Origin of the sequence: Pseudomonas sp. LD120 (genome assembly GCF_009861525.1) — a bacterium.
Lineage (GTDB): Bacteria > Pseudomonadota > Gammaproteobacteria > Pseudomonadales > Pseudomonadaceae > Aquipseudomonas.
Map to the genome: position 1 here is coordinate 631,252 of NZ_WVHL01000002.1, position 57,671 is coordinate 688,922.

The window sequence follows — 57,671 nt, forward strand, 5'->3', positions numbered from 1 at the left end:
GTGATTCTGGCCGGGGTCACCGCCAAGTACGGCGTCGACGGCCTGCAACTGGCCACCATGATGGCCGGAATCATCCTGTTTCTGCTGGGCATCAGCCGCCTGGGGGCGTTGATCAAGTTCATCCCGGACCCGGTGATTCTCGGCTTCACCGCCGGCATTGGGGTGATCATCTGGGTCAGCCAGTGGAAAGACTTCTTCGGTCTGCCTGCCGTCCAGGGCGAGTACTTTCACCTAAAACTCTGGCACCTGCTGCAAGCCCTGCCCGAACTGCACCTGGCCACCACCTTGCTCGCCGTGCTCAGCCTGGCGGTGCTGCTGTGGGTGCCGAGGGTGGCATCGCTCAAGCGCATTCCGGCTCCCCTGGTGGCCATGATCCTGGCCACCGTCTTGCAGTCGCTGTTCCAGTTCCAGGGCGTGGCCACTATCGGCAGTGCCTTCGGCGGCATCCCCCAGGGTCTGCCCGAGCTGCAACTGCCTCCGGTCAGCCTGACCCGGGTCCTGGACCTGATTGGTCCGGCCTTCGCCATTGCCATGCTCGGAGCCATCGAGTCGCTGCTATCTGCGGTGGTGGCAGACGGCATGGCCAGCACCCGCCACGACTCCAACCAGGAACTGATCGGCCAGGGCATCGCGAACCTGGCCACGCCGCTGTTCGGCGGTTTTGCCGCCACCGGCGCCATTGCCCGCACCGCCACCAATATTCGCAACGGCGGCAACAGTCCGTTGGCTGGCGTTACCCACGCGGTGGTGCTGGTGCTGATCATTTTGTTCCTCGCGCCACTGGCAGCGAACATCCCTCTGTGCGCCCTGGCGGCGATTCTGTTCGTGGTGGCCTACAACATGAGCGAGTTGCACCACTTCAAGCGCATGCTGCAACGGGCACCACGCGCCGACGTGGCGATCCTGCTGTGCACCTTCGTGCTCACGGTGTTCAGCGACCTGGTGATCGCGGTGAACATTGGGGTGATCCTGGCAATGCTGCACTTCCTGCGGCGCATGGCCTCCTCGGTGGAGGTGCAGCAGGTGGTGGAGGCGGATCTGGAGAATGAACTGCACGGCAAGGGTCGGGGACATCTACCGCCGGGCGTGCTGGTCTACACCATCGAAGGGCCATTGTTCTTTGGCGCAGCCGAGACCTTCGAACGGGCCCTCGCGCAGACTCACAGCGACCCACAGGTGCTGATCATCCGCCTCAAGCATGTGCCGTTCATGGACATTACGGGCCTGCAGACCCTGGAGGAAGTGATAGGCCAGCTACAAAAGCGCGGGATAGTGGTGAAACTGTGCGAAGCCAACCTGAAGGTTCATGCCAAGCTTGAGCGAGTGGGCATCCTGCATGCCATTGGCATGCAGAACTATCACCACGACTTGAGCAGCGCACTCCCTCCCTTGTAGCCGCTGCCGCAGACTGCGAACGGTCTGGGCGGCACTGCGTCGCAGGGACGCATCGATCTCAAGACCGACAGAGGTATGACAGCGATCGCCAAGCAAGGTCCTGCGGACCTTGGCGCAGCTTCGCAGGCTCAGCAGCGGCTACTGGTGTAGCCGCTGCCGCCGTCAGGCGAGGCTTTTGCTCACCACTTCGAACACGTCACTGGACAGCTCGCCGGAGGCACGGATGCGCTCCAGTTCGCCCTTCATCAGCGCCTGACGGGCGCTGTCGTACTTGCGCCAGCGGGTCAGCGGCGCCAGTTGCCGCGAGGCGATCTGCGGGTTGAAGCCGTTGAGCTGGATCACCAGATCCGCCAGGAAGCGATAACCCGAACCGTCGGCCGCGTGGAAGTTGATCAGGTTCTGCCCGGCAAAAGCCCCCACCAACGCGCGCACCTTGTTCGGGTTCTTGAGGTTGAACGCCGGGTGCTGCATCAGCGCCTTGACCCGCGCCAGGCCACCCGGCAACGGGCTGCCGGCCTGGACGCTGAACCACTGGTCCATGACCAGGGCGTTGTCCTTGAAGTGCTCGGCGAACACTGCCAGAGCCTGGGCCTTCTCGGCCTCGAACGGCGAGTTGACCAGCACCGCCAGGGCGGTCAGGCGCTCGGTCATGTTGTCGGCGCTGTCGAACTGTTCGATGGCCGCCGCCAACACTTCGGGCTTGCGGGTCAACATCAGGTACGACAGGGCAATGTTCTGCAGCGCGCGACGGGCAAAGTGCTCGGACTCAGCCACATAAGCCGTGGCCTTGGACACCTGCCGATTGGCCTGATAGCGCTTCCACAGGGCATCGAACAGACTGTCAGCCAGTTGCTGACGGGCAAACTCGCGAGCCACATGGATCGCCTCGACCTCCGCCACTTCGCTGATCTCGGTCAGGTAGGCCTCGCCCGGCAGGGACAGCATTTCCGCGACCATGGCCTGGTCCAGGCTGTCGTCGGCCAGCACGGTGCCCAAGGCGGTCACCAGACGTTCGTCCATCACCAGCGCCTGACCCTGCTGATGCTGGGCAATCAGTTCTTGCAGCACTTGCACGGCCAACTGCTGGCCGGCGTCCCAGCGGTTGAAACCGTCGCTGTCGTGCTGCATGAGGAACATCAGTTGGTCGCGGTTGTAGGGGAAGTTCAGCTTCACCGGTGCCGAGAAGCCCCGCAGCAGCGACGGCAACGGCTGTTCGGCGATATCGACGAAGGTGAAGGTCTGTTCGGCCTCGGTCACCGAGATCACCCGGGAAGTCCCCTGGGCGGCGTTTTCGCCGGACAGGCGCAGGGCCATGCCCGCCCCTTTCGAGTCCAGCAGGCCCAGCTCCACCGGGATCACGAACGGCAGTTTCTCCACCTTGTCCGGGGTCTGCGGGCAGCTCTGGCGGAAGGTCAGGCTGTAGGTCTTGGCCGCCGCGTCGTAGGACTCGCTGACCGCCAGCCGTGGCGTACCGGCCTGGCTGTACCAGCGTTTGAACTGGGTCAGATCGACGCCGTTGGCATCTTCCATGGCCTTGACGAAATCGTCACAGGTCACCGCCTGACCGTCATGGCGCTCGAAGTACAGGTCGCTGCCCTTACGGAAGCCTTCGGCGCCGAGCAAGGTGTGGATCATGCCGACAACTTCCGAACCCTTTTCGTACACGGTCAGGGTGTAGAAGTTGGAAATCTCGATAAAGCTTTCCGGGCGCACGGCGTGGGCCATGGGGCCGGCGTCTTCGGCAAACTGGTGGGTGCGCAGATAGGCCACGTCCTGGATGCGCTTGACGGTGCGCGAGTTCATGTCCGCGGAGAAACCGGCATCGCGAAACACCGTGAAGCCTTCTTTCAGCGACAGCTGGAACCAGTCGCGGCAGGTCACGCGGTTACCCGACCAGTTGTGGAAGTATTCGTGGGCAACGATCGCCTCGACCCGCTGGTGCGCGGCATCGGTGGCGGTTTCGGCGCGGGCCAGCACGGCGCTGGAGTTGAAGATGTTCAGGCCCTTGTTTTCCATGGCGCCCATGTTGAAGTCGTTGACCGCAACGATCATGAAGATATCCAGGTCGTATTCGCGACCGTAGGTTTCTTCGTCCCAGCGCATGGACTTCTTCAGGCTGTTCATCGCGTGCTGGCACTTGTCGATGTTTTCCGGCTCGACATAGATGCGCAGCGCCACGTCGCGCCCGCTCTGGGTGCAAAAGCTGTCTTCCACGCACCACAGGTCGCCGGCCACCAGGGCGAACAGGTAGGCCGGTTTCATGAACGGGTCTTCCCAGGTCGCCCAGTGCCGGCCTTCTTCACCGGGGCCGCTGGCGATCGGGTTGCCGTTGGAGAGCAATACCGGGTAGCTGTGCTGCTCGGCCACCACGGTGGTGGTGAATTTGCTCATCACATCCGGACGATCGAGGTAATAGGTGATTTTGCGAAAGCCCTCGGCTTCGCACTGGGTGCAGAACATGCCGCTGGACTTGTACAGGCCTTCCAGGGCGGTGTTGCTTTCCGGGTGGATCTTCACGCTGGTGTCCAGGGTGAAGCTGGCGCTGGTGGGGTGCAGGGTCAGGTGGCTGTCGTCCAGCTGATAATCGCCTGCGCTCAGCAACTGATCGGACAGGCTCACCGACAGCAACTCCAACTGCTGGCCGTCCAGCACCAGCGGCGGCAGACCGGCGCCACGGGCCGGGTTGCGACGCATCACCAGCTGCGCATGGACCAGGCTGTGGTCCTCGAACAACTCGAAGGTCAGGTGGGTCTCGTCGATCAGGTACTCGGGGGCCTGATAGTCCTTCAGGTAAATCATCTTCGGTTGTTCGGTGCGCATGGCGAATTCCTTCTACTGATGCACGGCGAGCTGATAGGCCGTGTATTTGCGAATGTTGATCACGCCGGTATCAAAGATCAGGTACTGGCCCTTGATGCCCAGCAGCGTGCCTTCGGCGATCGGATTCTTGTCCAGGTTGAAACTGACGATCTTGGTCGGGTACTGCTCGACCGGATAACGGATCTCCAGGGGCTCGATGTCACTCACCGGCTGGATCGCCTGCAGGCCGAAACGCTCCTGCAGGGCCAACAGGCCCTCGGCGCAGGATTCAAACAGTTGCTCGCGCACCTGGATCAGGTCCACCGCCACCGCATCGCCCTTGAGCAAGGCGCGCCAGTTGGTCTTGTCGGCCACCTGGGAACGGAACAGGTCCTCGACGAAGCCCGACTGCTGGCGGGTCGCCACGCGCATGATCGGCAGCGCCTGGCTGGCGCCCTGGTCGAGCCAGCGGGTCGGCAACTGGGTGGCGCGGGTGATACCGACCTTGATCCCCGAGGAGTTGGCCAAATAGACCACGTGATCGGTCATGCAGAACTGCTCGCCCCAGGACGGCTCGCGGCAGGTACCGGCGTCGTAGTGGCAACGTTCGGGGCTCATGATGCAGATATCGCACTGGGCCAGCTTGGTCATGCACGGATAGCAGTAACCCTGGCTGAAACTGGTCTTGGTCTTGCGCCCGCAATGGCTGCAATGGATCGCCCCCAGGTATTCCAGGCGCACCTGAGTGCCGATCAGGGGATTGACCGGCACCTCGCTGTCACCCAGGCGAAAAGCGTACTGAACATTCGGCCCGTCCAGGCGTGCCGACATTTTGCTGATGGAACCGCGGCCAATCTCGATCAATGGATGGCATCCGACTTGAACAGGATGTTCGGCACCGGCGCCGACTTCGAGGCGCATTCCTGCGGGCCCATGTAGCCGGTGCGCTGGTCCTCGGGCAGGTTCTGCATTTCCCAGGCGATCATCGCCTGCAGCGACAGTTCGCGCTGCTCGGTGGTGAGCTTGCGGCCATCGGACCATTTGCCGATTTCTACCGCCAGCTTCAGGCTCTGGTAGATCTCGGGGGTGATGTTTTCGATCATTTCGACAAAGGACGACATGTTGAACACTCTCCAATTGATGTCGCAAGTTAAACGGTGGCGGTCCCGCGGGATACTGCCGACAACCCTCTCAAAGGCGGTTCTCTGACAAGTAATACCCGGCTAGAAGTCCTTGGACAGCTTGACCTGACGCAATTCTTTTTCAAGCAGACGATGAAACATCTGCGGCGCGGCAAAGGTATAGATGGCAAATGCCAACCAGCACCAGTTGATCATCTCGGCGGCCTGCGGATACCCCTGAGCGGTGACGCTGATGACGACAACGCGATACACCACAAACATTGCCAGCAGGACAATGATCGCGCGGGTTGAGCCGCGCTCGACCATCCAGTTGTTTAGGCGCCACCAGAAACCCAACAAAACGCTGCTGCGTGCCTTGACTGCTGTCAGCAGGTGCAACGCGGCAACGTTGTTGGCATCCTCCTGCAGTGCCCAAACCGCGTGTTCACGGGCTTCGGCAATTTGCCCCTGACGCAATAGCAAGTGCCCAAGTACCACAACCGCTCCGGTGTGCCCCGGCTCGGCCTGCAGCGCCTCTCGCGCAAACTGCTGAGCCTTGTCCCAATCACCAACGGCACGGTAATACTCAGCCATTGCCACCAGGTTATTGGCGCAGTCGGGTTGCAGTTCCAGGGCTTTTTCCAGAGGCTCGAGGCTCTCGGCCAAATGCCCAGTCAACTGATAGAGCTCAGCCTGACTGCGGTGATAGGCAGGATTCAGCGGTTCCATATCCAGCAACTGCGTCAAGTGCTGCTGCGCCTGCTTGAACTTGCGCTGAGCGATCATCACTTGAGCTGCGGCATAGTGCGCCAAAGGCAGGCCGGGATCGGCCACCAGGGCCAATTCCGCTTCATGTCTGGCGGCATGCACTCGCCGAGTGTTGACCAGGCAAATGGCCAACAGCGCATGAGCCTCGGCCGACTGAGGGTCTTCCGCCAACGACTGGCGCAAGCTGTCGATGGCACCGTTAGGATTACCGGCTTGCAATCGTTGGTAGGCTAGTTGAATCAGGTAGTCGGTATTCATCAGCTCATCACCAGAAACCATAGGGTGACGGGCACCAAATCAAGGACAAAGCCTCTCAGCACGAACGCTCCCGCCAGAGCCACCAGAGGCGCGAAACGATTGAGTACGCCACCGTAGTATTGGTAGATCTCGATGGTCGCGTTCTGTAGCGTGAACAAGACATAGCCAATCGCCAACTTCCACACCACCATCACCAGCAAGGCGTATTGCACCTGAGTCTTGCTGACGATGTAGCCGCTGCTCAGCAACCACATCAGAAGCAACGCGATAAGCAGGCTGCCCAACAGGCCGGCACCGGCCCAAAGCCACTCGCGAACCCGGGTCGGGCTACCGACGGCGATCGAGTTGAAAACAAACCATGGCAGGCCGAGCCAGAGTCCGCCCATCATCAGCGCCAGCAAGGGCCAGAATGGAGCGGCGGCGAATCGAGCCAGTGCACCGGGCCGAGGCTCGTCATCGATGCGATAGATTCCATGAGCAGCCATCAGCGTCCCTTACCGTTTTTTTCCAGGAAGCTCAGCACTTCGTCGTACTGATTTCCTTCATTGGCATAACGCGCATAGTTACGGGCAGTGGTCAGCCACTCCAGGGTTGTTGCCCGCACGTCCTTCAAGGCGTGCTTGAAATGTCGGTCGCAGATGGCCTGCTCTGCCCCTTCGTTGATGGACTCCTCAATAGCCTCGTCTGCTGCGGTTTCGACCAGCTCGCCCAGGTCGGCACCGGAAAAGCCCGAGGTACTTTTGGCAAGAAAGGCAAAGTCGATGTCTTGCGCCATCGGCCGACCGCTCATCATCATCCGCAGCATGTTTTCACGAGCAGGCCGATCGGGTGGCGGCACGAAAAGCACCCGATCAAAACGCCCTGGCCGACGGAATGCAGAGTCCACCGACCAGGGAACGTTGGTCGCCGCCAGGATCAGCACGCCATGGTTATCGTTGCTGAAGCCATCCATTTCAGAGAGAAATTGACTCACCAGCTTCGAAGAGGTCGATTCCCGGGTATTGGAACGCTTGCCACCAAGCGCTTCGACTTCATCAAAGAACATTACCGCAGGCGCTTCAGCCCGGGCTTTGGCAAACAAGGCATGCAGCTTGCGCTCGGACTCACCGATATACATATCCAGAACATCGGAAATCGCTACGTTGAAGAATTTCGCCTTGCACTCACCCGCGGTAGCTCGGGCCAACAAGGTTTTTCCGCAGCCTGGCGGCCCGTACAGCAAGACCCCGCCACCCACGCGCTTGCGAAAGCGCTGAAACAACCCTGGTTTCTGATAAGGCAGGATGATTTTTTTGTGAATGGTCTTCTTCAACTCATCCAAACCGCCGATATCGGCAAAGGTCACGGTATCCGGTTCCGGAACCAGTAACCGATGAGCTTCGCTGCGGTCGGTATCGTCGTTGGAGATAACCCGCAGTCGCGGGCGCCCTTCAGCCCCGGGGAAGTCCACCACAGAGACATTCAATCGCCGCCACAGCGCCATGTCTTCAAGCGCCGGGTTTTGCTCAATCGCAGCGCGGTACTCGGCCTGGGCCTCCTTGAGGCGTTGCAGTTCTGCAAGCGCGTGCGCCCTGAGCAGCCCCTGCGCCGGACTCGAACCCGTTGCCATCGACAGCACCTTCTCCGGGTCGCCGGCGGCCAGGTAGAGCTGCGCAGCCAAAGCCTTCAACTCATCGGCTTCAGCCCATTGCTGCAGATCCTCGGGCAACAACCTCAATCCACGCTCATAGTCGCTACGTTCCAGGCAAGCCTTTAGCAGCAACGTGAGCAGGGCTTGGTTACCGGGAGACGCGCGCAGGGCGGTCTCCAACTGATCCAGCATCGAATCATCCATGGCTACTTCCTTTGACTGACAGATGCAATTTAAAACCCTGGCGAGAAGACCGCGGCCCGGTACAGAGGCTCATCGCACCACCTCCGGTCGCTCGACGTCGACCCAAACAAATTTATTCGGATCCAGGTGGGTTTCCTGGTCCAGGCGATAGGCGGCAAGCTTGCCGTAGAGCACCGCGCTGTAGTCCAGGCACGCCAGGTTGGGCCGGATCGGCGCCGGCTTGCCGCTGCGCCAGTAGTGGCCGACGAACAGCATCGGTTCGTCAGGGCCGTAGCGCAGCAGGCTGTTCTTCTGCGCCGGGGACAATGGCGTGCGCGCCACTGGATCGGGCAAGGCATCGGGCTGGAAGACGATGTCGCCGTAGGTCTGCGGGTCGTCTTCCCAGAACTTGGTGCGAAAGAACGCCCGGGTCAGGCCGTCACCGCTGGTCATGGTCAGGCCGTGGGGCAGGCGCATGTCGGTGCCGCGCAGCAGGCGATCGAAGGCGGTGCTGGCAAAACTGTCGGGCAGCGCCGAGGCCTGGAGGAACTCGCGGTCGATACAACCGTTGGGGTACTGCTGGCGCAGCGGGGCGATCAGGCCGGCATCCCAGCAGGCGTGCACCACGCGGAAACGCCCGGCATCGACGAACAGCGGCAGTTCATAGAACCATTCAAGGAAGTCGTGCCAGTCGCCAGGGTGGTGTTCGAACTGGGTCAGGGTTTCGTGGATCAGTCGGGCATGGCGCGGGGTGTGTTCGCGAACGAACTGCTTGCCGCTGCCTGCTGCGGCCGGCGTGCTCCAGCCCAGGGCATTGAACTCATGATTACCCATGATGCACAGCGCCTGGCCGGCCTCGACCATGTCGTGAACGATGTACAAGGACTCACGGATACGCGGGCCGCGGTCGATGATATCGCCGAGGAACACCGCCATGCGCGACGGGTGCCGCCAGACACCGCCCTGCTTGTGATAACCGAGCCGATCCAGCAGGTGCTCCAAGGTCAGGGCGCAACCGTGCACGTCACCGATCAGGTCGTAGCTACGCGCGGGATCGAGCATCAGTCGCCTCCACCGCCCAGTCGGCTGCCCCAGCCGAGTTTGGTCCGACAGACCTCGTAGTAGTTGTGGTCCAGCGGATGGATCAGGCGCAGCTTCTGCGCCTTCTTGCTGACCGTGATGGTGTCGCCCGGGGCACAGGTGAAGTGGTTCTGCCCGTCACAGGAGACTTGCGGATAGATCTGCATATCTTTGGACACGACGATTTTCAGCTCACTGTTGCCATCGACCACGATCGGCCTTCCAGACAAGGTATGGGGGTACATCGGCACAATCACAATGGCATCCAGCTTGGGATGCATGATCGGGCCGCCGGCGGACAGCGCGTAGGCCGTGGAACCGGTAGGCGTGGCGACGATCAGGCCGTCGGCCTTCTGGCTGCAGACGAACTGGCCGTCGATGTAGATCTCGAACTCGATCATCCGCGTCGACTTGCCCGGGTGCAGCACCACGTCGTTGAGCGCATCGCCCTGGCCGATGGCCTCGGCATGGCGACGGACTTCGGCCTGCAGCAGGAAGCGGTTTTCCACCAGATAGTGGCCGTCGAGCACTTCGGCAACCTTGACTTCCAGCTCATCGGGGCGGATGTCGGTGAGAAAGCCCAGGCTGCCGCGGTTGATCCCCAGCACCGGAATATTGTGCCGCGCCAGGGCCCGGGCGGCGCCCAGCAGGCTGCCGTCGCCGCCGACCACGATGACCATGTCGCAGACCTCGCCCAACAGCTTGCGCGAGGAGGTCTGCAGACCGTGGCCCGGCAGCACTTCGGCGATGGTGTCTTCAAGGATCACGTGCAGGTGGCGCGCCAGCAGAAACTTCTTCAGTCGGCGAACTGTGTCCAGCACCTGGGAACTGCCCAGGCGACCGATAATGCCGATATTGCGAAACTGCTCCATGGGGCTCCTGCGGAATTCGGGTACGGGCGAAACGGAGGATTATGGGCGAAACCCGGCGTTAGACAAAATCCTTTCAGCCACTGGTGCTTAGGAGCAGGCGACGCAACTGCGAGTGGCACGCATTTATCGCGAACGGCGCAGGTTTGCGTCTATGCTCGCAAGATGCTCCTGTTCCCGGATTTGCTCAGCCTCCCCCGCCAGTTGCGTCAACCTGAAGTCCGCGACCTCGCCTGGGTCATCCTCGCGCCGCCGATGCTCAGCCAGACGCCCTGGCCACAGCGCCACCCTCTGGCCGGCAGCGACTGGGTGCTGGCGCCACAACTGCTGGCCCACTGGCTGCGATGCCAGGATCTGGACAACCGCGCCTTGCGCCATTGGCTGAATCAGGGTCGGACCCGGCGCCTGGGCCTGTACTACGAACGCCTCTGGCAATTTGCCGTGCAGCATGCGCCGGGCGTGGAACTGCTGGCTGCCAACTTGCCGATCCGCCGTGGCGGCCAGACCCTGGGCGAGCTGGACATGCTGCTGCGCGACCGCGAAGGCGTGCATCACCTGGAGCTGGCGATCAAGCTCTACCTGGGCCCGCAGCACGGCAACGGCTGCGACAGCGCGCAATGGCTTGGCCCGGGCTGTCACGACCGCCTGGACCGCAAGCTGGCGCACCTGGACGAGCACCAACTGCCGATTTCCGCCCGCGCCGAAAGCCGCGAGGCCCTGGCGGCGCTGGATATCCAGCAGTTTCGCGCCCACCTGTGGCTGGGGGGCTACCTGCTCTACCCCTGGCCGGGCCACGCCGAACCGCCCGAAGGCGCCCATCCGCGACACTTGCGAGGGCGCTGGCTGCATCAACGGGACTGGCCGGCCTACCTGGCCCAGAGCGCCCCGGGGCGCTGGCAACCCCTGCCCCGCCACGCCTGGCTGGCTCCGGCCCGCTATCCGGTCGAACAAACCTGGACCGCCGGGCAACTGCAGCAATGGCTTGCCGAACTGGACGCCCAGGCCCCGGCGCAATTGCTGGTGCGCCTGGAGGAAACCGCCGAAGGGGACTGGGAAGAAGCCGAACGCCTGTTCCTGGTGGCCGATCTGTGGCCCAACGTCCCCGCGCCCCAGCCCCTCCCACCCAAAGACCAGCCTGCGTAGGCGCGGGCTTGCCAGCGAAAGCGCCCCCACAAACGGCGCAAGGCTAACGGGCCTCTTCGCCGGCAAGCCGGCACCCACGGCGGATGATCGCGCGCCCCCTGGTAGGATCTGGCTTGCCAGCGAAAGCGTCACCAGGAATGGTGCAGGGCTGCGGGCCTTTTGCCCGGCAAGCCAGCGCCGGCCGTGGGGTTTCGCTATTCCAGGGAAAGCCGCAACGCCAGGGCCACCAGGGTCAGCAGCAACACCGGCAGGGTCAGCACGATACCGACCCGAAAGTAATAGCCCCAGCCGATATGAATCCCCTTGCGCTCCAGCACATGCAGCCAGAGCAGGGTCGCCAGGCTGCCGATCGGGGTGATCTTCGGCCCCAGATCGCTGCCGATGACGTTGGCGTAGATCATCGCTTCCTTGACCACCCCGGTGGCTTGGCTGGCGTCGATGGACAAGGCGCCGATCAGCACCGTGGGCATGTTGTTCATCAACGACGACAGGCCCGCGGTCAACAGCCCCGTGCCCACGGCCGCCCCCCACACACCCCCCGCGGCAAAGGTATCGAGCCAGCCGGCCATGTAGTCGGTCAGGCCCGCGTTGCGCAAACCGTAAACCACAAGGTACATGCCTAAAGAGAAAACCACGACCTGCCATGGCGCCTCTTTGAGCACCTTGCGCGTGGAAATTCTATGACCGCGCGCGGCGATCGCCAGCAGCAGCGCGGCGCAGGATGCGGAAATCGCGCTGATGGGAATCCCCAGTGGCTCCAAGGCAAAACAGCCCAGCAACAGGATCAACAGCACCCACCAACCAGCGACGAAGGTCGCCCGGTCCCGGATCGCACTGCGAGGATCGGCCAACTGCAGCGGGTCGTAGCCTTCGGGGATATCTCGGCGGAAAAACCACAACAGCACCGCCAGGGTCGCGGCGACGCTCACCAGGTTAACCGGCAGCATCACCGCCGCATAACGGTTGAAGCCAATATTGAAGAAGTCCGCAGAAACGATATTCACCAGATTCGACACCACCAGCGGCAAGCTCGCCGTGTCGGCAATGAACCCTGCGCCCATGACAAAAGCCAGGGTTGTGGCCGCAGAGAATCGCAAGGCCAAGAGCATGGAAATGACAATCGGCGTCAGGATCAATGCCGCGCCATCGTTGGCGAACAGCGCCGACACCGAGGCGCCGAGCAGCACCATGAAGGCGAACAGCCGCCTGCCCCTGCCCCGCCCCCAGCGCGCCACATGCAGCGCCGCCCAGGCAAAGAACCCAGCCTCGTCCAGCAACAGACTGATGACGATCAGCGCCACGAAGGTGCCTGTGGCATTCCAGATGATCTGCCACACCACGGGAATATCAGCGAACTGCACCACCCCGCACGACAGGGCGAGGGCTGCCCCGAACAGGGCGCTCCAGCCAACGCCCAGGCCTTTGGGCTGCCAGATCACCAGACCGATGGTCAGCAAGAAGATCAAAACCGCAATCAGCATGAATCGCCGCCTTTCAATGACACACAGAGGAAAACCGCAACATCAGCAGCAGCGCAGCGGCCGATCGTGCATCCCTTGCAGGCGTTGCACATCGTCCATCAGCCACTGGCCGTTGGCCTGCGAAGTACTTTGCAGCAACTCGCTGATCCAGTTCGGCAGTTCGGGGTGTAAACGGTAGTAAATCCACTGCCCCTGACGGCGATCGAGCAACAGGCCGCAGCCACGCAACAGGGCCAAATGACGGGAAATCTTCGGTTGGCTCAGGTCAAGCGCGACAGTCAGCTCACAGACGCACAATTCCCCTTCCCGAGTCATCAACAGGGCAATGCGAGTGCGGGTTTCGTCGGCCAGGGCCTTGAACAGTTCGGCGGGATTGAGGAGAACAGGCACCAACAGCGCTCCGGAGAATGGAGCGGTGAATATATGGAAAATCGTATATCCGGTAAAGCAACGGCTTAGCCGACAGTTTCACTGCGGGCCCGCAACCGACCGCCGAACAGCAGCTCGGGCGGCCGGCAAGGCCGGGGGTCAGGCTTTTTTGTGCTGCTCGACCCATTGCCCATAGGCCGTGATGAAACCCTGCAGGAATGGTCGGGTCGCCTCCGACAACGCGCCTGACTCGTCGAATGCCGAGGCTGCGCCGCCCAGGTAGGCCTCGGGCTGTTGCATGCACGGCACATTGAGAAATACCAGGGACTGGCGCAGGTGATGGTTGGCGCCAAAACCGCCGATAGCCCCCGGAGACACGCTGATCACCGCCCCTGGCTTGCCGCTCCAGGCGCTCTTGCCGTAAGGCCGCGAACCGACGTCAATGGCGTTTTTCAGCGCCGCCGGAACCGAACGGTTGTATTCCGGCGTCACGAACAGCACCGCGTCGGCGGCAGCGATCTGTTCGCGGAAACGGCTATAGGCCGCCGGTGGTGTCACGTCGATGTCTTCGTTGTAGAGCGCCAGATCGCCGATCTCGACCATGCTCAACTGGAGATTGGCCGGCGCCAGCCCGACCAGGGCCAGGGCCACCTTACGGTTCAGGGATTGCTTTCTCAGACTGCCGACCAGTACTGCAACCTTGTAGACGTTGCTCATTGAAGTGCCCAACCATTGGCGTAAAGGAGCTGCTAGTTATAGATGAGCCTGGGGCCTGTCTGCCACCTTGCCAAGGTATTTGCAGCGATAAACCGCCCACGGGCGCCCCAGCATCGCCGTCGCGGATTATTTTTTTCGCCGGACAAAACTAACCTGGCTTGCGCCGGGTCTACAGCACCGAAATTCGTGTGTTTTATCTCCAGAGGCGCTAAAAAATGGCAGCAGTACTTGTCGGACAATTCCACGCAAGAGATGCCGAGGGACGGGTGTACTCAGTGCACGAATTCCAGGAATCCATGCCTACGCTGGAAGGCGCGGCCGGCTTGGAGCCCGTCACCACCTACCGCCTGGCCATTGGCGACCGGGTCAAGAAGCTCGATGACAATCAATTCCTGCTGGTGCAATCGGACGTCACCATCGTGCGGGAGCCGGAAACCTATGTCAGTGAGTGATCATGCCCGCCGGCCCGGACTTGGGGTAGGATTCAACGCCTGATGCCCCAACCGGCTGGACATGGACTTCAAGCATGCGTTTACGCCATATCGAAGTGATTCAGGCGCTCTTGCAAACCGCTCACCTGGGAACCGCCGCCGAATGGCTGCAACTGTCGGTGGCGGAAGTGGAAGCCTTGCTGCGCGATGCCGAAAGCCAGTTGGGATTCATGCTCTTTGCCAGCGTCCGCGGGCGTTTGCAGGCCACCCGCGAAGCCCGGGAGCTGCAACCTGCAATCACTCGGGTGTATGACGCCCTCGAACCCGTGCAGCGACTGGCCGACAGCCTGAGGTTTCACCAGGCTCCACCGCTGCGCATTGTCGGCACCCCGCCCCTGGTGCAACAACTGCTGCCCCACTGCGTCGCCGCCCTGCGCCGGCGATTTGCCGACACTCCGTGCAGCCTTCTCAGCCAGAGCACCCGAACCATGGTCGACAGCCTGCTGCTGCGTGACTGTGACCTCGGACTGAGCCTGCACGACCCTGAACACCCTGACATCCATAGTCAGCCACTGGCTGAGGGCAAGTTGTTCCTGCTGGCCCCCCACGGCTGGCTGCAGCCCAAGCAGAAATACGTGGCCCTGCAGGACTTGGCCGGCCAAGCGATGGTCGGCCTCGAAGGCCACGACCCGCTGAGCGTCATCCTCGCCAGCAAGCTGCAGAACCTGCGCCCAAGCCCGGTGATCCAGACCCGGGTGCAGACCTATCAGATGATGCGCAGCCTGGTGGAAGCCGGCGAAGGACTGGCCATCGTCGACCCGTTCACCGCTGTCGGCGCCCGCTGCGCGGGGCTCGATGTATGCCCGCTGTCGCCGCCAATCACCGTCACGCTATACGCCTTGCGCCGCCAAGGCAGCGACAGCTCGCCGCTGCTCAGCGCGCTGCTGGAGTTGCTGACCGAGCAGGCCGAGGCGCTGCTGGCAGGTTAAACCGTTGGCGCCTGTGGCTCATCGGCAAACAACCGATACCAAAAAATCGCCACTTCGGCGGTCTGCGCATCAATGCCGCGATAACGCAGGTGATCCACACCGCCCACCACATAACCGCAGCGCTCATACAGACGACAAGCCCCCAGGTTGTTGTTCTGGGTTTCCAGCATCAGCCCCGGCAACTGCTTCTTGCGACTCCAGAACTGCGCCACCTCCAACAATGCCCGGGCCACGCCATGACGGCGCGCCGGCCCATGCACCGCCAACTCATCAACGTGCCCGTAGCCATTCCAATTGGTGCTGACCACCACATGCCCCACTGGCTGGTCGTCCAGATAGGCCATGAAAATCTCGCTGTCGGGTGCGTTGCGGTAGTGACTGAACTCCTGCGGGTCGATGCCATAGCATTTGCGATAAGGCACGACGGTGCGCAACGGCCAGTCCGCCACTGGCACGCCGCACGCGGCCTGGGCGTAGGCGCGTACCTCAAAACTGAAATCGCTGCCCCAGACATAACTGGCGAAGCCTTCGTCGGCAACACGGATCGCCAGCCCCGGGTACTTGGGATTCACTGCCGGCTGCATGGCGGGAAAATTCCTCATGCCTTGATGCAATCGACGGTGTACTGCCGTCCATCGCCCTGATCGTTATGTTGCAGGCCATGCACATCCGCAACGAAGCCCGGAAAACTGTGGTCGAAAGCCCGGGCAAACGCCAGGTAGTCGATGATTGAACCAGTAGCCTCGGTAAAGCGCTCGCCGGGCATGATCAGCGGAATACCCGGCGGGTATGGCACCAGCATCACTGCGGCGATGCGCCCTTGCAGTTGATCGATGGAAACCGCTTCGACTTCACCACGCACCAGATGGTCATAGGCATCGGCGGGCTTGATAGCCACTGGCGGCAACACCGTGTACATCCGCTTGAGGTGCTTGGCCGTGGCGTTGCTGCGGTAGCAGGCGTGCAACTGGTCGCACAGATCCTGCAAGCCCATGCCCTGATAGCGCTGCGGGTCCTGGCTGGCGACGCTGGGCAGGCAACTGGCGAGGCTGACATTGGCGTCATAGTTGCGCTTGAACTCCAGCAGCTCGGTGAGCAGCGTGCTCCATTTGCCCTTGGTGATGCCCATGGAGAACAGCACCAGGAACGAATAGAGCCCGGTCTTCTCCACCACCAGCCCGCGCTCCCAGAGGAACTTGCTGACCACTGCCGCGGGAATCCCGTGCTCACTCAAGGCTCCGCCCGCGGTGAGCCCTGGCATCACCAGCGTGACCTTGATCGGGTCCAGCAGCACGTAGTCATCGGTGACCGCGGCGAAACCGTGCCACTCGCCTTCGGGCTCCAGCAGCCAGTCGCCGGTGCGCACCTGATCGATGCCTTCGACGCGTTCCGGCTGCCAGATCGAGAACCACCAGTCATCGGCGGCGATGTGCTGCCGCAGGTTGGCCAGGGCGCGGCGAAAGCTCAGGGCCTCGTCGAACATTTCCTGCAGCAGCGAGCGCCCCGCCGGCCCCTCCATCATCGCCGAGGCCACATCCAGCGAAGCAATGATGCTGTACTGCGGTGAGGTGGAGATATGCATCATGAACGCTTCGTTGAAACGATCCCGATCCAGTTGTCGGGCACCGCCATCCTGCACATGGATCATCGACGCCTGACTGAAAGCCGCCAGCAGTTTGTGCGTGGAGTGGGTGGTGAACACCAGGGGACTGTCAGCGGAGCGCGAGGTGCCCATACCGTAACGTCCGGCGAAGAATTCGTGGAAGGCGGCATAGGCATACCAGGCCTCGTCGAAGTGCAACACTTCGACACTGTTGCCCAGGCTCTGCTTGATCAGCTCGGCGTTGTAGCACAGGCCGTCATAGGTGGAATTGGTGACCACCGCCAGCTTGACCCTGGGCGACCGGCCACGGGTCAGCGGGCTGGCATCGATCTTGGCCTGGATCGACTCGGGGCTGAATTCGCTCAAGGGAATTGGCCCGATGATCCCCAGCTCGTTGCGTTCCGGGCACAGGTACAGGGGAATGGCCCCTGTCATGATGATCGAATGCAGCACCGACTTGTGGCAGTTGCGGTCCACCAGCACCAGATCGTCGCGACCGACCATGGAATGCCAGACGATCTTGTTGGCGGTGGAGGTGCCGTTGATCACGAAAAAGGTGTGATCGGCGCCGAAATTGCGCGCCGCCCGCGCCTCGGCTTCCGCCAGGGGCCCGGTGTGATCCAGCAGCGAGCCCAGTTCCGGCACCGACACCGACAGATCGGAACGCAGGGTGTTCTCCCCGAAGAACTGGTGGAACGCCTGGCCCACCGGGCTCTTGCGATAGGCCACGCCACCGCCGTGCCCAGGGGTATGCCAGGAGTAGTTGGAGTCGGCGGTGTGCTGCACCAGGGCCTTGAAAAAAGGCGGCAGCAGGCCATCCAGGTAATTGCGTGCGGCCCGGGCCACCTGCCGGGCCAGGAACGGCACCGTGTCCTCGAACAGGTAAAGGATGCCCCGTAGCTGGTTGAGCTCGCTCATCGCGTCGGCGGGGGCGTTCTCCAGAGTCATCTGCTCCCCCAGGGCGAAGATCGGCAGCAGCGGCGCCCGCACCCGGGCCAAGCGGATCAGCTCCACCATGTTCTGCAGCAGATGGGTGTTCTCCCCCGCCCCCTCAGCGGCGATCAACATGCAGGCCAGGCCATGATGGGTAGAGGCCACCAAGCGCCCTTCGGCGTAGTTCACCGCGCAGAAGATACTGAAGCCGTCCTTCTCCAGCTCCCGGGCGATACCCCGCACCCGATCCCCGGCCACCGTATCGGCCTTGATATCGCGGTGCACGATCAGGATCGGAAACTGCAGGTCTTTGTACATGGGGCTGGACATCCTGAGACGGCGGGTCTGCCCCGCCAATCAACTCAGGGTAGAAGCTCCGGGCGCCTTGTGTCACCCCGGCCAGGAACCGGGTGTAACAAAACGTCGCACTGGAACAATTGCCAGCCAGCTCCCAACCACACCCAGCCACGCGGCAATCACACACCAACCACGCGGCAACCACGGCTGTAGCCGCTGCTGAGCCCGCGAAGCTGCGAAAAGGCCCGCAGGGCCTTGCCTGGCGATCGCCCTACAGAGCGCTGCCGCCCTCTATATCGCTGCGCTTCCTACGGAGCCGTTCGAGCCTGCCGAAGCGGCAGCGGCTAGAGGGCCGCAGGAGCAAAGGACTACAGGGGCCCTGCGGCCACAGAACCAAAGGGCCGCAGGCAACAATGGCTTACTGCTGGGCTTCGAGCAATTGGGTCCAGAGTGCCGGGCCACCGGCTGATTTGGCGATGATTTCCAGACGTGCCTGGTGCTCGGCCAATTCGGCCTCGCTGGCCTGGATGATCCGCCCCCGTGGACGATCGGCCGACAAGCGGCGGATTTCCGTGGCGCGGTTGCCCGAACCCTCGCCGGAGCCATTGCCGTCCGAAGCATTGCCCGCCAGGGACAGACTGGTCTGGCCACCGGTCATGGTCAGGTAGACGTCGGCCAGGATCTCCGAGTCGAGCAAGGCGCCGTGCAGTTCACGCCCGGAGTTGTCGACGCCATAGCGCTTACACAGGGCATCGAGGCTGTTGCGCTGGCCCGGGTGACGCTCACGAGCCATCAGCAAGGTATCGAGGATGCTGCAGTGCTGGGTGATATCGGCCCGCTCGTGCTGACCCATCAAGGCGAATTCGTTGTTGATGAAGCCAACGTCGAACGCCGCGTTATGGATGATCAGCTGCGCGCCCTTGATGAAGTCGAAGAATTCATCGGCGACTTCAGCGAATCGCGGCTTGCCCACCAAAAATTCGTTGGTAATGCCGTGGACGCCAATCGCGCCCTCATCGCTTTCGCGATCCGGTTGCAGGTAGACGTGAAAATGCCGCCCGGTCAGGCGCCGACCGAGCAATTCGACGCAACCGATTTCAATGATCCGGTGGCCATCGGTCACCGGCATACCGGTGGTTTCGGTATCGAGTACAACAGATCTGTTGGCCATCAGTGGTCCGTTCTCAATCTGGCAAAGGGCGCGATTTTAGCATGCCCGGCCCAGGGACAGCGCGCCGCTGGAAACAGGCCGCTGCCGCGATCTTTTTAACAGTTATTCGCAAAGCTGATGAGGTTCGCCCAAGGCTCGGCTGCTAGGGTGCCGCCGATCTTTGCCATGGAAACTCGCGGTCATGAAAACTCTCCGACGCCGCCTGCAAAACCTGCTGTTCATCGCTCTATTCAGCAGCCCCTGCCATGCCACCAGCCTGGTGATCCGCACCGACCTCAGCATGAGCGGACTGCTGACCAGCAGCGAAGGCACGGCCAAGATCAGCAGTTCGTTCAAGGATCACAAGGTTGTCCTCAAAGCTCGCAGCGACGCTGCGGCCTTCGTCGCCAGCGACGGCGTGATTCGCGGGGTGCGACTGGAGTCGGCGTTGCAACACATGCGCCGGGTACTGCACAACCCGCCTTACAGCGACGAACAACTGGCGGCGGCGATTCTCACCCTGTAACGCCCTCAGCCCTTGTAGCCACGCACCTCGTCCACGCCACGGTTGGCCAACTGGTCAGCCCGCTCGTTGCCGTGGTGACCGGTGTGGCCACGTACCCATTTCCAGGTGACGTTGTGGCGGTTGACCTGTTCGTCCAACTGCTGCCAAAGGTCGGCGTTTTTCACCGGTTCCTTGGCGGCGGTTTTCCAGCCGCGCTTTTTCCAGTTGGCCATCCATTCGTTGATGCCCTTCATCACGTACTGCGAGTCGGTGACCAGCAGCACGTCGCACTGACGCTTGAGCTCTTCCAGGCCACGAATCGCCGCCAAGAGTTCCATGCGATTGTTGGTGGTGTTGGCTTCACCGCCCCAGAGTTCCTTCTCGACGCCCTTGCATACCAGCAACGCCCCCCAGCCACCGGGACCGGGATTGCCCTTACAGGCACCGTCGGTAAAGATTTCTACGCTATCGCTCATCCACGCCTTCCATCAAAAATGTGCCATTGGCCTGCCGAACGCCGTCGACAATGCCCTGGGCCGAGCCAGCTCGGCCGAATCTATATAAAGAGGGGTTCGTCAGGTCATCAAGACTCGCTGTTACGGCGATTGACCTTGGCCATGGGCAACGGCACCAGCTTACCCATCGGCTCGCGCCGGACCTGGCGCACCGGCCGCAGGCCCACGGCGATCTTGCGTGCCACCAACAGGTAGAAACCGCCCCCGGACAGTTGCCACTGCCCGGCCTTGCGCTCCCACCCCGCCAGCCGCGCCTGCCAGGCAGGCGACGCAAGCGGCGGACGATAGCACCCGAAGCGGCGTTTCTCCAGTGCGAAGCCCAGCAGGTTGAGCCAGTCGCCGACCCGCGACGGCGAGATGCAACGAGCCTGGCGCAAGGCGTCATGGGCGAACAGGTGACGCAAGCCCCAGGTGCTCCAGGGGTTGATACCGATAATCAACAAATGACCACCGGGGCGAACACTGCTCGCCGCCTCGCGCAGCAGCCCATGGGGCGACAGGCAGAAATCCAGGCCATGTTGCAGCACCACCACATCGGCGGCGTGCTCGCTCAGCGGCCAGGCTTGCTCCTCACAAACGATCTCCACACCAGGCAGCGGTGCCCCCAGGCGCACGTTGCGCTGCACCTGCGGCGCCGGTGGCGGGGGCTGCGCCGACGGCCCGTAGTGCACCAGATAACCGCCGAAGAACCGCTCCAGCTCCTCTTCGAGCATGCGCCGCTCTTCATCCAGCAAAAATTGCCCAAGGGGACCGGACAACCAGTCCCTGGCCGCACTGATCAGGGCCAGCCAGTCGGGATCTGCCTGAGCGAAGGCTTTATCGGTCATTGCATTCTCCAACACGCCAAGAAGCACTAAGATGCGCCAATGTTTTCCGCTTGGCGAATCCGAAGATGATACAGATCAGTGCCCTGCCCGCCTTCACCGACAACTACATCTGGTTGTTGCAAGATCACCGCAGCCAACGTTGCGCAGTCGTCGATCCTGGTGATGCGGCGCCGGTACTGGCCTGGCTGGAACAGCATCCGGGCTGGAACCTCAGCGACATCCTGATCACCCACCACCACCACGACCACGTCGGCGGCGTTGAGCGCCTCAAGCAACACAGCGGCGCAACCGTCCACGGCCCCGCCCAAGAGCGGATTCCCGGGCGCGATGTGGCCCTGGGAGACAATGATCGGGCCAATATCCTGGACTGGGACTTCGAGGTGCTTGCCGTGCCCGGCCATACTCTGGGGCACATCGCCTATTACCACCACGGTTTGCTGTTCTGTGGCGACACCTTGTTCGGCGCCGGTTGCGGGCGTTTGTTCGAAGGCACCCCGGAGCAGATGCACCAGTCCCTCGGCCGCCTCGCCGCGCTGCCGGATGACACCCTGGTCTATTGCACCCATGAATACACCCTGAGCAACCTGCGCTTTGCCCAGGCGGTGGAACCGGCCAATGCGGACATCGCCCAGCGCCTGCAGAAAGTCACGCAACTGCGCGAGCAGGGCCGCATGACCCTGCCATCGACCTTGGCCCTGGAAAAACTCACCAACCCGTTTCTGCGCACCGGTGAAACATCCGTTAAACAAAAAGTGGACGAACGGAATGGCCAGGATCACCCGTCGCAGAGTGCGGTTTTTGCGGCCCTGAGGGCATGGAAAGATAAGTTCTAAGCAGGCCGCGCGCTGGTACAAAAATTCTGAATGGTTGACCGCACCCCAGGTGCTTTCTAGAATCGCCCGACATTTTTGCCCGGAACTTACTTCCAGCCAATGTCGTCATCTATTCGTTATTCCATCAGTTCAGACGCATTGACGCGGTTGGCCCAGGCCATCGCGGTAGCTGTGTCAGCGACGCTTGCGGGCTGCCAAAGCAGCGGCCATGTCCCGCAGAACGACACGACACACACTCCCAATTTCAACGCCCGCATCAAGCAAAAACCCATCTGGCTGAGCGCCAAGCCAAGCCCGCAAGTGCCCCAGGATGTCTGGGAGCGCATGCGCCAAGGGTTCCAATTGCAAGAAGCCTCGGGCGTTAACCCGCGTATCGAACAGCAACGCCTGTGGTTCGCCAGCAACCCCTCCTTTCTGGAAAACGCCGGCGAACGCGGCAGCCTCTATATCCACTACATCGTCGAGCGTCTTGAAGAGCGCAACATGCCGCTGGAACTGGCCCTGCTGCCCGTGATCGAAAGCGCCTACAACCCGATGGCCTATTCACGCGCCAACGCAGTGGGCCTTTGGCAGTTCGTTCCAGCCACCGGCCGTTACTTCAACTTGCGCCAGACCCGCTTCTACGATGGCCGGCGCGACATCACTGCATCGACCACCGCAGCCCTGGATTACCTGACCCGCCTGCACGATATGTTCAACGGTGACTGGCTGCTCGCGCTGGCCGCCTACAACGCCGGGGAAGGCACCGTAAGCCGGGCTATCGAACGCAATGAAAAGCTAGGCCTGCCCACCGACTACTGGAACCTGACGCTGCCGTCTGAAACCCAGGCCTACGTCCCCAAGCTGCTGGCCCTGTCGCAGGTGGTGCTGACTCCACAAGCCTATGGCGTCAATCTCAACCCGATTGCTAACGAGCCTTACTTCCAGGTGGTGGAAATCAACCAGCGCATGGACCTGTCCAAGGTCGCGGCGGTGGCGAACATCGATGAGGACGAGCTGTTCCAGCTCAACCCGGCATTCAAGCAACGCACCACCATCGATGGCCCGCAACACCTGTTGGTACCAACGGCCAAGGCTGAACTGCTGACCGCCAGCCTGTCGACCATGAAACCCGAGGAACTGATCAGCAAGCGCTCCCTCAAACCGGTATTCGACCGCGATGAAGGCCGCGATTCGCTACGTCACAAACGCACGTATCGGGTCAAGAGCGGCGACAACCTGACCCTGATCGCCAAGGCCAACAAGGTCAAGGTTCAGGATCTGCAGCGCTGGAACAAGCTCAGTGGTAAAAACCTCAAGGTCGGTCAGACCCTGGTCATGCAAGACACGCGCAAGCGGGCCGGCAAGGGTAAAAACAAGCCGACTCAATACAAGGTCAAACGAGGCGATTCGCTGTACATGGTGGCCAAGCGCTTCAATGTTGAGATGCAACACCTCAAGCGTTGGAATCCTCGTGCATCGAAAGCCCTCAAGCCAGGCCAGATGCTGACGGTCTACCTGCCGCACTGATCAAACCAGCAGGAAAAAAAGCGCGCTTTTTCCTGCTGATACAAGCTGTTACTGTACGGAGCATTAAGCCCAAGCCGCCTGGATCGGATCTCTGACTCGATGCGTCCCCTCCTTCTGCTCTTCATCAGTCTGGCCTTGAGCTTTCCCGCACGCGCAACGATCACCGAAAGCCATGGTTATGCGCAGTTTGGCACGCTCAAGTACCCAGCCAAATTCACCCACTTCGACTGGGTCAATCCCGCGGCGCCCAAAGGCGGCACCTTGCGGCTCATGGCCTTTGGCACCTTCGATACGCTCAACCCCTACACCTTCAAGGGCACCAGCCCGGTCGCCACGCCGAACTTCCTGCAATACGGGGTCAACGAACTCAACGAACCACTGATGGTGGGCACTGGCCTCTACGCGCCCTCCGGTGACGAGCCCACCTCTAGCTACGGCCTGATCGCCCGCTCGGTGGAGTACAGCGAAGACCGCAGTTGGGTGGTGTTCAACCTGCGCCCCGAGGCACGGTTTCACGACGGCAAGCCGATCACCGCCTACGACGTGGCATTTTCCTACCGCCTGCTGCTCAAGGAAGGCCACCCGCAGTACCGCACCAATCTGCAGGAAGTACAGCGGGTAGATATCCTGGGGCCGCAGCGCATCCGCTTCGTGTTCAAGCGCGCCGGCAACCCCTTGCTGATCCTGCGCCTGGGTGAGCTGCCGGTGCTGCCCCAGCACTACTGGAAAGGCCGCGACTTCAAGGCCACCACCTTTACCCCGCCCCTGGGCAGCGGTCCCTACCGCATCAGCAACGTGCAACCCGGTCGCCAACTGGTGTTCGAGCGCGTCAAGGACTACTGGGGCAAGAACTTGCCGGTCAACCGCGGCTTCAACAATTTTAATCGGGTCGAAGTGGAGTTCTACCGCGACAGCGACGTGGCCTTCGAAGCCTTCAAGGCCGGAGAGTTCGACATCTATATCGAGCACCAGGCCAAGAACTGGGCCAACGGCTACAACTTTCCCGCGGTCAATCGCGGCGATGTGATCAAGGCACAGCTGGCCCACCAGATTCCCACCCAGACCCAGGGTCTGTTCATGAACACCCGGCGCAGCACCTTCGCCGACGTGCGGGTACGTCAAGCCCTGGGGCTGATGTTCGACTTCGAGTGGACCAACCGCAGCCTGTTCAGCGGTGCCTACCAGCGCGCCCTGAGCTACTACCCCAACAGCGAGTTTTCCGCCACGGGCGTGCCCAAGGGCCACGAATGGCTGCTGCTTTCGCCCTACCGCGAGCAGTTGCCGGCGCGCCTGTTTACCCAAGCCTTCAGCCTGCCCCGCACCGAGGGCCGCGGCATCCCCCGCGATACCTTGCGCCAGGCCCTGGGCCTGTTGGCCGACGCGGGCTGGACACTCAACGGCCAACGCTTGCAGAACAGCGCCGGACAACCGCTGCGCTTCGAACTGATGCTGGTCAACCCCAACCTGGAGCGGATTCTCCAACCCTACGTGGAGAACCTGGCGAGCATCGGCATCGACGCGCGCCTGCGCACGGTGGACAGGGCGCAATACAAGCAGCGCCTGGATCAGTTCGATTTCGACATGATCCTCATGACCCTCAACCAGACCCTGAGCCCAGGCCTGGAGCAATGGCAGTACTTCCACTCCAGCCAGGTCTCGGTCAAGGGCAGCAAGAACTACGCAGGCATCAACAACCCGATTGTCGACCACCTGCTGGAGCAACTGCTGGCCGCCCAGAGCCGCGACGACCAATTGGCCGCGGGCCGGGCGCTGGACCGAGTGCTGCTGTGGCAGCACTACATGATTCCCAACTGGTACCTCAACTATCACCGACTGGCGTACCGCAACCGGTTCGCCTTCGTCACCACTGCGCCCTACGACCTGGGTCTCAGGGCCTGGTGGCTGAAGTCCTTGGAGCCCCCCCTATGATGCCTCTGCGTGCCCTGTTGCTGCGCACCAGCGGCTTGTTGTTCGGCGCCATCGCCTGCTGTGCCCAGGCCGCGCCGCAACATGCCCTGACCCTGTATGGCGAAGCGCCAAAATACCCGGCGAACTTCCAGCACTTCGACTTCGTCAACCCCAAGGCGCCCAAGGGCGGCACCTTCCGCATGGCCGGTTTCGGCAGTTTCGATAGCCTCAATCCCTTTATCAGCAAGGGCGTGCCGGAAACCAACATCGGCCTGATCTACGACACGCTGATGTACCAGAGCCTGGATGAACCCTTCACCGAGTACGGTCTGGTGGCCGGCAAGATCGAGAAAGCCCCGGACAACAGCTGGGTACGCTTTTACCTACGCCCCGAGGCCCGCTTCAATGACGGCCAGCCAATTCGTGCCGAAGACGTGGTATTCAGTTTCCAGACCTTGATGAGCGCCGGCTCGCCGCTGTACCGCGGTTACTACGCCGACGTCGACCAGGTGATCGCCGAAGACCCACTGCGGGTACGGTTCAAGTTCAAGCACAGCAACAACCGCGAGCTGCCGCTGATCCTCGGCCAACTGACGGTCCTGCCCAAGCACTGGTGGCAACACCGCGACTTCGCCAAGAGCAATCTGGACGTGCCGCTGGGTAGCGGCCCCTACCGAGTGACCGAAGTCAAGGCTGGGCGCTCGATCCGCTACGAGCGGGTCAAGGACTATTGGGCCCGCGACCTACCGGTGAACCGCGGTTTCTACAATTTCGACGTGATCACCAGCGACTACTATCGCGACAACACCGTGGCCCTGGAGGGCCTCAAGGCCGGCCAGTTCGACTACTGGCTGGAGATGAGCGCAAAGAATTGGGCCAACGCCTACAACACCCCGGCGGTGGCCGAGGGTCGGTTGATCAAGGAACAGATCGCCAACGGCAACCCCACCGGCATGCAGGGCTTTGTATTCAACACTCGGCGGCCGATGTTCCAGGACGTGCGCGTGCGCCATGCCCTAAGCCTGTTGCTGGACTTCGAGTGGAGCAACAAGCAGCTGTTCAATGGCGCCTACACCCGTACCCGCAGCTATTTCGAAAACTCGGAAATGGCCGCTACCGGCCTGCCCGGCCCCGAAGAGTTGGCCATCCTCGAACCGCTGCGAGGCATGATCCCCGAGCAGGTGTTCAGCCAAGCCTTTGCCCCTGCGTTATGCGACGGCAGCGGGATGATCCGAGCCCAACAGCGCCAGGCCTACCAACTGCTGCAAGAGGCCGGCTGGCATATCGTCGACGACAAGATGGTGGACGCCCAGGGCAAGCCGCTGGTGATCGAATTCCTCCTGGCACAGACCGAGTTCGAGCGGGTGCTGCTGCCATTCAAGCGCAACCTGGCCGACCTGGGCATCGACCTGGTGATCCGCCGGGTCGACGTGTCCCAGTACATCACCCGGGTGCGCTCCCGGGACTTCGACATGATCGTCGGCAGCTTCCCCCAGTCCAATTCCCCGGGCAACGAACAGCGCGAGTTCTGGATGTCCTCCAGTGCCGACAAGCCCGGCAGCCGCAATTACATCGGCCTCAAGGACCCGGCTATCGACAACCTGGTGGAAAGCCTGATCAACGCTGACTCGCGCGCTAGCCTGGTGGCCCACACCCGAGCCCTGGACCGAGTCCTGCAATGGGGCTATTACGTGATCCCCAACTGGCATATCAAGACCTGGCGCGTGGCCTATTGGGACCATATCGGCCACCCGCGAATGGCGCCCAAATACGACATCGGCATCAACACCTGGTGGATCAAGCCCGACGCCAAGCCCGCCGTAGAAGCGGCGCCAGACAACCAGGCGGCCACGGCCGGCACGGGGCACTGAGATGCTGGCCTATATTTTTCGACGACTGTTGCTGATCATCCCCACCCTGCTGGGCATCTTGCTGATCAACTTCGTGATCATCCAGGCCGCGCCCGGCGGCCCGGTAGAGCAGATGATCGCCAAACTCGAAGGCTTCGAAGGCGCCACCAGCCGCATCGCCGGTGGCGGCGCCGAGGTATCCGTAGCCGGTTCCAACTACCGTGGCGCACAGGGCCTGGACCCGGCCCTGATCAAAGAAATCGAGCATATGTACGGCTTCGACAAATCGGCGCCGGAACGTCTGTGGATCATGATCAAGAACTACGCCACCCTGGATTTCGGCAACAGTTTTTTCCGCGACGCCAAAGTCGTGGACCTGATCAAGGAAAAGCTGCCGGTGTCGATCTCCCTGGGGCTGTGGAGCACCTTGATCATGTACCTGGTATCGATCCCCCTGGGGATCGCCAAAGCCACCCGGCACGGCAGCCAGTTCGACATCTGGACCAGCTCGGCGATCATCGTCGGCTATGCGATCCCGGCGTTCCTGTTCGCCATCCTGCTGATCGTGGTGTTTGCCGGCGGCAGCTACTTCAACTGGTTCCCCTTGCGCGGCCTGACCTCCAACGACTTCGATCAACTGAGCGTCACCGGCAAGATCCTCGACTATTTCTGGCACCTGGCGCTGCCGGTCACGGCCCTGGTAATCGGGAACTTTGCCACCATGACCCTGCTGACCAAGAACAGTTTCCTCGATGAGATCAACAAGCAATACGTGATCACCGCCAAGGCCAAGGGCCTGACCCAGCGCCGGGTGCTCTACGGCCACGTGTTCCGCAACGCCATGCTGCTGGTGATCGCAGGTTTCCCCTCGGCCTTCATCGGCATTTTCTTCACCGGCTCGTTGCTGGTGGAAGTGATCTTCTCCCTCGACGGCCTCGGCCTGATGAGCTTCGAGGCGGCGATCAACCGCGACTACCCGGTGGTGTTCGGCACCCTGTTCATCTTCACCCTGCTGGGTTTGGTGGTGAAACTGATCGGCGACCTGACCTACAACCTGGTGGACCCACGCATCGACTTCGACAGCCGGGAGCATTGAGATGAACCTGTCCCCCCTCAATCGCCGGCGCTTCGAACGCTTCAAGGCCAACAAGCGCGGCTGGTGGTCGCTGTGGTTGTTTTTGGTGCTGTTCATCCTCAGCCTGGGCGCCGAACTGATCGCCAACGACAAGCCGCTGGTGGTGCACTACGAGGGCGGCTGGTACTTCCCGGCCCTCAAGCGCTACCCGGAAACCACCTTCGGCGGCGAGTTCCCCCTGGAGGCCAACTACAAGAGCCCCTACATCCGCGAACTGCTGGCAGACAAAAACGCCTGGGTGCTGTGGGCGCCCATTCCGTTCAGCTACCAGAGCATCAACTACGACCTGCAGGTCCCGGCCCCGGCACCGCCCTCGGCGGACAACCTGCTGGGCACCGACGACCAAGGCCGCGACGTGCTGGCCCGGGTCATCTATGGCTTTCGCATCTCGGTGCTGTTCGCCCTGACCCTGACCCTCCTCAGCTCCGTCATCGGGGTTGCCGCCGGCGCCCTGCAAGGGTTCTACGGCGGCTGGGTGGACCTGGTGGGGCAGCGCTTCCTGGAGATCTGGTCGGGGCTGCCGGTGCTCTACCTGCTGATCATCCTCGCCAGCTTCGTGCAGCCCAACTTCTGGTGGTTGCTGGGGATCATGCTGCTGTTTTCCTGGATGAGCCTGGTGGACGTGGTGCGTGCCGAGTTCCTGCGCGGACGCAACCTGGAATACGTGCGCGCGGCCCGGGCCCTGGGCATGCAGAATGGCGCCATCATGTTCCGCCACATCCTGCCCAACGCCATGGTCTCGACCATGACCTTCATGCCCTTCATCCTCACCGGCGCCATCGGCACCCTCACCGCCCTGGACTTCCTCGGCTTCGGCCTGCCGCCGGGGGCGCCCTCTCTCGGCGAGCTGGTGGCCCAGGGCAAGTCCAACCTGCAAGCGCCCTGGCTGGGGGTCAGTGCCTTTGCCGTGCTGGCGATCATGCTCAGCCTGCTGGTGTTTATCGGCGAATCCGCCCGCGATGCCTTCGACCCGAGGAAATGACATGACCCAGGACACCCTGATCGAAGTCCGCGACCTGGCGGTCGAGTTCGTCGCCGGCCAACAGCGCCAGCGCGTAGTGGAAGGCATCAGCTTCGACATCAAGCGCGGTGAAACCCTGGCCCTGGTGGGGGAAAGCGGCTCCGGCAAATCGGTGACCGCCCACTCGATCCTGCGCCTCTTGCCCTACCCTCTGGCCCAGCACCCGTCTGGCAGCATCCACTACGCCGGGCACGACCTGCTGACCCTGAAGGAAAAGACCATTCGCCACATTCGCGGCAACCGCATCGCGATGATCTTCCAGGAGCCCATGACCTCACTGAACCCGCTACACAGCATCGAGAAGCAGATCAACGAGGTGTTGGGCATCCACAAGGGCCTGACCGGCAAGGTCGCCAGCAAGCGCACCCTGGATCTGCTGGAACTGGTGGGCATTCCCGAGCCGCACAAGCGCCTCAAGGCCCTGCCCCACGAGCTGTCCGGCGGCCAGCGGCAACGGGTGATGATCGCCATGGCCCTGGCCAACGAGCCGGAGCTGCTGATTGCCGACGAGCCGACCACGGCGCTCGACGTCACCGTGCAGTTGAAGATCCTCGAACTGCTCAAGGAACTGCAGGCGCGCCTGGGCATGGCCTTGCTGCTGATCAGCCACGATCTGAACCTGGTGCGGCGCATTGCCCATCGGGTCTGTGTCATGCAGAAGGGCCGCATCGTCGAACAGGCCTCTTGCGAGGAGCTGTTCCGCGCCCCGCAGCACCCCTACACCCGGGAACTGCTGGGTGCCGAGCCCAGCGGCCTGCCGGCTGCCAATGAAATCGGCCCGCCACTGCTGGAGGTGGACAACCTCAAGGTCTGGTTCCCGATCAAGAAGGGCCTGCTGCGCAGCACCGTGGATCACGTCAAGGCGGTGGACGGCATCCACTTCAGCCTGCCCCAGGGCCAGACCCTGGGCATCGTTGGCGAGAGTGGCTCGGGCAAGTCGACCCTGGGCCTGGCGATCCTGCGCCTGATCGCCAGCCAGGGCGGCATTCGTTTCGAAGGCCAGCAACTGGACAGCCTGACCCAGCAGCAAGTGCGGCCGCTGCGGCGGGAAATGCAGGTGGTGTTCCAGGACCCTTTCGGCAGCCTCAGCCCGCGCATGAGCGTGAGCCAGATCGTGGGCGAAGGCCTGCGCATCCACAAAATCGGCACCTGTGAGGAACAGGAGCAGGCGATTGTCGAGGCCCTCGAAGAGGTCGGCCTGGACCCACAAACCCGGCACCGTTATCCCCACGAATTCTCCGGTGGCCAGCGCCAGCGCATCGCCATCGCCCGAGCCCTGGTGCTCAAGCCGCGGCTGATCCTGCTGGACGAGCCGACTTCGGCCCTGGACCGCACCGTGCAGCGCCAGGTGGTGGAACTGCTGCGCAACCTGCAACGCAAGTACAACCTGACCTACCTGTTCATCAGCCACGACCTGGCGGTGGTCAAGGCCCTGAGCCACCAGTTGATGGTGATCAAGCACGGCCAGGTGGTGGAACAGGGTGACGCACGCAGCATCTTTGCCGTCCCACAACACCCCTACACACAGCAATTGCTGGAAGCCGCCTTCCTGGCTCCGGCAAGCGCCGAATAACCTGCAACAGGAGTAGCCACTTATGGGTTTTCTCGCTGGGAAGCGTGTCCTGATCGTCGGTGTCGCCAGCAAACTGTCGATCGCCTCCGGCATTGCCGCCGCCATGCACCGTGAAGGCGCCGAGCTGGCCTTCACGTATCAGAACCAAAAACTCAAGGGCCGGGTCGAGGAGTTCGCCGCCGGCTGGGGCTCCAGCGCCGAGCTGTGCTTCCCCTGCGACGTGGCCAGCGACGAACAGATCGCCCAGGTCTTCATCGAGTTGGGTAAACAATGGGACGGCCTGGACTGCATCGTCCACTCCGTGGGCTTCGCCCCCGGCGACCAGCTCGAAGGCGACTTCACCGACGCCACCACCCGCGAGGGCTTTCGCATCGCCCACGACATCAGCGCCTACAGCTTCGTGGCCCTGGCCAAGGCCGGCCGCGACATGATGAAGGGCCGCAACGGCAGCCTGCTGACCCTGTCCTACCTGGGCGCCGAACGCACCATGCCCAACTACAACGTGATGGGCATGGCCAAGGCCTCGCTGGAGGCCGGCGTGCGCTACCTGGCCGGTTCCCTGGGCCCGGAAGGCACCCGGGTCAACGCCGTCTCCGCCGGCCCGATCCGCACCCTGGCGGCTTCAGGGATCAAGAACTTCCGCAAGATGCTGGCGGCCAACGAAGCCCAGACACCCCTGCGGCGCAACGTCACCATCGAGGAAGTCGGCAACGCCGGCGCCTTCCTCTGCTCGGACCTGGCGTCCGGCATCAGTGGCGAAATCATGTACGTCGACGGTGGTTTCAACACCACCGCCATGGGCAATCTCGACGAGTGATTGCTGGCGGCGGCAAGGGCCCTCACGCCCTTGTCGCCGCCACGCAACGCCGCAACAAAACTCATCGGCCACAACGCGAAAACCTGCCGCTCACGGGTGCGCGATGCCAAACATCACGTGGAAAATGCAACCCTCGGGGCGCTCGCTGGCAAGGCGCAACATGAAGCGGCGCTACCTGCTGCTCATGATCTTTCTCGCCGGCTGCGAACAGCCTCAAGCCACAGCCCCCCAATAGCGCGGCGGACACCGTCGCCAGCCTTCACACTCCTCTGGGTGCAGCGGTTGACGGGGTCCTTGCCAACATCCCGGTACGCTTTAGCGCCAACGGCCTGGAGGCGGTCGACATGTGTTGGTATGAAGCACATCGCCAAGGCGCGCTCCTTGACCTGAGGCTCTCTCAGCCTGCGGGCACGCTTGAGCTGGATCAGGTGTCCGGGTTATGGCCGTTGAGGGCGAGGGCTCAAGACACGTCCAGGTCTTGAACATCGACCTGCGTGGCCTGCCGGACCACAGCACTGACCAGCAAAACCAGGCGTTTGTCTATCGCCTCCTCAAGACCTTGAAGAGTGGTGGGTGGCAAACCCACTACTTTCCTTCGGAGCCACGGATACCCGGCGCCCAATGGCACAAGCTCGACGGACAAGAGAGCCTGTTGGGCATGACCCCGCTCAGCCATCCACTGTTCGATGCCGGGCGTGAAATGAGCCTGAAGGAATGGCTCGGCGTCTCCACGTTCTACGACTGGTATCGCTATCAAGGCGACTTCATTGCCCATGTCCGGCCCCTGCGCTCCGACTCGAAAAGCGCGCCCTTGGAAACCGGTGTCTATCTGATCAGCCTAAACCTGATGTCGCTGGGCAGCTTCTGGGCAACCATTTTTGCCGAAGAACAACGAGCACACTGGAAAGCCCTGCTCCCGGCTCATTTGCAAGCCCTGCTGCAGCGGCGCTCGCAAGCGGAAACCCGAGCCAGGGCCGCCGGGGTGAACATCGAGCAAAGCTATGCCCATCGGCCGTCGAGCGCAGCCAGTCGCGGCCGGCATCCTTGGTTGACCGGCCCGCTCCAGGTGCTTGCCTGGTGCACCTTCAGTGGGTCTGCTTGCCGGCCTGTTTGTGCAGATACATGGCCTTGTCGGCATCAGCCAGCAGCGCTTCGATACCGGCGTGGCGCTTGGGGTCGTATTCGATCTGGCCGACGCTGAAGCAGATGTCGTAGCCGCGGTTCGGGGAAGCGTTGCGCTCATCGAGGACCTCCCGCAGACGCGCCATGACCGCCGACGTCTCGAGGCTATCGGCCCCCGTCAGCAGAGCCACGAACTCATCGCCGCCCAGGCGGCCGATCACATCACTCTCGCGAAAGGCAATACGCAGCGCATCGGCAAAGGTCTTCAAGGCGCCGTCCCCTTCGGCATGACCGTAGCTGTCGTTGATCTGCTTGAAGTCATCAAGATCGAAAAACAGCAGGGTCACCGGCTTGTGCAAGCGCTTGCACGCCTTCAGGGCATGCCGGGCCAGGGCCTCGAAGCCGCGCCGATTGGACAGCAGGGTCATCTCGTCCATGCTGGCCATCTGCACGGCCGCCAGCTCCTGCTCGGCCATGCGCGCCAGGTCCCGCAGCAGGGCACGCTCTTCGTCATCCAGGTCCCGGGGTTGGGTATCGATCAGGCACAGAGTGCCCAGCCTGCTGCCATTGGGCACGCTCAGGGGGCAGCCGGCGTAGAAGCGAATCCGCGGTTCGCCGGTGACCAGCGGGTTGTCCTGGAAACGCTCGTCCCGTTCGGCGTCGCGGACCATGAGGATCTGGTCATCAAGGATCGCGTGGCCACAAAACGACATGTCCCGGGGCGTCTGGCTGGCCTCCAGCCCCACGGCCGACTTGAACCACTGGCGATCGCTGTCCACCAGGCTGATCAGGGCAATGGGCACATTGAACAGGCGCCTGGCCAGCCGGGTCACCCGATCGAAACGCTCCTCCGGCAAAGTGTCGAGCACATTCAGTTCGCGCAGGGTCTGAACTCGCAAGGCCTCATCGTTGGGTTTGCTGGGATACAACATCGCGGACTCCATTCGCGGCTAAGACCGCAAGCGTAGACCAGTTTCACCCGTCCCCCTTGGCGAGGCGACTCGCCCCCCTCGATCGCAACCGGTCACAGCCGCGCCGTCAGCAGGATCCGTCCGTAGCCGCCGACGAACAGGGCAAACGCCAAGGCGCCCAGCAACGCCGATAACCCCAGGCCCAGGCTGCTGAACGGCACCAGCAGCACCCGGCACAGCGCCGCCAGGAACAGCAAGGCAAAAGCGCCGACCATGGCCCGGGTGACCTGCAGCGGCCGGCCGCTATGGCCCAGGCTGACCCGGGCAATCATCGCCAACACCAACCCGCCAAGGCCGCCTAGCGCCAGGGCGTGGGTCGCCAGGCTCTGCGGCGGCCAGCCGCACAGATGCCACAGCGCCATGCCCAGGGTGGCCAGCGCCAGCCACAGGTAGCCCAGGTACAGCGACCACAGCAGCGGCAGCCGCCACACGCCCGCTTGATGCCAACGCCACAAGCGCCACAGATGCAGGGCCGCCAACAGGGCAAACAACGGCGCCAGCCAGGGCCGTGGCGCATCTCCGCCGCCCAGGGCCATGGAGACTGCCGCCAGCAGGCTGCCCAGCAGCAACAAGCGGGTGGGCCAGGGCGAAGTCGGCCCCGCCGGCGGCCGATTGAGCCCACGCTGGATGAAGAACGGAATGACCCGACCGCCGATCACCGTCATCAGGGTCGCCACCAGCCACAGCGCCCCCAGCTCGCCGTGGCGCTGCCAGAGTTCCTGCGACGCCAGCAGACCCGCCAGGGTCTGCCCCTGAAACAGCGTCAACAGGGCCAGGATCAGCACCACGGGGTAGTTGTCACGCTTGCCCGCACGCCACAATTCATGCCCCACCACTGCGACCAGCGCCGGCATGAAGGCCAGTTGCAGCACCAGGAACAACGGCGCCGGCAGCGCCAGCCACCAGGCCAGCCGCGCCAGCAGCCAGAGCAGCCACAACAGGATCAACGGCGTGCGACTGAATGGCGGGCGTCCAGTCCAGTTGGCCACCGCCGTCAGCAGGAACCCGGCGATGATCGCCACGGCAAAGCCGAACAGCATCTCGTGCCGATGCCACGCCAGCATGCCGCCCAACGGCTGGCGGCCGCTCCAGACGCCGTGCAGCCACAGCCCCCAGCCCATCAGGGCAATACAGGCAAACACCGCACCTGCTAAGAAAAACGGCCGAAAGCCCAGGCTCCACAGCGGCTGCGCGGCCCATTGCCGCCAACGTTCAGGCACCGACACAGGCATCCCTCCCCTGGTGCGGAACAGGCAACGGCGAATTGCAATGACGGATCATGCTCAGAACTCCTTGGCCAATCAGCGATGCATCAGCACCATCACATTTCATGCCAAGGCTGCTGCCCGGTAAAACCGCGCCTGCCGACTGACCGGAGTCTTTATGACTCGGACAAAACCAGGTCATAAAGACCACAAACAAGTCAGTTTGACTCTGCCTTCCAGGCTGCGCTTGTCCGCCCAAGGACATAGATTGGCCCCCTCTTGCCGCTCCCCTGGCCCACAAGGATGTCCCCAGCGCCCGCCCCACAAAGCCTGTCGCGCCTGTTGCCGGATCTGCCCTGGCAGTTGAGCGCCCTGCCGATACCGATGTTCGTGTCACCTTTCCGGCACCGTCCCTGGCGCTGGCCGAGTTGCTCGGCCCGCCCCTCCAGACCCTGGCGCCCCATCAGTGCCTGTGGCTGCTCGCCGCCGACGCGCACCTGGCAGGCCTTGCCGCGTCCCGACCATCCGGCGTTCCCCCCAACAGCCTGAAGCCGCGCCTCAGTTCTCGCTGGCGGCCAGGGCACTGTGCGCCCGCTGGCTGACAAAACCGGGGATCTGCTCCCCCGGCAGGGACTTGCTGTAGTACCAGCCCTGAATGATCAGCTCCGAGCTCGATTGCAGAAAGTCCAGTTGCTCGCGGGTTTCCACCCCTTCCACCACCACCTTGAGCTTGAGGGTCTCGCAAAAGCGCAACAGACCGTTGAGCACCTGGGCGCCCTTGGGCTCGCGCTGGGCCAGGACGAAGCTGCGGTCGATCTTGATCCCGTCCACCGGAAACTGGTGCAGGTAGCTCAAGGCGGAAAAACCGGTGCCGAAGTCATCGATGTAGACCCGCGCGCCCAGGGCATGCAGCTTGCCGATCCATTGCTGGGTCAGCAGCGCATCGCCCACCAGCGCGTCCTCGGTGATCTCCACCGAAACCTGACCCTGGGCCCTGGCGAGAATCTCCAGCAGACGCCGACCATGCTCCACCGAAGCCAGGGTGGCACTGGAGATATTGATGGTGATGGGCAGTTGGAAGCCGATATTGCTCCAGGCCAGGTGCTGGCGCACCGCCTGGGAGGCGACCCAGAAATCCACCTCGGGCATCAGCCCGGCCTGCCCCAGCCATTGCAACAGCTCCCAGGGCGACTGCACCGCCCCCTCGCCATCCCGGGCGCGGATCAGCGCCTCGCAGCCGGTGCACAGGCCACTGTCCTTGGCCACCTGAGGCTGGTACTCCAGGTGAAAGTCGTAGCCGCTCAGTTGCTGGATCCGCGCCAGTTGCAGGGACTGCTGCGCGGCCTGTCGGTAGGCCGCCACCATCGGGTCCAGTTCGAACAGCCTGCCGCGCTCCTCCAGGCCACGGAAGGTGGTGTCGAAAGTTTTCAGGTAGACCTGCCCGGCGCCTTCGCCCTGGCGCTGGATACTGCGCACATAAGGCAGGTAGATCAGGGTGCCGATCCCCAGCAACAGCAGTTGCAGAAGCACCGCGCCCCAGTCGCCCTGGGTGCTCAGGTAAGCATTGAGCAGCACCGGTGAGGTAAAGGGCACGCTGACCAGGGCCGGGCTGACCCAGCCCAGTTGCACCACCAGCAGGGCCAGGCAGGCATTGACCATGGGCACCAGCATGAACGGCACCAGCAGGCGCGGATTGAGGATGATCGGCAGGCCGAACAGCAGCAGTTCGTTGACGTTGAACAGCGACAGCGCCAGGCTCGCCATGGCCAGCAGGCGCATGGAACGATTGCGGGAAAAGCCGAGGATCGCCAGCACCAGGGCCAGGGATCCGCCGGAACCGCCGATGAAGGCGAAACAGCCCAGCAAGCCACTGTTGAGGGCATAGCGCAGGGGCTCTCCGGCGGCATGATCGGCGGCATTGAGCGCCACCGCCTGATCCAGCACCTCGATCAAGGGCTGCATGGCGTAGGTGCCGTGGATGCCGAAGAACCACAGCAGGGAATTGGTCGAGGTCAGGAGAATCGCTTTGAGGTAGGGATGATCCAGGCTGTCGATGTCGAACGGGCGCGGGATGTAGGCAAAGTCGTGGACCTGTAACAGCAGTTGCAGCACCGCCACCAGCGCCAGGCAGGTCAGCCCCCCCGGCAGCACCATATTGATGGTGCCCTTGAGGTTGTGCCCCACCAGGCCTTCGTCCACCAGCCGGGTCCAGCGTCGGCGGTGCAGCCAGGCCATGGTCGGGACATTGACCAGGGGCGAGGCGATGGCGATGAACAGCACCAAGGTCGCCGCCGCCAGCGGATAGTCCCGCAGCAGGTAGATGGCGATCACCACATGGGCCAGGCAGAGAAAGGCCACCGGCAGTCGGGGCAGGCGGTGCTGGATCGCCAGCATGTAGCCGATGGACGCCGCCACCAGCAGGGGAATGATCGAACTGATGCGCTGGTGCAGCCCGGTCAGCAAGTCCACCAGGGAGCCGGGGGCGCCCAGGGCCTGGGCGCATTGCGCGAGGATCAGGAACAGTGCCGAAACCAGCAGGCAAGGCAATAGCCAGAGCAGGCCTTCGCGAATCGAGCGCAACGACTCGGCGCCCGCCAGTAACGCCAGGCGGTGGGTGAAAAACAGCTTGAACCCCAGTTGCCGCATCGGCCTCTCCCCCTCTGCCACCGCACGTCCGTCCCCTGCAGACGGCCCCCGCCACAGCCGCCCAGCGTCTGGCGGCGCCGTGGAGCAAACAGGGGGTGCAGGCGAAGATACCACTGTAGAAACCCTGGTCGGCAAGCACTCGATGGCACTGCCTTGAGTGTTTTATCGCCCCTGTGTCGCCAGCCTTGAGCCCGAAGCCGCGCCGTTGTGCCGGGCCGCATCCCGGCACAACGGCGAATCAATATCATTTGCAGCGTACCAGGGGTTTGGGGGTCGTCACGATCGATTCGTATTGGCAGCGCCGCCCGCCACCGGACCACACCCTTGCCTTCCACGCTGCCCGCCAGCCCCGCTCTGGTCCATAACCTCTATGACGCTCATCACCCCTGGCTCTATGAATTGTTGCGGCGCCGCCTGAACCACACCTGGGACCGCCTGACCCTGGGCGGCGGGGTCAACTGGCAGAGCCGATTCTTCGGCAGGGTCTACCCGCCCGATCCGAACGATGCGGTCAATGACGGGCATGACTCGCGCATCGTCCAGGACGGCGACTTCCTGGTGGACGCCATGGCCCGCTAGCAGTTCAACCAGCACCTATGCTCGACCCTGAACGTGAAGAACCTCTTCGACAAGCAGTACCACACCGGCATCGGCAACTTCGGCACCGGTTTCTATGGCGAACCGCGCAGCCTGCAACTGGCCACCCGCTGGGACTTCTGAGCACGCCGATCCACGGTCGCGCTGCCCGGCAGCGGGTTGACTACGCTTGAGCCAGCGTGATCAACCCGCAGAGGACCGACGCCATGCTACGTATCCAGACCATCACCCCGTGCCTGTGGTTCGACCACCAGGCACACGAGGCGGCACAGTTCTACTGCTCGGTCTTCGAACAATCGCACATCACCCACATCAGCCACTACGGCAAGGCCGGCTTCGACATTCACAGGCGCCCCGAGGGCTCGGTGATGAGCGTGCTGTTCGAGCTCGACGGCCAGGGTTTCACCGCCCTCAACGGTGGCCCGCTGTTCACCTTCAATGAAGCCATCTCCCTGCAAGTGCATTGCCGCAGCCAGACCGAGTTGGATCACTACTGGAACGCCCTGGGTTTTGGCGGCCCGCCAGAGGCGCAGCAATGCGGCTGGCTCAAGGACCGCTTCGGGCTGTCCTGGCAGATCGTGCCGCAGTGCCTCACGCCGATGATCTGCGACCCCGACCCAGCCCGTTCGCAACGGGTGATGCAGGCCCTGCTGGGGATGAAAAAACTCGATATCGCGACGCTGCAGCGCGCCTTCGACGGCCAGAGCTAATACAATCGCGCCAGCTTTCGCAGACGGACAACCTCAATGAAGCCTGCCCTCACCGCCGACCAGGAACCGCAGTTCTGGCGCGACCCTGCCCTGCCGTTCATCGAAGCCCGCTCCATCGCCGATGGCCGCAAGGTCTGCTACAGCCGCCATGCCCACCAACAGTTCTCCATCGGCAGCATCACCGCGGGTGTCAGCACCTACCTCAGCGGCCACTCGCAGTGGCGGGTCAGCCGCGGCACCGTGGTGCTGATGAACCCGGGGGTGGTGCACGCCTGCAACCCGATCGACGATCAACCCTGGTCCTATCGCATGCTGTATGTCGACACACCCTGGCTGACCGCCCTGCAGCACGACCTGGGTTTTTGCGCCGAACTGGGCTTTCGTCCGTTTCGCGAGACCCACAGCCGCGACCCGCAGCTGTTCGCCGAACTGGAGCAGTTGTACCGGACCCTGGTGGCCGCCGAAGCCGAGCCGCTGCTCAAGCACAGCGCCGTGGTGAGTTTTTTCAGCGACCTGCAGCAGCGCCTGAACCCCACCGAGGCGCCGGCCCGGGGCGACAACCGCAAACTGCAGGAAGCCGCCGACTACATCCGCCAGCATTGCACCCAGGCCCTGAGCCTGGAAGACCTGTGCCAGGCGGCGCAGCTGTCACCGTCCTACCTGATCCGCGCCTTCAAGCAGCAGTTCGGCATGCCGCCCCACGCCTATCTGGTGAACCAGCGGGTGCAGTTCGCCCAGACCCGCCTGCGCAGCGGGGCGCCGATCGCCGAGGTGGCACTGGAGGCCGGCTTTGCCGATCAGGCGCATTTCCAGCGCGCCTTCAAACAGCACTTGGCGGCCACGCCCGGTCAGTACCGCGGCCAGCGCTAGAACAGCAGATAAGCCGCGCTGGCAGCCAGCAACGCCGCCATGCTGCGGTTGAACAGGCGCACCCCCGGCGGATGACTCAGGTAGTGCCGCAGGCAACTGCCGACATAAGCCCAGCAGGCAATCGACAGGTAGCAGATCACCAGATACACCACGGTAAACAGCCACACCTGGCGCAGCTCGCCGTCGGCGGCAAAGGCCCCCATGCCGGCCACGCAGGCCAGCCACGCCTTGGGGTTGAGCCACTGCATCAGCGCGCCATACCAGGCCGAAGGTGCCCGCGCTTGACCCTGGGTGTCGAGCCGGCCATCGTCGCTGGCCAGTTTCCAGGCCATGAACAGCAGGAAGGCCACGCCAAACAGGCGAATGCCCTGGGTCAGGATCGGCCACTGGCGCAGCAGTTCGTGCAGCCCCAGGCCGATCAGCACCAGCAACCCGACGAAGCCCAGGGTGGCTCCGGTCACATGGCGCAAGCTGGTCCTGAAGCCGAACCGTGCGCCACTGCTGAGGGCGACGATATTCACCGGCCCGGGGGTAATGGATGCCGCCAGGGCAAACGCCGCCATGGAAAACACTATGCTCATCTCTTGCCTCTCGTGTCTGGGTGGAATCAACCGCAGGACACGTTAGGCAAGCGCGCGGCGCGCGTATTGAAGAAAACCACCCTCTGCGCCTAAGGCTGCAGCTGATTCAGGTCGCAATACTGCTCCCACTCCATATCGACCATTTCGGCAATTTCCCGATGCACACTGAGGGTCATCCGGTTCAGTTCCTGAGGCGTTCGAGCAATGAAAGACAACGCCAATTCCCAAGTGCCCATGCCCCGCACGCGGGCTTCCTCGTCAAACAGGCGACTGACGTACTGGATTTGCAGATCGCTTAACTCCGCAGGCTGCCAGCCATGACCCGACGGCTGCCCCAGTTCCAACTGTTCAACCAGTTCCGGACGTTCGGAAAGGTAAAGCATCAACGCTTGCTGATAGCTAAGTTCAGAGATCGCCATCATTCATACTCCAATCTTGTTGTTGCCGGCTCCCAGGTTTGTGCTCAAGGCCTTCGGCTCACGCCGGCGTCAGGCTGGCAATCCGCTCCACCACACGCCCGGCCAGATCGTCTGGACGAAACTTGGCGAGAAAATCATCGGCGCCGACCTTCTTCACCATGGCCTGGTTGAAGGCCCCGGACAGCGAGGTATGCAGCACGATGTAGAACGGCCGCATGCGCGGGTCATTGCGCACTTCGGCGGTGAGGGTATAACCATCCATCTCCGGCATCTCGATGTCGGAGATCATCATCAGAAACTCCTCCTCGGGTTTCTTGCCCTCATCCAGCAGGGCCCGCAGGTACTCCAAGGCCTGGCGCCCGTCGTTCAGCGACACCACCTCCACCCCGACGCTCTCCAGGCAACGAGTGACCTGCTTGCGCGCCACGGCCGAGTCATCCACTGTCAGCACCCGCCAATGAGCCGCGGCGGCACGGGCTTGCGCCGGAATCACGCCCTGGGAGATTTCCTCACTGACCGGTGACACTTCCGCCAGGACCTTCTCGACATCAATGATCTCCACCAATTGTTCGGCGACCCGGGTCACCGCTGTCAGGTAGTTGTCCAAACCACTGCCTTTGGGCGGCGGATGAATTTCCTCCCAGTTCAGGTTGACGATATGTTCCACCTCACTGACCAGAAAACCCTGAGTCTTGTTGTTGTATTCAGTGATGATGACGTAGGCCGCTTCTTTGTCCTCAACCCCTGGCAGCCCAGTGGCCAAGGCCAGATCAAGTATCGGAATAGAGCTGCCGCGTATTGTCGCCACGCCACACACCACCGCATGGGACTTGGGCAGCAAGTTTAACTTGGGACACTTGAGAACCTCTCGCACTTTAAATACGTTGATGCCATACAACTGCGACTCATTAAAACGGAATAATAATAATTCCAAACGGTTCTGCCCGGCCAACTGCGTTCGACTATTAACCGTCTCCATCACACTGGACATACGCACTCCCACACTGATCAATCAGATCAACCGGCTATAAATTAAGAGTTGCTGATTGCCGCTGGCGATCAACTATTAAATCGCATGACCAGGGCATTAAGTTCGTGGGCGGTGGATTCAAGATCGCCCCCCACCGACGATGAATGCACGGCAATGTCCGCGTTTTGATCCGATACCCGGGCAATGTTGGTGATTTGCTGGGAAATTTCTTCGGCCACATGAGCTTGCTGCTCCGAAGCGGCCGCCATCTGTTGGCTCATCTGATGAATGCGCTCCACCGCCGAGTTGATCCCGTTCAGCGCGTCCTGAGTGCTGATCACCTGGGCCACGCCGGAGCGCGCCTCGATGCTGCCCTGACGAGCCACTTCGACGGCTTGGGAGGCCACTTCCTGCAAGGTAACGATGATCCGCTGAATGCTCTGGGTGGATTCCTGGGTCTTGGACGCCAAGGCCCGCACCTCGTCGGCCACCACCGCAAAACCACGACCTTGCTCGCCGGCCCGGGCGGCCTCGATGGCGGCATTGAGCGCCAGCAGATTGGTCTGCTCGGCGATCGAGCGGATCATGTTCGCCGCCTGCTGGATGGACTGGGTTTCCTGGGCCAGGCCTTCCACCGATTGACTGACCGCATCCACGGTGTCGGCAAGCTTTTCGATCACCGCGCGGGTTTTCTGCGCCTCGTCGGAGCCCACCTGGGTCAGGTTGTTGACCTGATCGGCCGCCGACGCGGTGTCGTGGATATGCACCGACACTTCAGAAATCGACGAAGCCATCTGGTTCATCGCGGTGGCCGCCATGTCGGCTTCGTCCCGCTGCTTACCCAGCACCAACTCCGCCTGGGCCGACAGGCTCTTACTGGTGGAAGCCAGCGACGCCGCCTGGTTGGCGTAATCCCCCAGGCGACTGAGGGCAGTGCGGATTTTTGCCGACTCGCTGATCAGGATCATCTGCAACTGCGCCGCGAGACCCTGTTCATCGGTGTAGGTTCGGGCAATCAGTTCACTGTCGAAGCTGCCCAGGGACACCGAACTGATGCGCCCCAGCATCTGCCGTGTGCGGTAGGCGGCATAGGCTTGCACCGCGAAATAACCAGACACCGCCGCCCCCAGCGCGGCCCAAGGCCCGCCCAGCCAATAGGCCGTCGCGCTGACGGCCAGGCCCAGCAGCGGCGGCAAGGCGAACGCACAGACCGTGGCCACCCGGTGACGCCACGGCAAAGCCAGGTTATCGCTGCGCATGCGCTGATACAGCTGGGTAGCCCGCTCCACCTGTTCACGCTCGGGCTTGACCCGGACCGATTCGTAGCCCGCAATCACGCCCTTGCTGAAGATCGGCGTAACGTAGGCGTTGACCCAGTAGTGGTCGCCGTTATTGCAGCGATTCTTGACGATGCCCATCCAGCTCTTACCGTCTTTGAGGTAGGACCACATGTGGGCGAACACCGCTTCGGGCATGTCCGGATGACGCACAATGTTATGCGGGCTGCCGATCAGTTGTTCTCGGCTGAAACCACTGACCGCGACAAATTCATCGTTGCAGTAAGTGATCTTGCCGCGAACATCAGTGGCTGAAATAAGCCGTTGCTCTGTAGGGAAAACCAATTCACGCTGAGTCACCGGGAGATTGTTTTTCAACTGAAAAACCTCGCAGAAAAATAATTAATTGCCATTCATTATCAAATAACAACTTTCGCATCCTGCGATAACCCGAAGACTTCCTCTGCCACCTGCAGAACTTTCCGGAGCCAAAACAATTATTACAAATGGCCACCACGCATCCAGTCGACTTAAGTCTAGATTCAAGCCGTAATAACGTTGTGAAAAATTTATCAAACCCCGCCACTTAAATCGCGAACAGAAAAAGACCCTGACCCGAATCAACGCTTAGTCAGATAATAAAAAGCAAGCTTTTCAATTACTGAGAAGCATTCTTTAAAGCGCACTTTTTCTCACTGGTAAAATCCACGTTGTGAATAGGCTACACACACTCATCAAACACTGATCGTTCAACAGGCACAGATGTTTTCGCCAAACCTTCAATACGAATCAAGCCCCATAGATCGCTCTCGCACAGCCACGGCAGCATTGCGCACCAACACAGGCTGCCTGGATCGCCCACTGGACGCGCCACGGCAGTGCACCTGACGGCTCATGTGGACGGCACTCAGCACCGCTGACCTGCCGCCGCCTGAAACCTGCCATCACTTTATTTTGCCCACGCTGCATCCAGATCCTGCTCTGGCGGGTAGTACTCATAGCAGCCCATAAAACTGCTGAGTCGATCCCTCAATGGAGAATCACCATGCACGCTAAACAACGCTTTCTCTGCCTCAGCGCAACCTTCGCCATCACTTGCCTGGGCGCCCTGCCTGGGGTGCAGGCACAGAGCATGCTTCCTGAAAACATCAAAGTGCCGGACGGGCACAAAGTGGCCCTGGAAACCGTCGGCACCGGTGAAATCATCTACGAATGCCGAGACAAGGCGAATGCCCCGGGCCAGACCGAGTGGTCCTTCGTCGGTCCCAAAGTGTTGCTCAGCGATCGCAGCGGCAAAGCGGTGGGCGACTACTTTGGTCCACCGGCCACCTGGCAGGCCAAGGACGGTTCGAAAATCACCGGCACCCAGGTGGCCGTGGCGCCCTCCGGCGCGGGCAACCTGCCCTATCAGTTGGTCAAGGCCAACCCGGCCGAAGGCAAAGGCTTGATGAGCGGCATCAGCTACGTCCAGCGCGTGGCCCTCAAGGGTGGCGTGGCGCCCAGCAATGCCTGTACTGCAGCCAATAAAGGCACGCGCCAAACCGTGAAGTATCAGGCTGACTATATTTTCTGGGCGGCCCGTTAATCAGGGCGAAAAAGCCCCGCCCCAGACGGAGGGAACGGGTCTATGCTGCTGACAGCCACTGCGTCGATCCGCTCGCAGTGGCCGTCATTTATCGCGAGTAGATGCCTTTGTCCTTACCCGAATCGCTGTTTGACTACAACGGCTGCATCGCCGCCTGTGCCCGGGGTGAACGTGAGGCGCTGGAGGCGCTGTATCGCGAGGAAGGCGCTCGCTTGCTCGGCGTCGCCAAACGGCTGGTCCGCGATACCGCCTTGGCCGAAGACATTGTGCATGACGCCTTTCTCAGAATCTGGCAAGGCGCCAGCAGCTTCGACCCCCAGCGCGGCAACGCTCGCGGCTGGATGTTCAGCATCACCCGGCACCTGGCACTGAACTTTCTGCGACGCCATGGCCGTGAAGTGGCGATCGACGAACAGGACCCAAGGAGCCAGGTCCCCCTTGATGCCCTGCCTGACAGCGAGGCCCTTGGCCCGGCGCTGGCCGATGCCGGGCGGCTGCAGCATTGCTTGGGACAACTGCCCCCGCAACGCCGCGAGTGCCTGCTGCGCGCCTACCTGGATGGCTATTCACATATGGAAATCGCCACTCGGCTGGCCACTCCCTTGGGCACGGTCAAGGCCTGGATCAAGCGCAGTCTCGCCGCTTTACGGGAGTGCCTGGGATGAACAACCGCCCGACGGACGACGACAATCCTGAACGCCAGGCACTGGCCAGTGAGTACGTCCTGGGCACCCTGGACACCGAACAGCGCCAGCAGCTTGAACAACGCCTGCCTCAAGATGCCGCCTTGCGCGCGGCTGTGCAAAGCTGGGAACAGCGCCTGCACCCGCTGACAGCCCTGGCCGCGCCCTGCACGCCTTCGCCTTGGCTCTGGCGGCGGATCGAACGCAGCCTGGAACAACCGACCTCACAACAGCCAGTGACTGCCCGCAAGCCCGCTTCAGCCGGGCATCCATTGCTGCTGTGGCGCAGCCTCGCCACGGCCGGTCTGGCCGCCAGCCTCGTGCTGGGCAGCCTGTTACTGCTGCGTCCCAGCGCGCCCCCCGGCTACCTGGTGGTGCTGGTGGCGCCCCAGGACCAATCCCCCGGCTGGGTGGTGCAAGCCAGTGACACCCGGGAGCTGCAACTGATTCCGCTGGGCAGTCTGGAGATTCCGGCCGACAAGGCCCTGGAGTTCTGGACCAAGGCCGACGACTGGCAGAGCCCCGTTTCCCTGGGACTGGTCAAGCCCGGCGAGCCAGTGCGGGTGTCCCTTGATCGTCTGCCCCCCCTGCAGGTCAATCAGTTGTTCGAGCTGACCCTGGAAAGCCGCCAAGGGTCTGCCGTGGGCAGACCGACCGGTCCCGTGCAGTTCATTGGGCGCGCGGTAAAAACGCTGTAACGGTTGCCAGTGAAGGCTTTGATCTGGCTTGGCAAACGGCCATCGCATACACATATCCGCATGCCCACATGCCCACATGCATGTTTCCCATCCATGATTGACAAATCCCGCACCGGCTTTTAAAACTGTGCACCTGATTCCAGAGCCTGCACTGCCCATGTTCCCAGCACTTGCCCTCGACTATCGCGCCCTTGGCCTGTTCGCCAAGGCCGAAGCGTGCGTGGCGTGCAGCTCTAAATCGAAGAAACAGTCGCTCATGTGACCGGGGCGCTGTGTCCCGTCAGATGAGCTGACAGGACCTCAAGCGCTACGGACACCCTCCCCTTTGCTTAACGCCCTTCTACTCTTCTGGCGACGACCCGACGGTCAACCATCAGGAGAATACGCATGTCATCGTTTCAAGGTATCTGGGTCCCCATCGTCACCCCCTTCGTCGACGGCGCCATCGACTTTGCCGCGCTGCGGCGGCTGAGCGCCCACCTGCTGGAGTGCGGCGTGGCCGGCTTGGTGGTCTGTGGCACCACCGGCGAAGCCGCCGCCCTGGACAAGGACGAGCAACTGGCGGTGCTCGACGCCGTGCTGGAACAAGCACCCGCCGGGCGGGTAATCATGGGGCTGGCAGGCAACAACCTGAAGTCGCTGCTCAGCCTGCAGGGGGAAATCCTCAAGCGTCCGGTGGCCGCCCTGCTGGTGCCCGCGCCCTATTACATCCGCCCCTCACAGGCCGCTCTGGAAAGCTTCTTCCACAGCATCGCCGATGCCTCCAGCGTGCCGCTGATCGTCTATGACATTCCCTACCGCACCGGGGTGACCCTGCACAAAGACACCTTGCTCAACATCGTGCGTCATCCACGGATCGCCGCGGTCAAGGACTGTGGCGGCAACCTGGAAAACACTCTGGCGCTGCTGGCCAGCGGTGAGGTGGAAGTCTTGTGCGGCGAGGACTTGCAGCTGTTCGGCGCCTTGTGCCTGGGCGCGCGTGGGGCGATTGCGGCCTCGGCGCATATTCGCCCGGAATTGTTCGTGCAACTGCTGCACCAGGTTCAGGCGCAACAACTGGAGGCGGCTCGGGCGACATTCCTGCAACTGGTGCCGTTGATTCAGGCACTGTTCGCCGAGCCCAACCCAGCGCCGGTGAAAGCCCTGCTGGCTCATCAAGGCTTGATCAACCCGCACCTGCGGGCGCCGATGCACGCTTGCAGCAGCGCAACCAGCCAGCGCCTGAAAAGCCTGCTGGGCGATCTGGCGTAGGCGCCCTCAGCGAACGGGCGGAACTCGGATCTGGCCTGCGCGGCATTGGTTTTTCACGCCTTTGCCGCAAGGGCCAAAATCCAGCTGCTTGGTCAGGCAGACCCGAACCTCGGACAGTTCGGGACCGCTGCAGATAACGGCAATGCCATTGTCGGCCATTCCCGGTTTGCTCTGGCGAAACTGCTGGGCAATCTGCGTGGCCTCAAGGTAATGCACCGTGGTCGAGGGCTGCAGCGCTTGCGGTATCTGCACCGTGGCCAGGGCCTTGTCCGCGGCCTCCAGGTAACCCATGGCGCCCAAGGCGCTGCAGGTGCCGTGCTTGGTCCATTCGTGGTTCATCAGCTTGGCCGTGGGAAACAGGGTCAGGCCCTTGGCTCGCTCCTGGGCACTCAATGGGGTCAAGGGTGGGCAGAACTCGGGCCAGCCGCCCTTGACGTATTGCGGCCACAGGCCGTGCAGGACAAAACCGTAACCCTTGCCCGTACATTGCAGGTTGTCTGGATGCATCAGGCAGAAGGTCGGCGACCAGGACAGGGTCAACAGGTAATAATCGAAGGTCCCCGCCACCGAATCGCGCTGCTGTTTGGGCTGACGTGCGTCGCTGATGCCCACCATCCCCAGGGTCAGCACCAGGGCCGCCAGCAGGGCAAAAAACGTTCTCATCGTGACCTCTCCTTGTGGAATCGAAGCGTCCTGCCCCCGCCAGCGGGGTACAGCGATTGACACACAGACTCACCTTCTTGGCATGCCGGGGTTGCAGAAACATGACATTCGCCGCGCCGTGCCCCGGCAAGGCCGGTCAGGCGCGAGGGTACAGAGCCTCTAGAGCGCCGGGCTGTCACTGCGGCGATACAAGCCCACCCCCACCGCCAATATGGCCAGCATGCCGGCACAACTGCGGTTGACCCAGCCCATGACCCGGGCGGAAAAGCGCGTCATGGCGCGGCGGCCGCCAAAGGCGTACAAGCTCATCATCAGGCAGTCCACCAGGGCACTGACCAGGGCCAGGATCAGGTACTGCTCGGCCACCGGCTGGTCGGGGCGCACGAACTGCGGCACAAAGGCCGAGAAGAACAACAGGCCCTTGGGGTTGGACAAGCCCACCAGCAATGCCCGGCGAAACGCTGAGCGACCGCTGGCCGAAACGCCCTCGAGGCGGTTCGTCAGGGCCTGGGTCGGCGCCCGCCACAAGCCCCAGGCCAGGTACAGCAGATAGACCGCGCCGCAGGCCTTGACCACCACGAACAACGACTCCGAGGCCTGCAGCAAGGCCCCCAGGCCACAGCCCACGGCACCGATCAGCAGCAGATCGGACAGCGCCGCACCCGCGATCCCGCAGCCGGCCACCCGCATTCCATGGACCGCGCCGTTGTTCAGGGCCAGCAACATCGAGGGCCCGGGCGTGATCATCACCGCGCTGACGGTGACGATGTAGAGAAACAGTGTTGCCGCATCCATCGTGGTCCTCCTGAAAAATCCATCGCGCCCCGCAACGAACCTGGGATCTGCACCCGCGCCTAGCCCTGGTCCGAGGTGCGCGGTGCGAAAGATGACGCAACGAAGGGGCACAGATCAAGAGCGGCGATCAGCGCCCGGAGTCAAATAACCGCACCCGCAGCTTCAGGAATACTGACAAAGACGTTGTAGCAGGCCCCTTCCATGGCTTCGAAGGCAATCAGCTTCTGCACCAGCGGCTCGCTGAGCAGCTTGCCGGCATTGAGCAGCAACATGCCGTTGTCGGCATTCAGGTTGCGCCGCAGGACCATCCCCGCCTGCAACTCGCGGGTTCCCAGCACCTTGACCGTCGGATCGTCGACGGTGACGTCACTCTGGCAGGTGGCACAGACCTGGACGAAGTCCTCCACCAGATTCGGGTCGTACAAGCGCCCTGCGTACTTGCGGATGAACAGCAGGGCCTCATCGCTGTTCATCCGGCGCTCCAGAATCAGCCCGCACTGCAACTCGATGTAGTCCACCGCTAGCTTCAACAACCGGGCGCCCCAGGGAATGGCCTCGCCCTTGAGGCGATGGGGAAAACCGCTACCGTCCCAGCGCTCCTGGTGAGCCAGGATCAACCGCGCGGCATCCTGCATCGGCTCCAGCGCCATCAGCACCGACTCACTCTGCTCCGGATAGGCCCGGTAGCGCGTTTGATCAGTGTGCCGTAGCAAGTCCGCCGGCGCCGACAGCATGGAGTCACTCCAGCTCAGCTTGCCGATGTTGTACAGCGCAGCCGCCATGGTCAAGTCGCGGCTGCTGGCCTCATCCAGACTGTGCTTTCTGCAGCAGGCGCGCACCAGCTCGATGACTCTGCGGTTGGTTTGCCTGTCGGCGGGCAGGCGCAGGTTGGCCAGCAGCGAAAACACTTCGGTGGCCGTCACATAACTGTGCTTGAGCGCTTCGTAGGCCAGGTCGAGCATGTCGGCGGTCTGCTGCAGCTCAGCCGTGCGTGAGGCCACATGCCGTTCCAGGCTGGCGTTGTTCGACTTGAGCTGCTGGTTATGCTCCAGCACCAGTTGCTGCAAACGCTTGAGCTCACGCTCGGCATGCTGGTGCGCCAGGCTCTGGCGCAGTATCAACAGCAGTTCTTCGTCATTCCACGGTTTGCTCAGGTACTGGTGGATCCGCCCTTCGTTGACCGCCTTGATGATGGTGTTCAGGTCGGCGTAACCCGTGAGCAGGATGCGCCGGGTCTCCGGGTGTTTTTCCCGTACCCGGGCGAGCAAGGCGGCGCCGTCCATGCCGGGCATGCGCGCATCGCTTATCACCAGGTCGACAGGCCCTTGCGCGAGGATTTCCAGGGCCCTGGTGCCACTGGTGGCCAGCAGCACCTCATAGGGCTCGGAACGCAGCAGGCGCTTGAGGCTGTTGAGAATCGATTCTTCGTCGTCCACCAACAACACCCGTGGACGCTGAGCGGGCTCAAGCAACTGCGATTCTTCCATGGGGCTCTCCCTGTGCCGCATCGACTGCCCCTGACCGTGCTCACGAAGTGTTGGCAGCGGTGGGATTTCCCAGACAATCCTAGATGAGTTTTCCCCATTTTCACGCCCGGGCCGCCCGCCGAAAAAAACATCTCCCGAGGCGTTCGCCGTGACTATGCTAACAGCGTTGAAACGCGGGTTCAGGGCACCAGGGAAGGTCTATGGACGCTGGCAGTGACGCGCAGACAAAAAAACAAGATGCCTCGAAGTCTACGGGGCGGGTCAACCGGCGGATCCTGATTGTTGATGACAGCCCGGCGATCCATGAAGACTTCCACAAGATCCTTGTACCGTGCCAGGCGCCGGACCTGAGCCAGGCTGAACAACTGTTGTTCGGCAGCACCAGCCCCCTATCCCATCTGCCTCCCTTCACCCTCGACTCGGTGTTTCAAGGCCACGAAGCCCTGGCCAGGGTCGAGTCGTCCCTGACCCTGGGCCAGCCCTATGCCCTGGCCTTTATCGACATGCGCATGCCGCCCGGCTGGGACGGCCTGGAAACCATCGAGCGATTGTGGAGAGCCGACCCAGACCTGCAGATCACCCTGTGCACCGCCTATTCCGACTATTCCTGGGAGGCGATGGCGCAACACTTGGCGTTTGGTGATCAGTTACTGATCCTGAAAAAGCCCTTCGACAGCCTGGAAATCCGCCAGATGGCCAGTGCCTTGACCTGGAAGTGGCAGATGGCCAGGGACGCCCGGCAGAAACTGGACGACCTGCAACAAACCATTGAAGGACGGGTTGCCGAGTTGCTCAAGGTCTCGCACCTGCTGCACTACGATGCCCTCACCGGGCTGCCCTCCAGTACCCTGCTGGGCGATCGCCTGGGCCAGGCCATGGCCCGGGCGCGCCGCTATGACCAGCCACTGGCGGTGATGTTCTTCGGCCTCGACCGCTTCAAGCGGATCAACCATGCCCTGGGGTATCCGGCCGGAGATGAACTGCTGAAAAAAACCGCTCGCGCTCTGCAGCAGGACATGCGCGAGTCGGACTCGGTATTCCGCTACGGCTCCGACGAATTCGTGGTGCTGCTCCCCGACCAGCAGCGCCCCGCCCAGGTCCGCGCCCTGGCGGAAAAACTCCTGGCCACCGTCAGCCAGTTGCACGACATCGCCGGGCATAGCCTGCGGGTGACGGCCAGCCTGGGAATCAGCCTGTACCCCGAGGACGGCCAGGATCCTTTGTCGCTGATCAAGAAGGCCGAAATGGCCATGCGCACCAGCAAGGAACAGGCACCCGGCAGCTACGGCCTCTTCACCGAAGACATGACTCACCGGGCCCGGCAACAGCAATACCTGGAATCAGGGATTCGCCAGGCCCTGGAGCGCCAGGAATTCCATCTGCACTACCAGCCGAAAATCCATCTGGCCTCGGGCCGGGTAGTCGGCGCCGAGGCACTGATTCGCTGGCAGCATCCACAACAGGGCTGGATCAGCCCAGACCAGTTCATTCCGGTGGCCGAAGACAGTGGTTTGATCACCCGCATCAGCCAGTGGCTGCTGGGTGAGGCCACTCGCCAGTGCCGAGCCTGGCAGGACGCCGGCCTGCCTCGGGTGCCGTTGTCCATCAACCTCTCAGCCAGCGATTTCCGCCAGCCGCAACTGCTCCAACACCTGCACAGCGCGCTCACTGCCAACGCCCTGGACCCGGCATTGCTGGAGCTGGAGATCACCGAAAGCGTGCTGATGCAGAACGTCGAGGCCACCCTCGCCACCCTCCTGGCGATCAAGGCCTTGGGCGTGCGCCTGGCCGTCGACGACTTCGGCACTGGTTATTCGAGCCTGAGCTACCTGCGCAAGTTTCCGGTGGACGTCTTGAAGATCGACCAGTCCTTCGTCCAGGGCCTGAGCCACGAACACAAGGACGCGGTACTGGTCAACGCCATCATCAACCTGGGCCGCAGCCTCAACCTGAAGGTCATCGCCGAGGGCGTGGAAACCCTCCAGCAACTGACCTTTCTCCAGCAGCAAGGCTGCGAAGAAGCCCAGGGCTACTACTTCAGCAAGGCCCTACCGGCCGTGGACTTCAGCCGCCTGATTGACATGCGCCAGCCACAATTTCAAGGGACGGACCATGACCGCGAACAGTGAACACATCCGCCCCCTCCAGCGCCGCCACCTGGGCACGCCTCTGCACCTGCTGCTCGGCATCGGACTCAGCATCAGCCTGAGCGCCACAGCCGCGCCACTGGACGAACCGCTCAAGCCGCTGCCCACCGCACCGGCCATGGACCCGAAGCGAGTCGAACTTGGACGCCGGCTGTTCAATGAACCACGCCTGTCCCAGGACCAGAGCCTGTCTTGCGCCAGTTGCCACCACCTGGACCAGGGCGGGGCCGACACCCAGGCCAAGTCGCTGGGCATCAAGGGACAACTCACCCGGGTCAATGCTCCCAGCGTGTTCAACGCCGCGCTGAACTTCCGTCAATTATGGGACGGCCGCGCCGAGACCCTTGAAGCACAGATCGACGACGTCGTGCAAAGCCCCATCGAAATGGGCAACAACTGGCCAACGCTGGTCCGCACCTTGAACGACGACAGCAGCTACCGCCAGGCCTTCAGCGACCTGTACCAGGACGGAGTCACCGTGGCCAACGTGCAGAACGCCCTGGCCAGCTATGAGCGGACCTTGATCAGCGCCAACTCGCGGTTCGACCAGTACCTGCAAGGCAACACCGACATTCTGAGCCTCGACGAAAAGTACGGTTACCAGCGATTCAAGGAATACGGCTGCATCGCCTGCCATCAGGGGGTCAACATCGGTGGCAACATGTTCCAGAAATTCGGTGTCATGGGCGACTACTTCGCGGCCCGGGGCAACCCCACCGAAGCAGACCTGGGGCGCTTCCTGGTCACCGGCGACGAACAGGACCGCAACGTCTTCAAGGTGCCCAGCCTGCGCAATGTCGCGGTGACCGCGCCGTACTTCCACGACGGCTCGGCGCCGACCCTGGAACAGGCCGTGGAGGTGATGTTCAAGTATCAACTGGGGCGTCCGCCCACCCCCCGGGACACCAACCTGATCGTCAAGTTTCTCAAGACCCTGACCGGCGAATGGCAGGGCAAGCCGCTATGAAGCCACCCCGTCGCTCGCCCATCCTGCTGCTGGCGCTGCTGACCCTCGGTCTGGTGCTGGGGCTGGCCTTTCTCTACCTCAAGACCGTGATCAGCCAACCCTCGAACTATGCGCAGTCGCGCGACCTGATCAACCACATCAAACAGTTGAACGCGCAATGGGAAACCGAGGTGCTCAAGGCACGGATCGCCATCAGCCACAACTACGATCCGCTGGTCATGCCGGTGCAGGAAATCAACCAACTGTGGAACCAATTCGATCAGCTCTCGCAACCGGAGCAGCTGCACAATGACCCGGCGACCTGGAAAGCCAGCCATCAGGCGTTCATCAAGGCGTTCAAGGAAAAGGCCAGCCTGGTGGAGCGTTTCAAGTCCCACAACTCGGTACTGCGCAATTCCCTGGCGTTCCTGCCCACCGCCGAAGACGATATCCAGCGCCGTTTGGCCGGCCTTGACGACGACGTGCGGCTGGAACAGAACATTGCCATCGACACCTATGACCTGCTGCTCAGCAGCCTGGAGTTCGCCCAGGTTTCCAGCGACGACAAGGCCGCGGACATCCTCGTCGGGCTGAGCAAGCTGGCGGTCAATAAGGAACGCCTGCCCGAACCGCTGCACGAACCGGTGGATATTCTCAGCAACCATGTCTCGCTGATCCTGCGCGAGCAGCCGGTGGTCAACGACCTGCTGGAGCGGATCACCTCGATCCCGATCGCCCTGCGCCTGGACGACATCACCCGCCAGCTCAATCAGGATCAGTTCCAGGCCGACCAGCAGGACCAGCAGGCTCATCAGTACCTGCTGCTGTTCGCCGCCCTGCTGGTGATGCTGATCCTCTACCTGGCCGTCAGGCTGGTACGCAGCTACGCCGTGATCCGCCGCGTGAACGGTGCCCTGCAGAGCGCCAATGAACACCTGGAACTCAGGGTCGAGGAGCGAACCCGGGAACTCAAGGATACGCAGCGTGAGCTGCTGGGCACCGCGCGTCAGGCCGGCATGGCGGAAATTGCCAGCAATGTCCTGCACAACGTCGGTAATGTGCTCAACAGCGTGAACATCTCCAGCGAAATCCTCAGCCGTACAATTCGCACCAGCAAGACCCTGGGATTGGGCAAGGCCATGCAACTGATCAACCAGCATCAGGATGACCTCGGGCATTTTTTCACCATGGACGACAAAGGCCAATTGCTCCCCGGCTACCTCAATCAACTGGTCGAAGCGATTGCCCGTGAGCAACAGACGATGAGCGTAGAACTGGCACAGTTGGGGCGCAGCGTCGACCACATCAAGGAAATCGTCGCCACCCAGCAGTCCTATGCCGGAGCGCAGCGGTTGATCGAGCCCTTGCGCATCGCCGAGCTGATGGACGACGCCCTGCGCATGAACTCCGGGGCCCTGGCCCGGCACCAGGTGACGGTGGTCAGGGATTACAGCCCGTTGCCCTTGGTGATGGGCGACAAGCATCGCATGCTGCTGATCCTGGTCAACCTGATCAGCAACGCCAAGTACGCCATGTCCAAGCTCGACGACCATCCCCGCACCCTGACGCTGAGCGCCAGGGTGGTGGACGACCAGACCCTGAGCATCAGCGTCAAGGATGAAGGCGAAGGCATTCCCGCCGAAAACCTGACGCGGATCTTTACCCACGGTTTCACCACCCGCAAGGACGGCCATGGCTTCGGTTTGCACAGTTGCGCCCTGGCCGCCATGGAGATGGGTGGACAATTGAAAGTGCACAGCGATGGCCCTGGCCTGGGGGCCACCTTCACCCTGGAAGTCCCGCTGATCGACGCTGAGGCCCCATGATGGACGAGTTGAGCAACCGCCGAATCCTGCTGATCGACGATACCCCGTCGATCCACGATGACTTTCGCAAGATCCTCACCCCGCCGCAGACGGACGACGGCAGCCTGGACGACCTGGAGGCGCAACTGTTCGGCGCCCAGGTCAGGCCCCGGCAGCAGCCTTTCGAGCTAGATTCGGCCTACGGCGGCGAGGAAGGCCTGGCCATGGTCTGCCAGGCCCAGGAACAGCGACGCCCCTATGCCCTGGCGTTCGTCGACATGCGCATGCCCCGGGGCTGGGACGGGGCACAGACCGTAGAGCGACTCTGGCAGCAGGATCCCCAACTGCAAGTGGTGGTCTGCACCGCCTACACCGACTACTCCTGGGAGGAATTGCTGGAACGCCTGCAAGGGCACCATCGCCTGCTGATCCTGAAAAAGCCCTTTGACAACATCGAAGTCCAGCAGATGGCCAGCACCCTGACCAGCAAGTGGGAGATGACCGCCCGCGCACTTCTGCAAATGCACCACCTGGAGCACCTGGTGGAACAGCGTACCGAGGATCTGAAACAGGCTGGCGCGGCGCTGCGACTGCAGATTGACGAACGCAAGCAGCTGGAAAACCAGCTGGTGCAATCGGAAAAGCTGGCCTCCCTCGGCCAACTGGCTGCCGGGGTCGCCCACGAGATCAACAACCCTATCGGCTTTGTCTCCTCCAACCTTGGCAGCCTGGCGGGCTATCTGCAGCAGCTCAACCAGATGCTCAGTGCCTACCGCCAGAGTGAGGAAGCCATCAATGATCCGGGGTTGCGTAAGCGCTTGCAGAGCCTGCGCGAGAGCATCGATCTGGACTTCCTCCAGGAGGACATTCCGGTGCTGATCAAGGAGTCCAAGGAAGGCATCGGCCGGGTGGCGCAGATCGTCAAGGACCTGAAGAACTTCTCCCGGGTCGACAGCGATCAGCAATGGCAACTGGCGAACCTGCAACAGGGCATCAACTCGACCCTGAACATCGTGGCCAACGAACTCAAGTACAAGGCCGACCTGGTCACCGACTACCAGCCGCTACCGGAAATCGAGTGCCTGCCCTCGCAACTCAATCAAGTGGTGATGAACCTGGTGGTCAACGCGGCTCAGGCCATCGGCCCTGAACGCGGCACCATCACCCTGCGCAACGGCGTCGAAGGCGACCGGGTCTGGCTGGAAGTCAGCGACACCGGCTGCGGCATCGACGAAGGGCATCTGGCGAAGATCTTCGACCCGTTCTTTACCACCAAGCCGGTGGGCCAAGGGACGGGCCTGGGTCTGTCGCTGTCCTATGGAATCGTCCAGAAGCACGGCGGGCAGATCAGCGTGCACAGCCAGCCCGGCGTCGGCAGCACGTTTCGCGTCGAGCTGCCGATCCGCCAGGAGCATCAAGCCGCGCCAGCGCACTGAGGCGTCGCCGAGCCGAGCACCAGCCCGGAGCGCTTTCAGGTGATCGACCGCGAGGCCCGAGAGGCCTCGCCGAACAGCGCCAGCAGCGCCTCCTGGTCCAGCGGCGACCCCAAGTACGCGCCTTGCACCTCATCGCAGTGAATGTCGCGCAACACCCTGAGCTGCTCCGGGGTTTCCACCTCTTCGGCGACCACCCGCAAGGCCAGCGCGTGCCCCAGGCTGACAATCGCTTCGACGATCGAACGGCCGGCATCATTGTGGTGCAGCCGGGCGACGAAACTGCTGTCGATCTTCAGGCCGTCCAGGGGGAAGGTCTGCAGGTATTGCAGTGCCGAGTAGCCGGTGCCGAAGTCATCGATCAGAAGTTGGACCCCAAGGGACTTGAGCCCCTGCATGATGGTCAGCACATGGCGGCTGTCGTCGAGCAGCACCTTGTCGGTCATTTGCAGTTCCAGGCGCGACGGCTCGAAACCGCTCTGCTTGAGCACCGCAGCGGTCCTCGCCAGCAACTGCCCGCGCTGGAACTCAGCGGGTGCCAGTTTCACCGCCAGCAGCAGGCGCTCCGGCCAGGCGCGGGCCGCTCGGCAAGCGGCCTGCAATACCCAGTTGCTCAACGGCAGGATCAGGCCGGTGTCTTCGGCAATCGGCAGGAAGACTTCCGGCCCCAACAGCCCGCGCCGCGGATGCTGCCAGCGCACCAGGGCTTCGGCACCGATCAGTTGCCGATCAGACAGGCGAAAGCGTGGCTCGAACTGCAGTATCAACTGATCCTGCTCGATGGCATGGCGCAGGTCACGCTCCAACTGACGCCGCTCGATGATCCGCGCGTTCATGTCCGCGGCATAGAAACGCCAGGTGCTGCGCCCCGCGGCCTTGGCCTCATAGAGGGCAATATCGGCGAAGCGCAGCAGTTCTTCGGCCTGCACCGCGTCCGCCGGGGCTCGGGCAATACCAATGCTGGCGCTGATGAACACCTCATGTTCGGCAATGTAGAACGGCGCTTCGATACGCTCGATCAGCCGGCGGCACAGGCCTTCGATTTCGAGCGCAGCCACCTGCCCCGGCACCACCAGGACAAATTCGTCACCGCCGACCCGA

Annotated in this window: 51 protein-coding genes and 1 pseudogene (2 of these 52 only partly in view); 25 read left to right on the plus strand and 27 right to left on the minus strand. The window is 62.5% G+C overall.

Features of this window, described 5'->3' with window-relative positions:
* Positions 1-1,395, plus strand: partial view of a SulP family inorganic anion transporter gene (locus tag PLD_RS05780; RefSeq protein ID WP_159890693.1) — the 3' portion only. It extends 237 nt beyond the left edge of the window; only the last 1,395 of its 1,632 coding nucleotides appear in the window; its start codon lies off the left edge, out of view; it ends in the stop codon at positions 1,393-1,395.
* Positions 1,396-1,557: 162 nt separating this feature from the next.
* On the opposite strand, the gene pepN is transcribed toward PLD_RS05780, so the two are convergent.
* The 8 genes from pepN to PLD_RS05820 form a co-directional block, all read right to left on the minus strand.
* Positions 1,558-4,215: an aminopeptidase N gene (gene pepN / locus PLD_RS05785; protein WP_159890695.1), complete on the minus strand. Its 2,658-nt coding sequence runs from the start codon at positions 4,213-4,215 to the stop codon at positions 1,558-1,560.
* A 12-nt stretch (positions 4,216-4,227) separates the two neighbouring features.
* Positions 4,228-5,058, minus strand: a complete 831-nt coding sequence (locus PLD_RS05790) for a DUF2797 domain-containing protein (RefSeq protein ID WP_159890697.1) — start codon at positions 5,056-5,058, stop codon at positions 4,228-4,230.
* The gene (locus tag PLD_RS05795) at positions 5,055-5,315 is read right to left on the minus strand and encodes a YeaC family protein (RefSeq protein WP_159890699.1); all 261 of its coding nucleotides are present in this window, start codon (positions 5,313-5,315) and stop codon (positions 5,055-5,057) included. The genes PLD_RS05790 and PLD_RS05795 overlap by 4 nt, the downstream gene beginning before the upstream one ends.
* A 102-nt stretch (positions 5,316-5,417) precedes the next feature.
* Positions 5,418-6,341, minus strand: coding sequence for a lipopolysaccharide assembly protein LapB (locus PLD_RS05800; RefSeq protein ID WP_159890701.1), 924 nt, complete (start codon positions 6,339-6,341; stop codon positions 5,418-5,420).
* Entirely contained in the window at positions 6,341-6,826 is a 486-nt protein-coding gene (locus tag PLD_RS05805; RefSeq protein WP_159890703.1) for a hypothetical protein, read from the minus strand. Before PLD_RS05805 ends, PLD_RS05800 begins: the two co-directional genes overlap by 1 nt.
* Positions 6,826-8,175, minus strand: coding sequence for a 26S protease regulatory subunit (locus PLD_RS05810; RefSeq protein ID WP_159890705.1), 1,350 nt, complete (start codon positions 8,173-8,175; stop codon positions 6,826-6,828). The genes PLD_RS05805 and PLD_RS05810 overlap by 1 nt, the downstream gene beginning before the upstream one ends.
* A 69-nt stretch (positions 8,176-8,244) precedes the next feature.
* Positions 8,245-9,219, minus strand: coding sequence for a metallophosphoesterase (locus PLD_RS05815; RefSeq protein ID WP_178116131.1), 975 nt, complete (start codon positions 9,217-9,219; stop codon positions 8,245-8,247).
* On the minus strand, positions 9,216-10,106 hold the full coding sequence (locus PLD_RS05820) for an NAD(+) kinase (protein ID WP_007920913.1): 891 nt from the start codon (positions 10,104-10,106) through the stop codon (positions 9,216-9,218). Before PLD_RS05820 ends, PLD_RS05815 begins: the two co-directional genes overlap by 4 nt.
* Before the next feature lie 162 nt (positions 10,107-10,268).
* On the opposite strand from PLD_RS05820, the gene PLD_RS05825 reads away from it, so the two are divergent.
* Positions 10,269-11,246, plus strand: a complete 978-nt coding sequence (locus PLD_RS05825; protein ID WP_178116124.1) for a DUF1853 family protein — start codon at positions 10,269-10,271, stop codon at positions 11,244-11,246.
* Positions 11,247-11,440: 194 nt separating this feature from the next.
* Here the strand turns inward: PLD_RS05825 and PLD_RS05830 are convergent, their stop codons facing one another.
* The 3 genes from PLD_RS05830 to PLD_RS05840 all read right to left on the minus strand — a co-directional run bounded on the left by PLD_RS05830 (position 11,441) and on the right by PLD_RS05840 (position 13,813).
* Positions 11,441-12,727, minus strand: a complete 1,287-nt coding sequence (locus PLD_RS05830; RefSeq protein WP_159890709.1) for an arsenic transporter — start codon at positions 12,725-12,727, stop codon at positions 11,441-11,443.
* A 42-nt stretch (positions 12,728-12,769) separates the two neighbouring features.
* On the minus strand, positions 12,770-13,117 hold the full coding sequence (locus PLD_RS05835) for a metalloregulator ArsR/SmtB family transcription factor (RefSeq protein WP_159890711.1): 348 nt from the start codon (positions 13,115-13,117) through the stop codon (positions 12,770-12,772).
* A 138-nt stretch (positions 13,118-13,255) separates the two neighbouring features.
* The gene (locus PLD_RS05840; protein ID WP_159890713.1) at positions 13,256-13,813 is read right to left on the minus strand and encodes an NADPH-dependent FMN reductase; all 558 of its coding nucleotides are present in this window, start codon (positions 13,811-13,813) and stop codon (positions 13,256-13,258) included.
* Positions 13,814-14,028: 215 nt separating this feature from the next.
* Here PLD_RS05840 and PLD_RS05845 point away from each other — a divergent pair, with 215 nt between their 5' ends.
* On the plus strand, positions 14,029-14,265 hold the full coding sequence (locus PLD_RS05845) for a hypothetical protein (RefSeq protein ID WP_159890715.1): 237 nt from the start codon (positions 14,029-14,031) through the stop codon (positions 14,263-14,265).
* Between the two features lie 74 nt (positions 14,266-14,339).
* On the plus strand, positions 14,340-15,233 hold the full coding sequence (locus PLD_RS05850) for a LysR family transcriptional regulator (RefSeq protein WP_159890716.1): 894 nt from the start codon (positions 14,340-14,342) through the stop codon (positions 15,231-15,233).
* On the opposite strand, the gene PLD_RS05855 is transcribed toward PLD_RS05850, so the two are convergent.
* The 3 genes from PLD_RS05855 to dnaQ all read right to left on the minus strand — a co-directional run bounded on the left by PLD_RS05855 (position 15,230) and on the right by dnaQ (position 19,237).
* Positions 15,230-15,817, minus strand: a complete 588-nt coding sequence (locus tag PLD_RS05855; RefSeq protein ID WP_159890718.1) for a GNAT family N-acetyltransferase — start codon at positions 15,815-15,817, stop codon at positions 15,230-15,232. The two genes, PLD_RS05850 and PLD_RS05855, sit on opposite strands and share 4 nt — an antisense overlap.
* Positions 15,818-15,831: 14 nt before the next feature.
* Positions 15,832-18,087, minus strand: a complete 2,256-nt coding sequence (locus PLD_RS05860; protein WP_159890720.1) for an arginine/lysine/ornithine decarboxylase — start codon at positions 18,085-18,087, stop codon at positions 15,832-15,834.
* Positions 18,088-18,484: 397 nt separating this feature from the next.
* On the minus strand, positions 18,485-19,237 hold the full coding sequence (gene dnaQ / locus PLD_RS05865; RefSeq protein WP_159890722.1) for a DNA polymerase III subunit epsilon: 753 nt from the start codon (positions 19,235-19,237) through the stop codon (positions 18,485-18,487).
* 181 nt (positions 19,238-19,418) lie between these two features.
* Between dnaQ and PLD_RS05870 the strand changes: the two genes are divergently transcribed.
* Positions 19,419-19,742, plus strand: coding sequence for a DUF2388 domain-containing protein (locus PLD_RS05870; protein WP_159890724.1), 324 nt, complete (start codon positions 19,419-19,421; stop codon positions 19,740-19,742).
* Between the two features lie 5 nt (positions 19,743-19,747).
* On the opposite strand, the gene rnhA is transcribed toward PLD_RS05870, so the two are convergent.
* Complete coding sequence (rnhA, locus tag PLD_RS05875) at positions 19,748-20,197, minus strand: ribonuclease HI (RefSeq protein ID WP_159890726.1); 450 nt, start codon at positions 20,195-20,197, stop codon at positions 19,748-19,750.
* Positions 20,198-20,304: 107 nt separating this feature from the next.
* Entirely contained in the window at positions 20,305-21,063 is a 759-nt protein-coding gene (locus PLD_RS05880) for a class I SAM-dependent methyltransferase (RefSeq protein WP_159890728.1), read from the minus strand.
* A gap of 65 nt (positions 21,064-21,128) precedes the next feature.
* Here PLD_RS05880 and gloB point away from each other — a divergent pair, with 65 nt between their 5' ends.
* From gloB to PLD_RS05925, 9 genes are all read left to right on the plus strand, one after another.
* Positions 21,129-21,896 (plus strand): hydroxyacylglutathione hydrolase, encoded by a 768-nt coding sequence (gene gloB / locus PLD_RS05885; RefSeq protein WP_159890730.1) that lies wholly within the window; start codon positions 21,129-21,131, stop codon positions 21,894-21,896.
* A 99-nt stretch (positions 21,897-21,995) separates the two neighbouring features.
* Positions 21,996-23,405, plus strand: coding sequence for a transglycosylase SLT domain-containing protein (locus PLD_RS05890; protein ID WP_159890732.1), 1,410 nt, complete (start codon positions 21,996-21,998; stop codon positions 23,403-23,405).
* Between the two features lie 99 nt (positions 23,406-23,504).
* A complete protein-coding gene (locus PLD_RS05895; RefSeq protein ID WP_159890734.1) occupies positions 23,505-25,334 on the plus strand; it encodes an extracellular solute-binding protein in 1,830 nt (609 codons plus the stop codon).
* Positions 25,331-27,184 (plus strand): extracellular solute-binding protein, encoded by a 1,854-nt coding sequence (locus PLD_RS05900; RefSeq protein WP_159890736.1) that lies wholly within the window; start codon positions 25,331-25,333, stop codon positions 27,182-27,184. The genes PLD_RS05895 and PLD_RS05900 overlap by 4 nt, the downstream gene beginning before the upstream one ends.
* A gap of 1 nt (position 27,185) precedes the next feature.
* Positions 27,186-28,259 (plus strand): microcin C ABC transporter permease YejB, encoded by a 1,074-nt coding sequence (locus PLD_RS05905; protein ID WP_159890738.1) that lies wholly within the window; start codon positions 27,186-27,188, stop codon positions 28,257-28,259.
* 1 nt (position 28,260) lies between these two features.
* Positions 28,261-29,280 (plus strand): ABC transporter permease, encoded by a 1,020-nt coding sequence (locus PLD_RS05910; RefSeq protein WP_159890740.1) that lies wholly within the window; start codon positions 28,261-28,263, stop codon positions 29,278-29,280.
* A 1-nt stretch (position 29,281) separates the two neighbouring features.
* Positions 29,282-30,892: an ABC transporter ATP-binding protein gene (locus tag PLD_RS05915; protein WP_159890742.1), complete on the plus strand. Its 1,611-nt coding sequence runs from the start codon at positions 29,282-29,284 to the stop codon at positions 30,890-30,892.
* A 22-nt stretch (positions 30,893-30,914) separates the two neighbouring features.
* Positions 30,915-31,709 carry an enoyl-ACP reductase FabI gene (gene fabI / locus PLD_RS05920; RefSeq protein WP_159890744.1) on the plus strand — a complete coding sequence of 265 codons (795 nt, stop codon included), beginning with the start codon at positions 30,915-30,917 and terminating at the stop codon, positions 31,707-31,709.
* Positions 31,710-32,148: 439 nt separating this feature from the next.
* Positions 32,149-32,910, plus strand: a complete 762-nt coding sequence (locus PLD_RS05925) for a hypothetical protein (protein ID WP_256674556.1) — start codon at positions 32,149-32,151, stop codon at positions 32,908-32,910.
* On the opposite strand, the gene PLD_RS05930 is transcribed toward PLD_RS05925, so the two are convergent.
* From PLD_RS05930 to PLD_RS05940, 3 genes are all read right to left on the minus strand, one after another.
* Positions 32,795-33,763, minus strand: coding sequence for a diguanylate cyclase (locus PLD_RS05930; protein WP_159890746.1), 969 nt, complete (start codon positions 33,761-33,763; stop codon positions 32,795-32,797). The genes PLD_RS05925 and PLD_RS05930 overlap by 116 nt on opposite strands.
* Before the next feature lie 92 nt (positions 33,764-33,855).
* Complete coding sequence (locus tag PLD_RS05935) at positions 33,856-35,028, minus strand: NnrS family protein (RefSeq protein ID WP_159890748.1); 1,173 nt, start codon at positions 35,026-35,028, stop codon at positions 33,856-33,858.
* Positions 35,029-35,565: 537 nt separating this feature from the next.
* A complete protein-coding gene (locus PLD_RS05940; protein WP_159890751.1) occupies positions 35,566-37,653 on the minus strand; it encodes an EAL domain-containing protein in 2,088 nt (695 codons plus the stop codon).
* A 411-nt stretch (positions 37,654-38,064) separates the two neighbouring features.
* On the opposite strand from PLD_RS05940, the pseudogene PLD_RS05945 reads away from it, so the two are divergent.
* The 3 genes and pseudogenes from PLD_RS05945 to PLD_RS05955 form a co-directional block, all read left to right on the plus strand.
* Positions 38,065-38,373, plus strand: a pseudogene (locus tag PLD_RS05945) (TonB-dependent siderophore receptor); the annotation flags it as partial.
* 83 nt (positions 38,374-38,456) lie between these two features.
* The gene (locus PLD_RS05950; RefSeq protein ID WP_159890753.1) at positions 38,457-38,960 is read left to right on the plus strand and encodes a VOC family protein; all 504 of its coding nucleotides are present in this window, start codon (positions 38,457-38,459) and stop codon (positions 38,958-38,960) included.
* A gap of 36 nt (positions 38,961-38,996) precedes the next feature.
* On the plus strand, positions 38,997-39,830 hold the full coding sequence (locus PLD_RS05955) for an AraC family transcriptional regulator (protein ID WP_159890755.1): 834 nt from the start codon (positions 38,997-38,999) through the stop codon (positions 39,828-39,830).
* Here the strand turns inward: PLD_RS05955 and PLD_RS05960 are convergent.
* From PLD_RS05960 to PLD_RS05975, 4 genes are all read right to left on the minus strand, one after another.
* Positions 39,827-40,411: a LysE family translocator gene (locus tag PLD_RS05960; protein WP_159890757.1), complete on the minus strand. Its 585-nt coding sequence runs from the start codon at positions 40,409-40,411 to the stop codon at positions 39,827-39,829. The genes PLD_RS05955 and PLD_RS05960 overlap by 4 nt on opposite strands.
* Before the next feature lie 89 nt (positions 40,412-40,500).
* A complete protein-coding gene (locus PLD_RS05965; protein WP_159890759.1) occupies positions 40,501-40,833 on the minus strand; it encodes a DUF6388 family protein in 333 nt (110 codons plus the stop codon).
* Between the two features lie 55 nt (positions 40,834-40,888).
* Positions 40,889-41,821, minus strand: coding sequence for a chemotaxis protein CheV (locus PLD_RS05970; RefSeq protein WP_159890761.1), 933 nt, complete (start codon positions 41,819-41,821; stop codon positions 40,889-40,891).
* A 68-nt stretch (positions 41,822-41,889) separates the two neighbouring features.
* Positions 41,890-43,455: a PAS domain-containing methyl-accepting chemotaxis protein gene (locus PLD_RS05975; protein WP_159890763.1), complete on the minus strand. Its 1,566-nt coding sequence runs from the start codon at positions 43,453-43,455 to the stop codon at positions 41,890-41,892.
* Positions 43,456-44,122: 667 nt separating this feature from the next.
* Here PLD_RS05975 and PLD_RS05980 point away from each other — a divergent pair.
* From PLD_RS05980 to dapA, 4 genes are all read left to right on the plus strand, one after another.
* Positions 44,123-44,662 (plus strand): DUF3455 domain-containing protein, encoded by a 540-nt coding sequence (locus PLD_RS05980; RefSeq protein ID WP_159890765.1) that lies wholly within the window; start codon positions 44,123-44,125, stop codon positions 44,660-44,662.
* A gap of 107 nt (positions 44,663-44,769) precedes the next feature.
* Positions 44,770-45,327 carry a sigma-70 family RNA polymerase sigma factor gene (locus PLD_RS05985; protein ID WP_371928934.1) on the plus strand — a complete coding sequence of 186 codons (558 nt, stop codon included), beginning with the start codon at positions 44,770-44,772 and terminating at the stop codon, positions 45,325-45,327.
* On the plus strand, positions 45,324-46,043 hold the full coding sequence (locus tag PLD_RS05990) for an anti-sigma factor domain-containing protein (protein WP_159890767.1): 720 nt from the start codon (positions 45,324-45,326) through the stop codon (positions 46,041-46,043). The genes PLD_RS05985 and PLD_RS05990 overlap by 4 nt, the downstream gene beginning before the upstream one ends.
* 387 nt (positions 46,044-46,430) lie before the next feature.
* Positions 46,431-47,294 carry a 4-hydroxy-tetrahydrodipicolinate synthase gene (gene dapA, locus PLD_RS05995; RefSeq protein WP_159890768.1) on the plus strand — a complete coding sequence of 288 codons (864 nt, stop codon included), beginning with the start codon at positions 46,431-46,433 and terminating at the stop codon, positions 47,292-47,294.
* A 6-nt stretch (positions 47,295-47,300) separates the two neighbouring features.
* Here the strand turns inward: dapA and PLD_RS06000 are convergent, their stop codons facing one another.
* The 3 genes from PLD_RS06000 to PLD_RS06010 form a co-directional block, all read right to left on the minus strand.
* Positions 47,301-47,957 (minus strand): ribonuclease T2, encoded by a 657-nt coding sequence (locus PLD_RS06000; RefSeq protein WP_159890769.1) that lies wholly within the window; start codon positions 47,955-47,957, stop codon positions 47,301-47,303.
* 159 nt (positions 47,958-48,116) lie between these two features.
* Positions 48,117-48,752 (minus strand): LysE family translocator, encoded by a 636-nt coding sequence (locus PLD_RS06005; RefSeq protein ID WP_159890770.1) that lies wholly within the window; start codon positions 48,750-48,752, stop codon positions 48,117-48,119.
* Positions 48,753-48,892: 140 nt separating this feature from the next.
* Positions 48,893-50,239 (minus strand): HD domain-containing phosphohydrolase, encoded by a 1,347-nt coding sequence (locus tag PLD_RS06010; protein ID WP_159890771.1) that lies wholly within the window; start codon positions 50,237-50,239, stop codon positions 48,893-48,895.
* 200 nt (positions 50,240-50,439) lie between these two features.
* Here PLD_RS06010 and PLD_RS06015 point away from each other — a divergent pair, with 200 nt between their 5' ends.
* Genes PLD_RS06015 through PLD_RS06030 form a run of 4 tightly spaced genes read left to right on the plus strand, consistent with a single transcriptional unit; the run spans position 50,440 to position 56,573 of the window.
* Positions 50,440-52,368: a GGDEF and EAL domain-containing protein gene (locus tag PLD_RS06015; RefSeq protein WP_159890772.1), complete on the plus strand. Its 1,929-nt coding sequence runs from the start codon at positions 50,440-50,442 to the stop codon at positions 52,366-52,368.
* Positions 52,352-53,353, plus strand: coding sequence for a cytochrome-c peroxidase (locus PLD_RS06020; RefSeq protein ID WP_159890773.1), 1,002 nt, complete (start codon positions 52,352-52,354; stop codon positions 53,351-53,353). Before PLD_RS06015 ends, PLD_RS06020 begins: the two co-directional genes overlap by 17 nt.
* Positions 53,350-55,158, plus strand: a complete 1,809-nt coding sequence (locus PLD_RS06025; RefSeq protein WP_159890774.1) for a DAHL domain-containing protein — start codon at positions 53,350-53,352, stop codon at positions 55,156-55,158. Before PLD_RS06020 ends, PLD_RS06025 begins: the two co-directional genes overlap by 4 nt.
* Positions 55,158-56,573: an ATP-binding protein gene (locus tag PLD_RS06030; RefSeq protein WP_159890862.1), complete on the plus strand. Its 1,416-nt coding sequence runs from the start codon at positions 55,158-55,160 to the stop codon at positions 56,571-56,573. Before PLD_RS06025 ends, PLD_RS06030 begins: the two co-directional genes overlap by 1 nt.
* Before the next feature lie 35 nt (positions 56,574-56,608).
* Here PLD_RS06030 and PLD_RS06035 read toward each other — a convergent pair whose 3' ends face one another.
* On the minus strand, positions 56,609-57,671 hold the final stretch of the coding sequence (locus tag PLD_RS06035; protein WP_159890775.1) for an EAL domain-containing protein. 1,508 nt of this gene lie beyond the right edge of the window; 1,063 of the gene's 2,571 nt are visible here — the last part of the coding sequence; its start codon lies off the right edge, out of view; the stop codon is at positions 56,609-56,611.

Bases quoted from the DNA above. Each gene is read 5' to 3' on its own strand.
- PLD_RS06005 (WP_159890770.1), bottom strand. From the start codon at position 48,752: ATGGATGCGGCAACACTGTTTCTCTACATCGTCACCGTCAGCGCGGTG.
- PLD_RS05980 (WP_159890765.1), top strand. From the start codon at position 44,123: ATGCACGCTAAACAACGCTTTCTCTGCCTCAGCGCAACCTTCGCCATC.
- PLD_RS05930 (WP_159890746.1), bottom strand. From the start codon at position 33,763: ATGTTGTATCCCAGCAAACCCAACGATGAGGCCTTGCGAGTTCAGACC.
- fabI (WP_159890744.1), top strand. From the start codon at position 30,915: ATGGGTTTTCTCGCTGGGAAGCGTGTCCTGATCGTCGGTGTCGCCAGC.
- PLD_RS05950 (WP_159890753.1), top strand. From the start codon at position 38,457: ATGCTACGTATCCAGACCATCACCCCGTGCCTGTGGTTCGACCACCAG.
- PLD_RS05955 (WP_159890755.1), top strand. From the start codon at position 38,997: ATGAAGCCTGCCCTCACCGCCGACCAGGAACCGCAGTTCTGGCGCGAC.
- dnaQ (WP_159890722.1), bottom strand. From the start codon at position 19,237: ATGGCCAACAGATCTGTTGTACTCGATACCGAAACCACCGGTATGCCG.
- PLD_RS05910 (WP_159890740.1), top strand. From the start codon at position 28,261: ATGAACCTGTCCCCCCTCAATCGCCGGCGCTTCGAACGCTTCAAGGCC.
- PLD_RS05905 (WP_159890738.1), top strand. From the start codon at position 27,186: ATGCTGGCCTATATTTTTCGACGACTGTTGCTGATCATCCCCACCCTG.
- PLD_RS06030 (WP_159890862.1), top strand. From the start codon at position 55,158: ATGGACGAGTTGAGCAACCGCCGAATCCTGCTGATCGACGATACCCCG.
- PLD_RS05860 (WP_159890720.1), bottom strand. From the start codon at position 18,087: ATGTACAAAGACCTGCAGTTTCCGATCCTGATCGTGCACCGCGATATC.
- gloB (WP_159890730.1), top strand. From the start codon at position 21,129: ATGATACAGATCAGTGCCCTGCCCGCCTTCACCGACAACTACATCTGG.
- PLD_RS05895 (WP_159890734.1), top strand. From the start codon at position 23,505: ATGCGTCCCCTCCTTCTGCTCTTCATCAGTCTGGCCTTGAGCTTTCCC.
- PLD_RS06025 (WP_159890774.1), top strand. From the start codon at position 53,350: ATGAAGCCACCCCGTCGCTCGCCCATCCTGCTGCTGGCGCTGCTGACC.
- PLD_RS05990 (WP_159890767.1), top strand. From the start codon at position 45,324: ATGAACAACCGCCCGACGGACGACGACAATCCTGAACGCCAGGCACTG.
- PLD_RS05820 (WP_007920913.1), bottom strand. From the start codon at position 10,106: ATGGAGCAGTTTCGCAATATCGGCATTATCGGTCGCCTGGGCAGTTCC.
- PLD_RS06000 (WP_159890769.1), bottom strand. From the start codon at position 47,957: ATGAGAACGTTTTTTGCCCTGCTGGCGGCCCTGGTGCTGACCCTGGGG.
- PLD_RS05915 (WP_159890742.1), top strand. From the start codon at position 29,282: ATGACCCAGGACACCCTGATCGAAGTCCGCGACCTGGCGGTCGAGTTC.
- dapA (WP_159890768.1), top strand. From the start codon at position 46,431: ATGTCATCGTTTCAAGGTATCTGGGTCCCCATCGTCACCCCCTTCGTC.
- PLD_RS05830 (WP_159890709.1), bottom strand. From the start codon at position 12,727: ATGCTGATTGCGGTTTTGATCTTCTTGCTGACCATCGGTCTGGTGATC.
- PLD_RS05825 (WP_178116124.1), top strand. From the start codon at position 10,269: ATGCTCCTGTTCCCGGATTTGCTCAGCCTCCCCCGCCAGTTGCGTCAA.
- PLD_RS05805 (WP_159890703.1), bottom strand. From the start codon at position 6,826: ATGGCTGCTCATGGAATCTATCGCATCGATGACGAGCCTCGGCCCGGT.
- PLD_RS05810 (WP_159890705.1), bottom strand. From the start codon at position 8,175: ATGGATGATTCGATGCTGGATCAGTTGGAGACCGCCCTGCGCGCGTCT.
- PLD_RS05800 (WP_159890701.1), bottom strand. From the start codon at position 6,341: ATGAATACCGACTACCTGATTCAACTAGCCTACCAACGATTGCAAGCC.
- PLD_RS05850 (WP_159890716.1), top strand. From the start codon at position 14,340: ATGCGTTTACGCCATATCGAAGTGATTCAGGCGCTCTTGCAAACCGCT.
- PLD_RS05840 (WP_159890713.1), bottom strand. From the start codon at position 13,813: ATGAGCAACGTCTACAAGGTTGCAGTACTGGTCGGCAGTCTGAGAAAG.
- PLD_RS05795 (WP_159890699.1), bottom strand. From the start codon at position 5,315: ATGTCGTCCTTTGTCGAAATGATCGAAAACATCACCCCCGAGATCTAC.
- rnhA (WP_159890726.1), bottom strand. From the start codon at position 20,197: ATGAGCGATAGCGTAGAAATCTTTACCGACGGTGCCTGTAAGGGCAAT.
- PLD_RS05965 (WP_159890759.1), bottom strand. From the start codon at position 40,833: ATGATGGCGATCTCTGAACTTAGCTATCAGCAAGCGTTGATGCTTTAC.
- PLD_RS05960 (WP_159890757.1), bottom strand. From the start codon at position 40,411: ATGAGCATAGTGTTTTCCATGGCGGCGTTTGCCCTGGCGGCATCCATT.
- PLD_RS06020 (WP_159890773.1), top strand. From the start codon at position 52,352: ATGACCGCGAACAGTGAACACATCCGCCCCCTCCAGCGCCGCCACCTG.
- PLD_RS06015 (WP_159890772.1), top strand. From the start codon at position 50,440: ATGGACGCTGGCAGTGACGCGCAGACAAAAAAACAAGATGCCTCGAAG.
- PLD_RS05855 (WP_159890718.1), bottom strand. From the start codon at position 15,817: ATGCAGCCGGCAGTGAATCCCAAGTACCCGGGGCTGGCGATCCGTGTT.
- PLD_RS05870 (WP_159890724.1), top strand. From the start codon at position 19,419: ATGAAAACTCTCCGACGCCGCCTGCAAAACCTGCTGTTCATCGCTCTA.
- PLD_RS05925 (WP_256674556.1), top strand. From the start codon at position 32,149: ATGGCCGTTGAGGGCGAGGGCTCAAGACACGTCCAGGTCTTGAACATC.
- PLD_RS06010 (WP_159890771.1), bottom strand. From the start codon at position 50,239: ATGGAAGAATCGCAGTTGCTTGAGCCCGCTCAGCGTCCACGGGTGTTG.
- PLD_RS05845 (WP_159890715.1), top strand. From the start codon at position 14,029: ATGGCAGCAGTACTTGTCGGACAATTCCACGCAAGAGATGCCGAGGGA.
- PLD_RS05880 (WP_159890728.1), bottom strand. From the start codon at position 21,063: ATGACCGATAAAGCCTTCGCTCAGGCAGATCCCGACTGGCTGGCCCTG.
- PLD_RS05940 (WP_159890751.1), bottom strand. From the start codon at position 37,653: ATGCGGCAACTGGGGTTCAAGCTGTTTTTCACCCACCGCCTGGCGTTA.
- PLD_RS05970 (WP_159890761.1), bottom strand. From the start codon at position 41,821: ATGTCCAGTGTGATGGAGACGGTTAATAGTCGAACGCAGTTGGCCGGG.
- PLD_RS05900 (WP_159890736.1), top strand. From the start codon at position 25,331: ATGATGCCTCTGCGTGCCCTGTTGCTGCGCACCAGCGGCTTGTTGTTC.
- PLD_RS05890 (WP_159890732.1), top strand. From the start codon at position 21,996: ATGTCGTCATCTATTCGTTATTCCATCAGTTCAGACGCATTGACGCGG.
- pepN (WP_159890695.1), bottom strand. From the start codon at position 4,215: ATGCGCACCGAACAACCGAAGATGATTTACCTGAAGGACTATCAGGCC.